The sequence below is a fragment of the Lactobacillus laiwuensis genome, assembly GCF_019972835.1.
Taxonomy (GTDB): Bacteria; Bacillota; Bacilli; order Lactobacillales; family Lactobacillaceae; genus Lactobacillus; species Lactobacillus laiwuensis.
In genome coordinates this window covers 115,343-173,013 of the sequence record NZ_BPPB01000005.1, presented here as the reverse complement: position 1 = coordinate 173,013, position 57,671 = coordinate 115,343, and the positions used below count along the sequence as shown (strand labels likewise).

Below are 57,671 nucleotides of genomic sequence, written 5' to 3'. Positions count from 1 at the left end.
CGGTGAAACCTTGTACTTTCTTAGCTGCTTCATACATTTTTTGCCATTCTTCATCCATATTTTTCCTTCATTTCTTTCATAAACCAGCTATAAAATTTAGCTCAAATTTTCTTTGACATGATATCAAACTTATAGATGCCACCATTTGAATGTACCATTTCAGTATTTCTTTTGACATAGCCAGCTCTTTGGTAGACTTTAATTGCACGCAAATTAAAGTCAGCAACGGATAAAACAATTACTTTATAGTCATAGTTATTTTTGACAAAATTTTCAATAACAGTAATAAATTCACTGCCTAGCCCATGACCAGTCAATTTGGGAGCCAATCCTAATCCTATTTCAACTTGCTCTTCTCTTTGGTCATTTTGATCAAGACAAAAGAAAGCAACTAAGTTGTCATCATTATCCAAAACCTGAAAGTAGTTATTTTTACGCATTTTGGGAGAAATTATTTCATCATAATCTTCTTGATCATTTTTCATATCGTAAAAAGCATATTGTCCGTCGTAATGCCACTCATCTGCGATAATCCTGGCATTTTTTTGCGACAGTAGTGCTATTTTTTGAAAAATACTTTTATTCATTTCTTCACCCCTATTCTTTGGATATTAAATACTAATTAATTATTTAATATACTGAAGCCCTATCCAAAAAGCAAATTTTGCATAAAAAATCCGCTTTTGCATACACGGAAGCAAAAACGGAAATTAAATTTTATTTATTATTCCTTAATTAATAGCTGGTCCACCTGTGGCACCATAGACTTGACCAGTGACATAACTTGCCAAGTTTGAAGCCAAGAAAATATAAACATGAGCTATTTCATCAGGTTGTCCTGCGCGTTTCAACAGTACTTGCTGACCAAATGTAGCAAGAGCATCGGTTGGCTGACCACCACAAACCTGCAAAGGAGTCCAAACCGGACCAGGAGCAACGCTGTTAACGCGAATTCCTTTAGGAGCAAGGCTTTGAGCCAAATTAATAGAAAAGCTGACAATTGCTGCTTTTGTAGCAGCATAATCAAGCAATATTGGTGATGGACTGAACCCTTCTAAAGAAGTCGAGGTCAAAATTACACTGCCTGGTTTCATATGCGGTACAGCCGCTTTAGCCATTTCAAACATTGAGATGATATTAACTTCAAAAGTATCGTGAACTTGATCCATTGATAAATTCTCTATGCCATCAACATTTTGTTGGATAGCTGCGTTCATTACCAATAATTCTAAGCTGCCCAATTCTTTGACAGCTTTTTCAACAACTTTTGTTGCTTCGCCGCGTTTACGGAAATCAGCTGGCAGCAAAACTGCCTTACGTCCAGCCTTTTTAATGAGTTCAGCTGTATCTTTAGCATCGGATTCTTCTTCTGGCAGATACTGAATTGCAACATCGGCTCCTTCTTTGGCAAAGCCAATTGCTACAGAACGACCAATACCGGAATCACCTCCAGTGATAAGGGCATGACGGCCTTTTAATAAGCCGTGGCCTTCATAGTCATTCATGTCTCCAGCAGGTACTGGATCCATTTTACTTTGCAGTCCAGGATATTCTTGTGATTGCTTAGGAAAATCATCATGATGATAACGTTTTAACGGGTCTGATAATTTATTGTCCATTTGTACTTTCTCCCTTCAATAAATTCAATTTCAAGATACCGCTTTTATAATAATAAAACAAAAATATTGCTTATTAATTCACATAAGAACATTATCTTTGCTCATTCCAATACAATGCTTTATGATTAGTTTATTAGGTATAAATAGGAGGAAATATTTAATGTTTAAATCATATAAAAAGTTCTGGCAGAATATTTTTAATTTTTCTGGCACTGCTAATCGGTCTGAATATTGGTGGCCAGTAATTATTAACTGGGTATTAGCTTTTGTTTTAATGCATTTAGTTGAAGGTTTATTAGGCCATTCAATTAATGATATTTATAATTGGGGCGATTGGAGTATAAAGACTAGTTCTCTCATTATTTCCTTCGTTGTTTGGATTGCAATGCTATCTTTGCGTTTTCGTCGTTTACATGATACTAATCGCTCTGGCTGGTGGGTTCTAATTATGATAATACCAATAATTGGAGATATTTGGTTTATTATCTTAATGCTACTGCCGTCAAAAGCAAATAATTATGATTAAAATAATGTTAATCTTTTGCTTTAAACCTGCCCAAGTTGCTTTGTTTAAACTTAAATAATATAAATTATGTGTAATAATGTACCTTTAGTGCAGTTATTGCACTTTTTCTTTTCCAGACAATATTTCCGCTAACCACTTTTTGCGCTCATCCCTGCATACATTCATACTATGTTTTTTTGCAGCTTCATCATAAAAATTAAGCTTACGATTAATTACTTCCATTGATTTCTGCAACACTCTCATTTGTTCTATCACTTTTTGCTTCTGTTTTAAAAACATTTCTTTGCGTTGTTCAACTGTATCAATACCATTCTCAGCTAGTTGAAGATACTTTTTGATTTCCTTAAGCGGCATTCCCGTTTTTCTTAGATAAATAATTGTACTAATCACTATCAGATCATTTGGTTCAAATTCACGAATCCCATTTTCGTCACGTTTAACAAATTTTAATAAACCAATTTTTTCATAGTAGCGTAAAGTATATGTACTAATTCCCAGCAATTCGCTTACATCTTTAATTCTAAACTTTTTCATTATTATCTCCTTTTTAGCAACTTCACCAAGGTAGGATAAAGCACTTAATTTTTATATTTCACTTTCAACTAAACTAAACGACAATTATTTAAAATTTGACTTAGAGTTGCTCGAACCTACTATACTGAATATTAATTACAAAAAGGGGTGTAATTATGAATTTCTTAATTTTAGCGGCTAATGGTCAAATAGCTCGAATCGTTGAAAGCAGAATATTATCTGAAGATACTTTTAAAGATATCAAATTGACTCTGGGTTTGCGCAATCCACATCGCTTATGTTCATTGGGATCCAGAGCCCAAATAATGGAAGTTGATTTAACTGACAATCAGGCCGTTAATAAAGCTATGCATAAACAAGATATAGTTTTCGTAGACGTTGTAGATCACACTAAAGACAATATCATTACTAAAAACGTAATTGAAGCAATGAAAGTTAACCATGTTTCACGTGTAATTTTTGCTAACATTCTGGGTATATATAACGAAGTTGGAGGTGAATTTGGCCGGTGGAATCACCAATTTGTTATGCCGGGACTACAGGCTGCCATTAACTCGGACAAACTTTTAGCAAGATCTGGCTTGCATTATACTACTTTACGTTTACCCTGGCTCAATGATCGTAATGAAATCAAATATTCTATTACTACTCATAATGAACCTTATATTGGTATTTCAGGTTCACGCAAAAGCATTGCAGACGCAATTTTAAAAATTGTTCGCAATCCTGCATTATATGATAATGACAGCATTGGAATTGCCGATCCAGATACACAGGGAAAAGATCGGCCTGTTTACTAAAGAGCTAGTATAAATGAAAGCAGGAGCATTTATTAAACTAAGCAGAGTGAATTAAAAGAATGTCCTATGCCCAAACTTCAACCAGGAAATGATGCAATTTTAAAAGTTGTTCGTTCCTCTGTATGCGAATCTGATTTATGGTGATTCTGTGGTATATCAAAATTTCTGCAAATTCAACTACGAAGCATGAAACATTGAGCATTGTTGAAAAAGTGGGCAAAAATGTTGTTGATATTCAGCTGGAGACTTTATTATTGCATCATTTACACATGGTCATGGTCAATGTTCAATCTGTTTAGCAGGATTCGATGGTAATTGTCTCAATAAAGGTCATTTTAGAAATAGCGATTATCATTCAGACTATTTTAATTTTCATTACGCTAACTGGGTATTACTCAAAATATCGAGGAAACGTCTATATTATAATTATGTTTCACATGAAACAAGAATTGACTATCATGCATCAATCAAACGACAAAAGTCTGTATAATCTGTAATTCTTTAACTGATATATTTTTACCTTTCCAGCAAACAATTAGCTGAGTATTACTGAGTCTAACTGCATTTTAAAGCCAAACTTTTGCCAGTATCTACTGAAAAATTGATTCTGTCAAATGATAAATATGTAATTTAGTAATTGTTTTTATTATAAAAGCATTTCAATTATTTACTTTAATTTAAATATCAGCTTGATCTGGTAGTACTTTTTTCAATATTTATAATATACATTATCTTAAACGTATATAAAATATTGATATAATTATCATAGGATAAATAATATTTACATTAAATTAATCACTTGCTTATGATTAAATTTTTTATATAATTTAAAAGGTACCGGTACAAAAATTAAAAAGCAAAGGAATGATTAATTTCAAATTAAGAAAATAGCAATCTCAGAACTGACTGCTTTAGCTTTAAGTCCAGTTGCAATTTTTATATTTTAAAAATAGAGTGTAATTATGGAAACAAATAAACAAAAACTAACAGCAAATCAAAAAAGATTAAGAAGTAAGCCCAAACACTTTAAACTTTATCAGTTTTTGGCATACTTTTTCTCCATAATGATAAGTAGCATTTTGGTTGAAAAATTTTTACCGAATTGTTCGCCATTTTGGGCTAGTGGTAGGAATCTTCTGCTATTTTTAATTTGTATTGCAATATATTTTATATTTTTTACTTTTACAGATAAAGCTCTTAACTATTTCTGTTTTAAAAACAACTTTTAAACTATAATTTCGGGTGCAGATAAATCATCAAAATGTGATTTATCTGCTTTTTTAGTAATTTCAATAATTTATTTTTTCTTTTCGTCCAAATATCAATACCTACCCTCTAGTAACATATTTTGATAAAAAAATTATAAAATACGAACTTTAATAACACAAGCTAATATTTTCGTTCTTGCATAGTTGTTAATTTTATTTTATTCTTATTATTGTCACATATGATAATAATAAAACAAAAAGTGAGGATACAATGTCAAGTTTTCAAAAATACTATGCTGAACTAGCTGAAACTGCTGTTTTTTTACTTCATAATCCAGAACTTGGTTATAAAGAATTTAAAACATCTAAAAAGATTGAAGATGAAATTAACAAAATTAGCACCGAGTTAAAAGTCGAACATTATCTAGATACTGGTTTAAAAGTAACGTTAACTAATGGTAGCCAAAAAACCATTGGAATTATTGCCGAAATGGATTCACTCTATCAGCCTAATCACAAAGTAGCAGATACGAGTACTGGTGCTGCTCAAGCATGTGGCCATTACACACAGGTCACTACCGCACTAGCAATTATGAACGAAATAATTACCAATCACCGGCTTGAAGATTTTGGTGCTAATCTAGCATTTATTTTCACTCCATCCGAAGAATTTGTTGATCTTGCTTGGAGAAAACAGCAAAAAGAGGCAGGCAAAATAGATTACTTCGGTGGCAAACAAGAAGCTATTAAACTTGGCATTTTTGACGATATTGACTATTGTGTTTCAGTTCATGCAATTGGCGAAAATTTTGATGAACGCACTATCGAAATTAATTGTGATCTCGCAGGCTTTAATTTTGAATATTTTGATTTTTATGGCAAAGCCAGTCATGCAGCTTTTGCCCCTGATGCAGGTATTAATGCTCAAAGTATAGCAACATTATTTAATACCGCTTTAGCTCTGCAGCGTCAGCAAGTTAAAGATCCCAATCGCATAAGATTTAATCCCGTAATTGTTGGCGAAAATCATGAATCAATTAATGTCATTCCTGATCACATTAAAATGGGTACGGACTTAAGATTTTTTGACATAGATAACGCTCAAAAATTAATGAATCGTTTTAAACAGGCAGCAGAAGGCTGTGCCTCAGCACTTGGTGGCTCAGTTGAGTGCGAAAGGCAAGTTGGCTACCTACCTTTGATCTCCAGTAAAAGTATGAGCGCTATTGTGAAAGCTGTCTTTTCTGCAGATGAAAAAATTCCCGGTTTAATAGAAGACCGGGGCTACACAATGGCGGCAGGTGATATTGGGGATGTTAGTTTCTTAATACCAACCATTCAAATCGGTTATGGTGGTTGGAACGGAACAATTCATGGTGATGATTTTACTTTAGTTGATCCTGAATTTGTACTAGCAATTTTCCCAGAATTTGTCTTTAACAGTATTCTTAAGATTTCAAATAACTTAGATCAGGTAAAAACTTATAAGAAAACAAAAGAAGAATATCTTACTGAATTAGAAAAGATGGCAAAATAAAATGAAATATTTAAAAGCATATGGTCCGCTAATCATTTTAGTATTGTTAATAGATACAGTCTCTGAAATGATCAGTACCCAAGTATTTAAAATCGGCAAAATTGAAATCTCTATCTTACCTCTAGTATTTGCGGTAATTATTGCTATTTTAGTTTATTTAATCCCAGCAAAGCCTATTAAAAAACTTTACAATGATAAACGGGTGAAATTTGCCGGTAAATACATGATTCTTATCATGTTGCCTTTAATGGCACGTTATGGAGCGAATGTGGCCCCTAAAATTAACGAAATTATTTCTGTTGGGTGGGTTTTTCTAGTCCACGAATTAGGTAATTTAGGTACGATTATCTTCGGTTTACCTGTAGCGCTATTACTTGGCTTAAGAGAAGAAGCTATAGGTTCAACCTTAGGCTTAGGCCGTGAAGGTGAACTAGCATATATTAGTGAAAAATACACGCTAAATTCCCCTGAAGGTCGTGGCGTACTTGGAATTTATTTAATTGGTACCATTTTTGGTTCAATTATCTTTTCAATCCTTGCTCCACTTCTTCTAGGCATGGGCTTTAACTATAAAGCAGTTGCAATGAGTGCCGGTGTTGGTTCTAGTTCAATGATGACTGCAGCTTCATCGTCTTTAGCAGCTTTGGTACCAAAACACAGCGACACTATTTTGTCCTTTGCCGCGGCCAGTCAGTTACTAACTAGTTTTATTGGCACTTATATCATGTACTTCCTAGCAGTGCCTCTACAAAGATTCATGTACACACACATCACTAGCCTGCTAGACAAAAAGAAAGAAGTTTATCCAGATCATGACTAAAGAAAACAATTTATATGAATTATTTAAAGATGCTGTCATTCTTTTACTTAGTGTTAGCTTAGTATTATTTGTTCAATGGGTTAAATTAATTAGAAATCCCAAAAGCACACCAATTACTACTGACACACTCATTGGTTTAGGTATGTTATGGCTTTTTTCGCTATTAGGCATAGTTATTAGTATGCTGATGAAAAAAGTGCCTTGGAAAATCATTCAGGGCTTCCCTATTTTAGGCTGGGTTTCAATTGTTTCTCTAATTTTTTGTTTGCTTAGTTCCTACTGCGTTCGCGTTATCAATGCTGTAGACTTTTTGTCACTAACAACCTCTGTTCTAGCATTTGCTGGAATATCAGTTACCCACCGTTTGAAAGAACTGACTAAAATATCCTGGAAGATTTTAATCGTAGCAATTTTTGTTTTCTTTGGTATGTACTTTATGGACACCTTAATCTCACAAATTGCTCTTAATCTTAGTTAAAAGTATTTTTTGAAAAGCTAAAAGTCGCCATAACTGCAATTAGTTTAAGCGACTTTTTCTTTTTGCCCACATATATTTTTATAAAAATTGAAAGACTAGCTATACACAGTCAATTTGAAAGGCACAACTGCAGTAACTTAGAAACTAGGCCTGATTAACTATTTTTTTAGTTTTGTTGGCATTATATTCAATTTTAAAAATACCAGTAATTTACTTAAATCTAGGCTGGCTAATCCATATCTGCATGGATTGAACTTAGGGATAGAGTCTAATCACAAGATAGCAAATACTTTTAACCAATTTATCAAGGTATTAACCAATTAAGCAATATTTCCTGGGAAATACCGTTTAATTGTCTACTTTAACTATTTGGTTCGTTACTTTTCCAGTTTCACATGAAACAATATGATTTTTAGAATCATATATTTTCAATATGCATAAAGATTATGAAATACTGGAAACATTTCTGATCCGCTACAATTTTAGGCAATAAAAAGGCGATTATGATAATTACCGTAGTCGCCTTTTTAAAACTCTCAAGCCAAATATTCTGTCAATCCCACTTTTAACCGTTCTAAGCCATCTTTAACCATTGTTAAGGGGCAGGCAAGATTCATACGCAAAAAGTCATGACCATTTCCACGATAAATGCTTCCGGGTGACAAAACCAACCCAGTTGTTTTTTCTAAGAATTCCGCTAATTTTTGCGAATCGCTACTAATTTGTTCCACATCAAGCCAAATTAAGTATGTTGCTGCGCCTGCAACTACCTTAACTTGTGGAAGGTTCTTATTGATGAATTCTTCAGCATAAGTGAAATTAACATTTAATTGCTTAATCAATGCCTCTAGCCAGTTGTGACCATGTTCATAGGCAGCAATTGTTCCAGGAATAGCCAGCAAGTTTGGTTCAGCTACTTCATCGCTATTAAGTCCGCGATTAACCATAGCACGCAAATTACTATTTGGCACAATCGCTGTTGCTGCGTGTAGTGCAGCAACGTTAAAAGTTTTACTAGGTGAAACTAATGAAACAACGTTTTCGCGTGCAGAATTATTCACTGAAAAAGCTGGGGTATAGTCTGGGCCCTTGCGCACTAAGTCGCCATGAATTTCATCGGACAAAAGAACTACATGATACTGATAGCATAGATCTGCAACTTTTTGTACCTCTTTTTGAGTCCATACCTTACCAATAGGATTATGCGGATTACAAAAAATCATCAGTGTTGTCAAAGGTAAGGCTAATTTCTGTTCGAGATCATCCCAGTTGATTGCATAATTTTCGCCATCAAATTGCAAGTCATTGGATAAAACATGTCGGCCATTATTTTCAATTGAATTGTAGAAAACATTATATACAGGAGCTTGGACTAAAACGTTATCGCCAATGTGGGAAACTCGTCTTACAATTGCAGAAATTGCGGGTACCGCTCCTGTAGTAAAAATCAGCCATTCCAGCTGAGGCCGATGGCCATGTTCTTTTTCGTACCAGTCAGCCACCGCTTTAAAATAGTCATCTTCAGGCCACTCGTAGCCAAAAACACCGCGATCAACTTTCCTTTTCATTGCGGCTATTATTTCAGGTGCTGTTTTAAAATCCATATCAGCAATTGACATTGGCAAATCGCCCTTCTTGACATGCCATTTGACTGAATCTGTATCTCTTCTATCTGGTGCATTAATAAAATCATACTTATCCATTATTTCTAATCCTTCGGTTTCTGATTTTCATCTGAATGATTAACTTTCGCATCAATTTTAGCACAGTCAATTTCAGTTTCACTAGGAGTAATTTTTTGGGGATCCAAAATTAATTTACCGATTGCAGGAGCAGAAATTTTACCAGAAATTGGATTTTTCACACTGTCAATTTTGCTTGAAATTGCAGCATTAATATTAGAAACATATTCAAATGCTAAGTCAGTATGAATTAAAATGGTATTTTTCAATTCCAGATGGTCGATGTAATTAAGCCCCTGGTCGCTTTCAATTTTACAATTGATAAACTTGATGTTTTGTCCATTCCATGCCAAATATTCACCATCTATTATCGAATCATACACAGTAACATTTTGACAATTCCAAAAAGCATCTTTAGAAATAAAGGTGGAATGATGTACTTCAATATTTTTAGCTCCGTCAAAAGCATAATTACCAATAACACTAACGTGGTCAAGATAGATGTTTTGACTGTCTTTACCAAAATAGTCACCGTTAACTTGACTATTGGTAATTCTAATATCTTTACAGGTCCACATCGTTTCTGCAGCATTAGCAAAATGAACATTGTCTAAGACTATTTTTTCTGCTCTCCTAAATAATTTTGGAGCCTGCAAAGCCGAATTTTTAATAGAAATATTTTTGGTATACCATATACCACTGCGAGCCATAGTTTCAAATACAGTATTATCCACATTAATGTCCCTGTCATACCATAATGGATATTTCCATTTAAAAATAGAATCCTTGATATCAATTTTACTGGCTTCCTTAAGCGGTGACTCACCTTCACCAAAAGTAATTCCTACCAGCTGCGAATTTTTTAGTCCAAAAAGAATTCTTTCACCTTCAAAAAAATGATTTTTGATAATATTCATCCCGATCTCTTTTCTCTTTTGTATTTCTGAATTTTTTAATTTTTTGTATTGTTACCAGGAAAAACCCTAATTCTTTATTATCCTCTGAAAAGCTTCCAACTTAAAATGCTATTTGATTAGGTTCCTTTATTACAAATAGTTATAACGAGCATATCATTGGCTCCGTAAGTATTTTATCATTTAGTTAAAAATTCATTGTATATTTGTAAGCTATATGATAAGGTTATTAAATAATTATTACATTTATTATCAAATTCAAATCAAATATTATTGCTATCTATGTAGAAAGGCCATCTAATATGGAAGACATTAACTATAGTAAAAATTACCTACTTGGAGGAGCAATTGCGTGTTCTCAAGCAGATGGAGGCTTTCAAGAAGGAGGCAAAGGAATTTCTACACAAGATTTACGCTATCTAGATCCTAGCTGGACACCTGAGCAAATTGAAGATAAGCACCAAAATAATCCTTTTTCACAAGAAGAATTTAATCAAGCGCTAAAAGATCAGGGAACAAAATATTATCCCCTCAGAAGAGGCATTGATTTTTACCATCATTATAAAGAAGATATAAAAATGCTGGCAGAAATGGGATTACAAATTTTTCGTACTTCAATTTGTTGGTCAAGAATTTTCCCTAATGGTGATGACAAAGAACCAAATGAAGAAGGAATTAAATATTATCGTGATATGTTCACTGAATGTAAAAAATACGGCATAAAAGTTTTCGCCACAATGATTCACTATGACATCCCTGTTAATTTGGTCATAAAATACGGTGGCTGGAAAAACAGAAAAATTATTTCATTTTTCGAAAAATATGTAACTGTTTTATATAAAAGATTAGGTGACTTGGTAGATTACTGGTTGCCATTCAATGAAATAAACGCTGCTAAGTTTTCCCCTTGGGATGGAGTTTGCTTAATACCTGGTACAGAAAAAAACATGGATCAGGAAATTTTTCAATGCTTACATCACCAATTTTTATGTAGTGCTAGAGCAGTACAACTAGGACGAAAGCTTGTGCCAGGAAAACTAGTTGGTGGCATGATTGCCCGCTTTACCACCTATCCGGCAACTTCAAAGCCGGAAGACAACTTGCAAGCCATCCAAGACGACCAGTATTCAAATTGGTTTTACTTAGATGTTTTAGCAAGGGGCTACTATCCAGAATACATGAAACGTTATTTTGATAAAATCAACGTTCACATTCATTTTGAACCCGGTGATAAAGAATTGCTAAAAGACGGAACTGTTGGCTTTGTTTCCTTCTCATACTACTTTTCACAGGTTTCAACTAATGCAGCTAATTGGGAGCAAACTGCAGGCAATCTGATTATGACTAAGAAAAACCCCTATTTAAAGGAATCCGAGTGGGGCTGGCAAATCGATCCTATTGGCTTAAGGTTCACTCTTAACCAAATATATGATCGCTATCACCTACCAATTATTGTTGCAGAAAATGGTATTGGTGCCCATGACGAATTGACTTCAGATCACAAAGTACACGACGATTATCGCATCGCATATCTTAGTGCTCATATAGATCAATTAGATGAAGCTGTAAAAGATGGCGTAAATTTAATCGCTTACACTATGTGGGGCATAATCGACATCGTTTCTTGCGGTCCGTTAACCATGGATAAACGATATGGCATAATCTATGTCGATTTAGATAATGGTGGCAAAGGTACAGGAAAAAGATACAAAAAGGACTCACTTTACTGGTATAAGAACAAGATTGAAGAACATATCAAAAATTAATCTCGTTAGTACCAGAAAGGAAAATTTATTATGGAAAAGAAGGAGTTAGCAAAGAGTATAATTAATTATCTTGGCGGAAAAAATAACATCAATAACTATTGGCATTGTGTTACCAGGCTTAGATTTACAATCAAAGATGCTAGTAAAGCAAAATTAGAAAAAATTGATAATTTACAAGGTGTTCTTGGAACTACTATCAAGAGCAATCAATATCAAATAGTAATTGGTCCAAACGTGGATTCAGTTTTTGCAGAAATTGAGAAAACTATGGGTTCCCAGCAAAATGATAATAGCCAAGATCAAGGTAAGCACAAGTTTAAAATCACTGGAAAAGTAATTCTAGATGTCATTTCAGGTGTTTTCCAACCAATTTTACCTGCATTAGTTGCAGGAGGTATGCTTAAGGGTATTTTGGCAATAGTCCTAGCGTTTTCACCAGGACTTGAAAAAAACACTACTATGGCTTTATTTAATTTAATCGCTGATGTTCCTTTTTACTTTTTGCCATTCTTACTGGCAATTTCATCAGCACGCAAATTTAAATTAAATGAATTTCTCGGTATCTGTATGGCGGGTGCATTGCTTTATCCTTCGTTTGTTGCCAAAATAGCAAGTGGTCGTTCTGGATTGACATTATTCGGCTTAAATATTCCAGTATTTAACTATGCCACTTCTGTTTTTCCAGTTATTTTAGGCGTGGGACTAATGGCTATTATTTATCACTTTGTTGATCGCTTTGTACCTGATGTATTAAAGCTAGTGGTTGTTCCTGCCATAACTTTAATTACCGCCGTACCAATTGCAATGTGGATTTTGGCACCACTAGGAGCATACGGAGGTCAATATCTAGCTGACGGTATAGTATGGTTATTCCAAAAAGCTGGTTTGTTAGCAGGATTTTTATTAGGATTTTTCATGCCACTAATTGTTCTGGCAGGTATGCATCAATCCACTTCACCTATTCAAATTCAAAACATAGCTACATTAGGTTATGATTACTTATTACCCGTCTCTTTTGTGCACAATATGGCTGAATCTGGAGCAGCTTTTGGCACTTCTTTAAGAATGAAAAATAAAGAATTACGTGCCGCAGGATTATCTACCAGTTTCTCTGCTTTCATAGGTATTTCTGAGCCTGCTCTTTATACAGTTAATGTGGTTCATAAAAGTTCCATGTTAGCAGCAATGTGTGGTTCCGGAGTTGGTGGCATGCTAACCGTTTTACTTGGTATTAAGTGCTATGCATTTGTAATGCCCGGCATCACTTCTTTGCCTGTTTATGTCAAGGCGGGTCAAGGTTTTACCAATGTTTTGTTAATGATTATATGCTTAATAGCAGCTTTCTTAACTAGTGCTCTAGTGGCAGTAATTTTGGGTGGAAAGGTTGCTAGGGAAAATGAAACAAAAACTACTTCTACACAAAGCATGACTTTTTCTACTCCTGCTGCCGGAGTTGTAATTCCATTGGAAGATGTAGCTGATTCAGTTTTTGCCAGCAAAACGATGGGTGAAGGTTTTGCAGTTAAGCCTTCTGAAGGCAGCATTTATGCTCCAGTTTCAGGTAAAGTCACTATGTTGGCAGAAACAAAGCATGGTATCGGTATCACCACAAATAATGGACTAGAAGTTTTAATACATTTAGGAATTGATACAGTTGAACTAAAAGGCAATCCCTTTAAGCTTTTTATTAAAAAGGACGATGAAGTTGTCACCGGTCAAAAAATTGCATTCATGGATATTAAGCAAGTTAAAGATAGTGGCAAAGATCCAACTGTCATCGTGGTAATCACAAATTCAAAAGACAAGGTTAAGAATGTTAAATACACACTGACAAATAAACCGGCCGCAGATTTCGACAAGATAATGTCTGTGCAATTATAGAATTTAAATATACACCAAAAACGTGATTCTGTTTTTATAGCAGGATCACGTTTTTAATTCTAATAAACCGTATTTTTCAGGATTCAGAGCAACGACTTAACGCCTAATAATACCAGCAAGAAACCAATTGTGGGTTTCATGTAGCGTGTGATTTTAGTTTTAGCTAGAATTTGGGCAAGTCTAGGAGCAATAACAGCTCCAATGATAGCACCGATCATCAAGGGCAACCCAGCAGTCCAATCTACTCGCCCGTCTGCAATGTGAAAGATCGCACCCGTGATAGTCATAAAAACCAGAACATAAGTTGAAGTTGCAGTAGCTTGAAAATCTTGTAATCCCAGCAAAAATAATCCGCCAATAATAACAGCGCCACCACTCATGCCAGCAACGCCAACCATTAGGCCCCCTAAAATACCATACATCCCTGCTTCTAGTCTGGCATATTGCGTTTTTTTAACAGTTGCGGCAGTTTGCGTTTTCTTCTTCATTAGCATATTAATGCCAAGAACTACCAAAACGATTCCTATCAGCCATTTATAAATTTTAGCGGGAATATATTTTGAGACCAGCGCTCCAATTATCACAGCAGGAATTGCCGTTATTAACATTTGATTACCTATTTTAGTATTTATTTGCCTTTGATGATAATAGCTAATTGCCCCAATAATTAATGAAGGCAAGGCTGTCACTAAGGAAGTTGAAGAAGCTGCTGCCGCATTGAGACCAAATAAACCGGTCAATATTGCCAGGTAAATGGCTGCTCCACCACCGCCAAAAAGAATAACGAAGGTTCCTATTATCAACCCTATTAATCCCAACAAAAAAATTTTCATGATATTTGACCTTCTTAATTTTTTTAATATTATATGGTATAGTTACAATATGTAATTATAGTTTACATATTGTAAAAGTCAAATCAAGTAAGGAGTTCAAAATGCCACGTCAAATTTTGTCTAAAGAAATAATTATTAAAACAAGCATTGAGTTAATTGAAGACAATAAAGAAAATAATTTTGCGACTGTTGCTAGAAAAATTGGCATTCAATCGCAAGCCCTATACAATTACTTTCCCAATCAAATAGCACTAAACTACGCCATAGTTGCCTGGACGGTTGAATTGCTAACAAATCAATTACGCAAAGACTTGTTTGGCAAAGCTGGCCTGACAGCGATTATTGATTTTGTAATGGCATTTCGCGAAACAGCACTGAATCATTTTCTCTTAACTCAATTTGTATTAAAAATGCCACGCACTGATAACTATCCTGAAACCACTGCAGCTTTTAATGAACTAAAATCTATCTTTAATCAAATGATAGCAACAGAGTTCACTGACCCTAAAAAGCAATTATTGGCAAGCAGGTGCATTAGAGATTTAGCAATAGGAGATATTGTCAACGTTGGTACGGGTTGGTTTGCAGATAAATCCTTACCCGCTGATAAAAGTTTTCGTAGATTGCTGAAGCAAAGCCTACGCCAGATTGCAGAATAACATATCATAAAACCGCACTTTACTGATAAAGAGTAGTGGCAATTTATTTTGAGCAGAAAAAAAGCGAGTCCTAAGCCTCGCTTTTTTGTTCCCGATATTTAAACTTAATCCAATGTTTGAACCCAGCCTTCTGGACCTTTCTTGTTACCATACTGAATATCAACTAGTTCATTATAAAGTTTCTTAGTAACTGGACCAGTTTCTGTTTCACTATAGATGACATGCTTTTTACCCTCGTAGGTAATTGAACCTACAGGAGAAATTACAGCAGCTGTACCCATCGCACCAGCTTCTTTCATGTTGAACGCTTCTTCCAAAGTGATCTGACGTTCAACTGGGTTTAGACCTTGCCACTTAGCGACTTCCAAAAGTGAGCGCTTAGTAATAGAAACCAAAATCGATTGTGATTTTGGTGTGACAAACTGTCCTTCTTGGGTAATGCCGTAGAAGTTAGCACCACCAAATTCGTCAATATATTTATGTTCACGTGGATCTAGGTAAAGACTATCGGCAAAACCGTTTTTGTGTGCTTCAACTGTCGGAAGCAAACTGCTGGCATAGTTACCTGCTGTCTTTGCTTGACCGGTACCAGCATATGCGGCACGGTCGTATTCACTAACAACGTAATCTGCAGGGTTCAATCCTTTAATGTATGCGCCAACTGGAACCGCAAAAACGCGGAAGGTATATTCGCTGGCTGCTTCGACGCCTAAAACTTTAGTTGTTCCCACCATAAGTGGTCTTAAATAAAGAGTTGCGCCACTATCATATGGTGGTACAAATTCTTCGTTAGCCTTAACAACTTGTTTTACGGCATCAACAAATCTATCTTCAGGAAATGGTGGCATGGCTAATCTCTTTGCTGAAAGAGTAAAGCGATGAGCGTTTTGATCGGGCCTAAAGAGATTGATCTTACCATCTTTTCTACGGTAAGCCTTCAGTCCTTCAAAAACTTCCTGACCATAATGCAGAACTTCTGCACCTTCAGAAAAGGTCATTGATGAATCTTCGGTCAGTTTTCCTTCCTGCCATTCACCATCTTTATATTTCGCCTCATATCGATAAGGCAGATCACGATACTTAAATCCCAGATTCTTCCAATCCAGGTCTTCTACTCGTTGTTTCATTTGATTGTCCCCTATAATAAAACTACAAAAGCTAAAAAACAATTTTTAGCTTTTTAATAATAATTTAATTGCTACCTAATTTAAACCATATTTTTGTTGATGTCAATAGTAAAATTGCATTAATCTTAATAAAATAATATGAATTTCTGATAATTAAACAAAAATTCAATTTTGTTACTGTATGGAAGGTTTCACATGAAACAACTAGAAGCAAAAAAGGAATCATCCTCTATTGAATGATCCCTTTTTGAGATTAGTCTTGTTTAACTTTCTCGTTATTTTCAGTTTTTTCTTTTGGTTTAATGTCTAATACTGCAGCATCATTTAAGTAAACATGCTTGTCATCTACAGTAAATTTGACTTCTTTGGTGTCAGGCTCTTTCATCAATAATTTAGCAATCGGTGTCTCCAAATCTTGCTCAACTACTCTGCGTAAAGGTCTTGCACCAAATTTCTTATCATAACCTTTTTCAGCCAAATAAGCTTTAGCCTCATCAGATACTTCAACTTTCACATTCTTTTTAGCTAAAACATGTGCCATTTTACTTAAGTAAATATCAATGATCTTATTCATATCATCTTTAGTTAATGAATTAAACGGCACGATCGCATCAAGCCTATTCAAAAATTCAGGTCTGAAGTATGCTTCCAGAGCTTTAATCAGCTTATCATGATCTACTTTACCATCCTTTAGCAATTGGTCGGAATAACCCGCATTAGAAGTCATGATTAAAATTGTATCCTTAAAGGAAACAGTCCTGCCTTGCGCATCAGTTAAACGGCCATCATCCATAATCTGAAGCAAGGCATTAAATACTTGTGGATTGGCTTTTTCAATTTCATCGAACAAAATTAAGCTGTATGGTTGGTGACGAACTTTTTCAGTTAGTTGGCCGCCTTCGCCGTAGCCAACATAACCTGGAGCAGAACCAATTAGTTTGTTAACTGCCATTTGATCTTGATATTCAGACATATCAAGTCTAATAAGATGATTTTCACCACCAAATAGTTGGATGGCCAGTTGTTTAGCTAATTCCGTTTTACCTACACCAGTAGGTCCGGTTAACAAGAATGTCCCAGTAGGACGATCATTGTCTTTGAAAACTTGTTTACGGGCAATTGCATCAGTAATGACATCAACCGCATTATCCTGATCAATAACCACTTTCTTTAATTTTTCAGCTAAATCAAGATTCTTTTGTCCCTCACTTGCATGCAGTTCGCTCATTGGAATTTTGGTCTTGGCTTCAATCAAAGCGTAGATATCTTTATCAGTAACATGTGGAGTCGCTTCATCATCTACATGATCAGCTTTGTCGCGCAACTCTTCAATCTTCTTTTTCAGCTCACTTGCTTTACTGTAATCTTCCTTTTTGGCAGCAGTTTCTTTTTCACTTTCCAGCTTTTTAATCCGCTTCTTTAAAGTTGCTTCATCATCAGGAATAGTGTCGAGACCCTTTTTGGCACCTGCTTCATCCATTAAATCAATGGCTTTGTCAGGTAAATAGCGTCCTTGAATATAACGCTGTGACAACGTGACTGCAAGCTTTAAGGCACTATCATTATATTTCACATGATGGAAAGCTTCGTACTTATCTTTGAGACCCTCCAAAATTTCGACAGTCACTGCAGCAGATGGTTCTGGAACTTGTACAGGCTGGAACCTACGTGCTAATGCCGCATCATTTTCAATCCTGCGGTACTCACTCGTAGTCGTTGCACCAATCAGATTCAAGTCGCCACTAGCCAAAGCCGGTTTCAAAATATTAGCAGCGTCACCATTGTTATTTTCAGAGTCAGTTGACCCTGCTCCAACAATATTATGTAATTCATCAATAAACAAGATAATATTAGGATTTTTCTTAGCTTCGTCAATCACTTTTTTCAGGCGCTCTTCAAAGCTACCACGCAAACTTGATCCAGCAACCATATCATTAATGTTAATTGCAATAATATGTTTGTCTTTCATCTTGTCAGGAACATCGCCTGCAGCAATCTTTTGTGCCAATCCTTCTACAATGGCAGTTTTACCTACACCTGCTGCTCCAACTAAAACTGGATTGTTCTTTTTGCGCCGACTTAGAATCTCTATAACTTCCTGAATTTGTTCATCACGCCCAATTACAGGATCGTATTTATTTTTCTTTGCTTGCTCAACCAGGTCAACTCCAATTGGCTTTTGTCCTTGCTTTTGCCCCATTTGTCCGTTTTGGGATATGTCTTGCGGTGAAATATTCATACTGCTTGAATAGTGAATAGGAATAGCTCCACCTTTATCATTAGTGTTATTAAAGAAAGAATTGTTTAATTCGTTAAATAAATCGTCAAAATCATTATCAAAATATGCCATATGTAAACACCCCTTTGATAGGTTATAAATTTGTAATTAGCACTCGTAGCGTTCGACTGCTAATTGCTTACATATAATATTATAGCAGGTTATCCACAGAAAGCAATAGTTTTGATTAACTTTTTCCACAGGATTTGAATTTTTTCCACACGAAGCAAAAAAGCCCTAAAAGTTACATTAATGGCTACTTTTAGGACTTTTGCTTTCTATTTTTGATATAAATTAAACTGCTTTGCTAAATATTTACCAGTCAAACTATTAGATTTTCGAGAAATATCCACAGGTACACCACTTGCAATAATTTTTCCTCCTTGTTGTCCTCCTCTAGGTCCCATATCAATCATATAGTCACTGTTAGCCATAATATCCAGGTCATGCGTAATAGTAATAATAGTGCCTTCTTGTTCAAGCAGTCTTTGAAACACTTGTAAGAGGGTTCTAACATCTTGTGCATGCAAACCTACTGTTGGCTCATCAAAAACAAATAAAGTACCTTTTTGTCTTTGATGAATATGGCTAGTTAATTTTAAGCGCTGTGCTTCTCCTCCTGACAAAGCCGGAGTAGATTCTCCTAAATGAAGATAACCTAATCCCATGTCACGCAATGTTGTAATTGTTTTATTAATTTTTGGCACTTCTTGAAAAATTTCTTCTTTTAAGGCATCATCTACTGAGTAATCTAAAACATCAGCAATACTCAAGTTGTGCCATTTTACCTGCAAAACTTTTTGATTGAAACGATGGCCTCCACAGACAGAGCATGTTTCAACCATGTCAGGTAAATATTGAATATCAAGTGCAATCACACCTGTACCACCACATGCAGGGCATGCACCTTCTTTATTATTATATGAAAAATGAGATGCGCGATATTTTAACTTTTTAGCCAATGGTTGTTTGGCGAAAAGCTTACGCAAGTTGTCCATAACATCTGTATATGTTGCAACAGTTGAGCGCTGATTTTTACCAACTGGCGTAGAATCAACACTAACTATATTTTTAATGTCACCATTCTTTAAGTTCTTAACCCAACTAGGCCCATCATTTTGATTTTTCTGTGCTTTAAGCGCTGGAATTAAGGAATCAAGAATTAAAGTAGTTTTACCAGCACCTGAAAATCCAGTAACAGAAGTTAAACGATTGACAGGTATTTGCACATGCAAGTTTCTTAAATTAAAACGTTCAGTAACATCAAGTTCTACTTTGCCGCGTTTAAAAATTTGGTTTTTATCAGCCCTGGGGCGAACAAATAGTGGTGCCTTACCTGTTAAATAAGGCCCAATCAAAGATCTTTTGTCATGTTCTATCTCTTTAGGTATTCCCTGGGAAATAATTCTTCCACCCTGACTACCTGAACCTGGACCAATTTCAATCACCCAATCAGCCGCATTAATAATGGCAGTTTCATGGTCAACAACAACTAAAGAATTGCCTTGATTAACCAATTCATGAAATACGTCAATTAGCCCGGCTACATTGTCTGGGTGTAAGCCGACCGATGGTTCATCTAAAACATAGAGCACTCCTGTAGTTTCGGTGCGTAGCGTTCTACCAAGCTGGATACGTTGAAGTTCCCCAGTGGAAAGACTGCTTGCTTGTCTATCTATGCTCAAATAATCTAGTCCTAATTTTAATAAAGGTTTTACTTGATGCAGCAATTCACCCGTTAAATTTGCTGCTAAGTCCTGCATGTCTTGTGGCAAACATGCTAAAATTTCATCCATATATTGCTCTAATTCACCTAAAGTCAGTTTCTCAGCTTCAACAATATTTTTGCCAGCAACTAACTGTTGCCAGCGACTAGGATCAATCCGATAGCCATGACAGCGTGGGCAAGTGCTAAATTTATAAAAAGAGTTAATTCTTTGCAATCCTCGCTCCGACTTCGTAGTTTTACGCGAGTTAGCCACCGCATTATAGGCATTCTCATATAGCGCATCAAGGTGATAAACCCGACCAGTTGAAGTTGGCAAGTCAATGGGAACTTTTCGCTCTTTACCATGAAGGACAATGTCTTTTTCTTTAGCATTCAACTCTTTATATGGGATATCAGTACGTACACCTAATTCACGGGCAATGCGCCACATCCAATTTCGACCAGGAATTTGCCAAGTGGCTACCGCACCTTTTTCAAGCGTTAAATTTTCATCAGCAATAATCTTACTATCATCAATCTGCTCAACCGTTCCTAGACCCTGGCATTTTTGACACGCACCATCTGAATTAAACGCAAAGTCTTCAGCACTAAAAGCATAAAATTGTATGCCACATGTAGGACACGTCAAGCGACCCATTGCTTTCCCAGTTAAATCCATTGCTTCCGCAATTTTTATGGTTGGTGGAACTCTGTGACCATTAGGACATACGGGTGAACCTAATCGGGAAAAAATTAGTCGTAGGATATTAAAAACTTCTGTCACTGTGCCAACGGTCGAACGCACACCAGGAACAGCCGGTCGCTGCCTTAATGCCAATGCTGAAGGGATATGCTTGACTTCATCTACTTGTGCACGACCAACTTGGCTAATTCGTCTCCTAGTATAGGCTGCTAGAGAGTCAAGATAACGTCTAGCACCTTCTGAATAAAGAATACCCATTGCTAAGCTGGATTTTCCAGAACCGCTTAAGCCAGAGATGGCTACAAATTTATGTAAGGGAATATTAACGTTAATATTTTTGAGATTATTAACTCTACCACCGATAACTTCAATTTTTGACGGTTGTTCTTGGTACTTCATTAATGATTATCCTTTCTTTTAATTGGCTTTAATGGCTTATTGGGTTTCTTCAACAAGTATTGCCTGATTGCTTGAATTACCTGCTTATTTTGCGGCAAGTCTGAATGATCAGCTTTTTCACCTGTAACTGTTATTGCAGTATAGTTCTTGACCTGATTTTGAAAAATAAATTTTCCGGCCGCGACACTTGTTTCGGGTACGATCCCATCTGATTCATAATTTTTGCCCCCAGAAAGAGAATAAACTTTTAAAAATGGTGGTAGTTTTTCGCGATTTTTAATAAAATCTGCTAGCATTTGCGTCCGATTATTAATATTACTTTCCGTAAAGTTATAAGGAGTTCCTAAAGTCATTAACTTCTTTATCTTAATGTTATCAGAATATTCAGAATAATAATGTTCCAGCCAATAAGTCCAAATTAAACCACCATTAGAATGACCAAACGCTTTAAAATTATTAAACTTATAGTTTTGAATTAGTGATTCAAATGCCACATCCAACCACTTTGCCTGTTTTTTAATATTTGTATAACCGTCTTTATTGTTATCAAAGCCAATAATAATAAAGGGCTCCAAATCGTTTTTACCAATAGAGCCACTGTAAGTTAGTTTTGCTTCACGTGAAACTTTAATTTTTATTACACTGTGTCTATTGAGAGTAGTTTTATTCAACTCATCAATTAAATCATTGAAACGTTCAGTTGTAGCACTGGAACCAGGTACCATTATTACAGGCGAAAGCAGCGACTTGCTAAGTTCTGCTCTTGATTTATTATCCTTTTTCATCCAAAAGAAACTGGGGACAGCCAGCATAATTAAAACAATTATGACCAAGACTAACCATTTATAATTAGGATTTTTACGCATCTGATCGTTCCTTCTTCTGATAAGCAATTCTTATTCCGATTTTTTCATTAATTCTAATTACTGGCAAAAGCAAAATTATATCTAACAGAAACAGCAGTAATGTAAAAATCAGCGTTGGCCAATTACCATTAGTACCGAAAAATGAAACTAAAATTCCCGGGGTTCCTTTTAATATTTGATAAACACTAACAGGAATAATATGTACGCTAATAGCAAAAGCAGCCAAGGTCATATTAATAATCGGAATTAAAACACTAGGCAATATGAATACAGGATTTAAGATTAAAGGCAAACCAATTGTAAACCCTAAGGTAGAACCAAAAGCAGCTGGCAATAAATTAATTTTAGCATTTATTTCATTTTCTCTATTACCTCGCCTTATCAAAAGCAACACAATCACAGCTAAAGCAACACTAGCACCACCCATTATGCCATAGCTGTTAATGAGTGAACTGCCCAAATATTTATACGGCACATTCCAAGAATTACCGTGTTTTAATGTATAAGTTAAGTTTTCAGCGGTGAAAGCATTGTTAACCGTTCCCGATAAAGACCGCAACGGATAACCAATCCCAAGCCAGTCTAAAAAGGTAATTACGGCGGAGAGTATTAATACTTCGCCAAAATTATTAGTTGTCTGAACTCGACTGACAATTTCATTAAAACTGGCAGAGTTAAGCAACTTAAGTTGTAGTTCATATATCAAAATACCCAAAAGAATGCCCAGCATTAATGAAATACCACTAGGTAAAACAGCATCCCCTGCCCTTTTTTGAATTACTTTTGTGCCTTCATCTTTTACGTAAGAAAAATCTTTCCCTAATAAATGAAATATTTGTCCCACACAATATCCTATAATTAAGGCTATAAAAACCGCATTAATTTGTAACAAACTGGCAGTAAACGGCATGCGGGCATTACGACCACTACTAGATGCATATGAACAAAAAAGCATAATTAAAACCGCTGTTAAGCCGGCCATGGTTGAATCTTTATGGTAAAGCCGTGCAGTATAACGGGCCATAAAATAACTGGCATAGACGCCAAAAACACCAAAAGTAATTTCTACCATTCCGCGACATACAAAAGAACCACCATACCAAATGTGATCTAATAAAACTGTATCTAAATTAAAAATATTATAAATCAGTCCATTGGGTGTAAAAATCAGATCATTAAACAGCTTAAAATATGAGCCAACCACTGCAATCGGCATCAGTATTGCCATGGTATGCCTTGTCGCACGAAAAAAAGAAAATTCCTGCATACGTGCTACGATATCGATAGTAAATTCTTTCATTAATTCTGATCCTAACATTGAATATTGTATTTAAAATAAAATAATACTCTATTTTTTTATTGCTAGCTATTTTTTATGCCGTTAATTATTTTTTCTTATTAGTTATGAATAAAATGGTATAATGAATGTATATTTTAAGGGGTTTAAAAATGAGCAGAAAGAAAATCGAATTAACTGAAAAAGTAGCAAAGTTAACAGAAAAATATTTAGAAGTTAATGATACCGATTTTAATGACTTAATTAACAAGGCATTAAAGCTATACCTGATGGATCACTTGAATTCCAGTCAAATCAAAGAAGCCCTTAAAAAGACCGATGATTTCAACTCTACATATGCTGGCAAATGGTTTCAGGAGAGTATTGAAGACCTGAACAAATACTAATTTTTTAAATGGACACTTAAAAAGAGTCTGGGAAAAAACTCTAACCTAACTAAAAAAGACCGACAAATCACGTCAATAAAACGTTGATTTGTCGGTCTTTTTAAATTGTGAAATTTTTTAATTTAACTGCAAAGAACACTTTTTTCCCAGACTCTTTTAGTTTATTCTCAATTTATTTTTTTAAATAACGATCGCCGGCTAGCCTGCGGTAAAAATTAGCTTTAGTTGTCTGCTCGTAAGGAACTAACCAAATATAACCAATGCCTAAAGTTAGTACACTCAAAAGATACCAGCCAATAAAACTTAAATTTAATACAAATAATTCCCATTTATGCCCGTTCATTAACTGGCGACTTGCAGTAATCGCTGTTGTTGCGTGAACTTCTTGTCCACTTTCTACTAAGTCATTAACAATATATGGCGTCATGGCATAAGAATAAGACTTAATTAAGCCTGGGATAACTAATAATAGAGACCACAGAAATTGAAAAATATACCCACAAAGATAATTCAAAAATTCCGGTACAAACCGGCCATCAGTAAAAGCAGAAAAAATACCTTTAAAAAAGCCTAGTCTTTCTCCACGAGCAAAGTGTAAGAAAGTGACCACCATACTCAACATGAAAAAGTTGCCAATAATGGTTAATCCCGTATCAGGACCAAATTGTCCTGCCCAAAATGCTGGCTTAAACAGCGAATCAATTGAGCCAGTTCCCATGACATCATTCACACTATTCACAGTCTTAAGCGAACCATTTACTACTGGTCTGGCAAAAAAGAAACCAACAAATAGCGTCATTACGAAACCAATACTAATAGCCCAGCCCCAGTTATGACGCAGTTGATTCTTAGCTTCTAATTTTAGTTCTGCTCTGTTCATAACTTATCTCCTTATCTAGTATATATTAAATATATTCTACCCCCTAGCAATCACAGATAGCAAAGAAAACACTAAAAAAGCCTAGTTCCACCAACATCGGAACTAAGCTCACACAGTGTTTGTGCCACCATTACTGACCACATTATAGAAACTTACATTTATTCGTCTTCTTTATCCAGGCTTTTTTTACTCTGGTTAACATAAACCAAAGAGTCTTTTGCTTGGTTAACTAACTTCTTGATTGCTTCTTCACTAAAATATTCCTGCGAACTATTTAAAGCTATACTCATTATAATAGGCAAATTCATTCCAGCTATTATGTGGGTATGCGGTCGATTAATATATTTATAAAATTTTTGGTTCACACTACCAGATGCAATATCCGTAAAAATGAAGACCTCATCTTCTTTTTTAAATTTACTCATTACATTTGCAACTTCTGAATCAATTTTTTTGTTTTCCATGTATGCACATAATACACAAATATCAAGATCTGTATGGGTCAAATACTTTAGAGTATCCTCAATACCCTTAGCCATAGCATGATGTGAAGCAATTACAATTTTTCTATCCATTCAATAACCTTAAGCTTTAAAAATTCCTAAAAATGTTCCACCGAGTGCTATTAAAATTACTAAAAATATAATCTTTGTCGGAGTCCATTTTTTATTATCCAATAATTTATAAATAAAGAAAGTAAACAGAGCTGGTAATAATGCTGGCATTATTTTATCTAAAATGTCTGTTTGAATATTCATTGATACTTTACCAAACTTAAAGACATATGGTACTGAAACTTTAACTACTGTAGCAACTAAGGCACCTATAACTGTGACCCCCATTACTGATGCAGCTTCGGTAAAAGTATTTATCTTATCTCCTAAAGTGTCAATTAGTCTTGTTCCAGATGAATAGCCAACATGGTACAGCCAGACCTTCATGACATTAAATAAAATATTAACTAAAAACCAAATTATTGCTCCAAGCGGATTGCCTTGCAAAGCCATATATCCAGCAATTGATCCCATAATAGTGGGCCAAAGTACCCAGAATATTGTATCACCAATACCCGCTAACGGACCCATAATACTCGTTTTAAAAGATTGAACTGTTGGCAATGCCTTGATTCCATCTTTTTCTTCCATAGCTACCGTGGTACCTAGCACTATATTTGCTAAATACGGAGTAGTATTAAAGTAGTTAAAGTGATTTTTTAGTGAGGCCTGGTAATCTGAGTCTTTCGGATAAATTTTCCGCAATAGTGGAGCCATAGACCATACTAGTGAGGGACCTAGTTGTGACTCATAATTAAATAGATTTACGCATATCCAGTTAAATCGTAACGATGCCCACGTCAAATCTTTTTTTGTAACGTGGTAGCTTGATTTGTTTTCAACATTTTTATTCATCATAATCTTCTCCAGTTGTATCATTTTTAGCTACTGCTTGGTTTTTGCTGTATTTATTCTTGTCAATCTCAGAATTAAAGTACCAGTATGCTGCTGCTAAACCTAATAAAGCTATACCAATTATTGGTATTTTGATAAAAGCTGCCAAAACAAATCCCGCAACTAGAAAAGGTAAAAACTTTTTGACTGGCATATAGTGTAACAACATTGCAATACCAACTACAGGTAATAAGCCACCGGCAACTGTTAATCCGTCTGTTATCCAAGTAGGTATAAATTTCAAAATCATTTTAATTGCAGCTGGTCCAACTAAAACTACTATTGCTGTAGGCAAAGCTGTCTCTACAAAACATAAAACGGGACCTGCGTATCCCCAACGTAACATCTGCTTCCACTTTTTTTCTTCATTAAGAGACTGCATTTTATGAGCAACAAAGTTGGCAATAATTCTGCGTAAAACTTCTAACTGAATTGCTAATAAGCCAACAGGTATGCCGACAGCGATGGCAGTTTTTAAACCTGTACCTGTTCTAATGGCGACAAATGCACCTACAATAGTTGCTAGCCCATAATTAGGAACCGAAGCTCCTCCTAAAGCTGCGACTCCTAACATCATTAACTGGAATGTACCTGCAACAACCATAGCTGTGTGTAAATCACCCATAATTAATCCAGTAGCCAAACCGACTATCACGGGAAAATAGGTCAATAAAACTATCCCATCTTCATCCATAGTCATGTATCCAGCTAAAATAATGATCAGGATATCTTGTAAAATCTCCATTATTATTCTCCTTTTTTATCGAAATAATCTTTCTCAGGATCATTAGGAACAAATTGTAATTTTATCGGAACACCATACTCATGTATTTTATTTAAATCAGCTTTTTCTTTTTCATTTAATGCAATAAATTTAGTGAGTTGCGTACGATCCTCCGATTTAAAAATTATTCCTAAATTCACCTTGGGTATTTTGATCCCTGCATCAAGCATTTTTACTATAGTTTCTGGCTCTTTTACCAGAACAAGTACTCGCTGATTATCATATTTTCCAGCTTTGAAATTATTGAGCGCTTTTTCAGTGTCAATTATTGACATTCCTGTACCAGTCGGCTTCACAATTCTCATGCTTGATTTCATATTTTCATTTTTACTAACTTCATCATCAATAACCATAAATCTGTTGACTTGTAAGTACTGATACCAAGCATTAACTATTACTCCGTGAACCAGTCTCTGATCAACTCTTGCTAATACTACTGTCATACTACTTCTCACTTCTTTTGAAACTCACAGTTTTTTTATCCTTTAATTGCAACAAATATTGCTCACTCTCGTTACATTGACTGATATTTATGTCATGGCCTGAAAGATTTGTAATTATTATTTCGTTATCGTGGCAACTAATATTTGCTGTTATATTGCCTATATGGGCATTTTCCCAACAATAATTAAAATGCGACAGTGGCTGTATAGTTAAAGTGTTGTTTTTTACTTGTATGCCTAAAAATTGTGTAACAAATAAGCTAACGAATGTTCCAGAGGCCCAACCACATTTACCACAGCCAATATCTCTATAAACATCTCCAGGCTTGCCATTAATGGCGTATGGCCACCACCACCATGAACCATCAAGGTCAGACAGATGTAATAATTCATTTAGTTGCTTTGTTCTTTGTTCTTTATCATTGATAAAACCCATAAGAACAGTGATGAAGCCAGGGAAGGTTGCACCGGACTTATCTCCCCAACGTATTCCTCTAATATTTGCTCCATAGGTTGGATTATAGGTACTTGCAGCAAATTTCATAGAATTTTGATATTTCGGATCTTTTAAGTCTAAAAAACCGTAAAAAGGAATCATCGTAGTGTCTGATTCTTCACCATCATGCATTTTTAAATCTATTTTTTGGTCCTTAATAACGTCAGTCAGAAAAATCATACCTTGATTTAAAATCGGCTTATCATAATTATTGACGTCATAAAATTCTTTTTCTTGATCCCCAATTCCTTCCAAAAACTGTTCCCCAAAATGGCCTTTAAAAGTCATATTTTCTAAAATGGCTTTTTTTACTTTGCGGGCCATTTTTTCATAATAGTTTGCAAGTTCTAATTTTCCTAAACCTTGATAGATTCTTGCTAGGGAATCACATGCCTTCCAAAAACAGATATTGCTACCAGTATGATATTTACCTAATGAATAAGCATCACTAATCCAAGTAGAGGAAAAGAGCATCACATCTCCTGGAACTTTCGTGCTGATTTCTGTATCTATAATTTGGCGAGCTTTTTGTAATATAACCGGATGATTTACAAAAAATGAAAGATCATTAGTATACTCATAATAAAGTCCTGCAAGAATAATTGCTGACATAGAATTACTTAAAGAATGTTCTATCCCACCTTTAAATTTCTTACTCTTGAATCTCACACCGTATTTGGTAAACCATAAAATCTGTTTTTGGCATAATCTAGCATCAAAGAAAACGGAAGGCAATGTCGAATAAAACATATCCTTGTTCCAAATTTGTTCAGTTGCAGGTGTACTTCCCCAATGACTACCAACGCTTTCTCCTTTTTGGTTCTCTGCAAAAGCCGATAGGCTTTGATATATTGCACGATTAAAGAGATGCGGCAACCTGTTATCTTCCAGTTGCAAATCCCCGTAAATATTCTTATAGTATTCAATTGTATCTTTTAGCCATTTAACTGTATCGGCTTTTTCAAAGATATTGATTTCACTGTAAGCATTGGGATCAATTAGTCCAATGGAAAAAGTTTTGCATTCATGCGGCTTAACATTTTCATTAACTAGATTGTCTTGAGCCACTATGACATTAAACTGATCTGAATACTTGTTTTGATATTTTGGTATTTCAAACTGGTTAATAATTAAGTCTTGATCAGTTAAGTTCTCAATATATATCTGATATATGAGCATACTAGGCTTTTTATCCTTCAGAATCGGACAGAAAGGCATTAGAGCAATGTTATATTCCTGATACCTATGAATGAACCTTGGTAAAGAGTCCGCAATTAAGTCAGTATCAAAATTATGATTTTTGTCAGTAAATTTAATTTGTTTTCCGTTTATGATTACTGCGAAGTGTAAATTCTTTGATGTAGTATATTTCTTATGAACCCATACACCTGGCTTTTGTTCTACATAAAAATTTCCTTGAAAAAAATTTAGCTGCTTTACTTCTCCATATATATCTATATTTCCTAAAACTTTTTGATTTGACACATCATAAGAGAAAGAGCTTATTCTTTCATTTAAATTGTTTTTAAAATAACTAAAATTGTTAGTTGTTTTAAATTTTTTATTTATAAAACTAATATTAAAATTGGGATTAATGGTTTCATTAATTATGTTTGAGTACATTTTCATCTATCACTACTTTCTTAATTAATTTAGCTAATTAACAAATTCAACTATTATTTCACAACCCTTCTTCATTTATTTTTGCGGTAATATCTTTAGGCTTATCAGCGGGAACATACTGAACGGAAATCGCCACACCTTTTTGTGCTAATTTCTGGTAAATTTCAAGTTCCTCCTTTGTTGCAAATACTCTACTAGAAAGCCGGACAGCATCTTTTCTTATAATCGTTGACCCAATAGTTAATGAAGGGATTTCTATTCCTTCGTTTAAGAGACGTAAAATAATATCTGGCTTTTTTACAATTACAAATACTTTTTCACGATTATATTGTCCATTAGTAAAATTTCTTAAAGCAGTTTGTTCAGAAATAATTGAAACAGCCATATGTACTGGACGAGCTAAACGCATACTGGCTTTCGCTATATCATCAGACGCAATATCATTGTCTATTACCATAACTCGGTTAGCATTAGAAATTGGCGCCCATTGTGTGACAATTATTCCATGAAGCAATCTGTTATCAATTCTCGCCATTACAACAGTCATAAGAAAACCTCCAAAGACGTTACACTTTTATATAAGCAAAAACTGTGCCAAAAAAAAGAAGCTTGATCTAGCAAGCTTCTTTGATGTAGTCATAGACATATTTTACTTCTATTTCTGGTATTTCGACACTATAATACTGTTCAACGACAGTAAATGAGTTCTTAAATGCTTTATAAAAATTTTTAAATTCATTACTATTTGTTTTACTTAAGTTTATTTCATCTGCCATCCCTTTTTGCATGACCAATCTTTCAATTAAACAACAAATATGAATATACAGGCCAAAACAAGTATTGTTTTTTAAAGAAAGATTTAGTTTCGTTTGTAAAATATATATTGCATCCGTCACTTGTTCTAATAATTTCGTTGGATTCAAAATTGTTAGTTGATCCGTTAAATTGGTAAGACTAAAATTCCTTAAAATATTATTATTAATAGTCTCAAGCTGCTTCTGATCAAAATAAACAGCTAATTTATTAGTTATTTTTTTAACATTTATACCTAAAATCAAGTCTTCTATTGAAAAGAAGGCTACTCCTTTAACTTGAGGATCTAATGTTCCCACTATAAACAAAATATTATAATTTTTTCGTAACTCCGAAATGTAATTCTCTTTAGCAATGGAATAGTAATCAAAGGAATCTATTACTATTTTAGAATTTTTAGGAAAACTTTTTACCATTATCTGTTTTAATTTCATGGCTGTTCCTAATCCACTTTCACAAGTACAAACGATCATATCTTGTTTTTTAACAGATTTTTGAAAGAATACCTCAATTGTTTGATTTTTCTTCACATTCTGTACAATTGAAGCTGTATCAACTTTTAGTTTTATCTGGTTTGCGACATCTAAAGCTATTCCAGTAGATACATTAGTTATTAAAGCAAAATTTTTATTATTACTTATTTCCAATTGTGATGATATTTTTTCAAGCGATCCCATGTCAACTAGAAGCAATAAGTCCGTAAAACTTTTTCTTTTATTCAAATAATTATTGACACGTAGAGCAATTTCTTTACTAGTAACATCTAGTGACATGTCGATAGCATCAAAAATATAATCACCAACCATAGTATTAACCGTTTGTGCAATTGACGAAGCGGTATTAGCACCATGGGCAACAATCAGCGACAATCTTTTTTGAGACTTATGTTCTTCAACCATCAATTTGAACAATATTATAAATAGTAACTCTTCGCCCTCATTTGACGTCAAATCTACTTCATTTTTGAATTCTCTTACTAAGCCAACCTCATATCCCAAATACTGATTAACATCATTTTTAAAATCAGACCACTTCTGAAAATCAACTTCCTTAAAGTCATAATGATAGTTATTTTTATCAAATAAATATAAGATAATTTTGTAAAAAAATGTATCAACACTAATCTTGTAGTCATCTTCAATATGCCTAGTAAACTGTTGAAATTTAAGTCCAAAAAAACTATTTAATGTTTCACTATCAGAAATGGAAATATTGATAAACCGCTTTTTAAAATACTTCTCATAACAGTCAAACAGATTTTCACTGGATTTCTTTTTGATATCTATTGCGTATAAATCTGTAATTATATGTTCTATTGAATTCTTTTGATCATTTTTGGTTAAGTCGCTGACTGCAATAAAACGAGAATTATTAGTGTTTTTTAATTCATTATAATTTTCAAAACCCACTTTTTCAGGTAACTCCATTAATGTGATTTTTAATTCACTTTCTTCAACTTGTTGTATTAAAGCATTTGCACAAGAAAGTTGAATTACGTTTTTTAAATCGCCTACATTCCCTTTAAAAGTATAATGTATTAAAAAATTGACCAAATTGTTAGTAACATTAAGCTTTTTACCTATCTTTTTTTGTTCATTTTTTAAGAAAAACTGGATCAATTCTTTCTTTTCTTGTTCACTTCTTTTATTAAAAGCTGGAAGAAAAACTTTCACAGGAATTCTACGCAATAATGTCGGTAAGATTTTTCTTTCAGGATTTTCAGAAGTAGCAAACACAAATCTACAGTTTGATTTAAACCAGTGCTCATTATCACCAAGCCTATGAAAATTGCCGGTATCCATAAACTGAAAAAGCTTTTCTTGACACTCTTTACTTAATGAATGAATTTCATCTAGAAATAAAACCCCTCCATCAGCTATTTCTGCTAAGCCTTTATTATTTTGTGTAGCACCAGTAAAAGCACCCTTCACGTAACCAAAAAAATTTGATAAAAAGAGTTCCGGATTGTTTGAATATTCACTACAATTAACTGAAACAAATTTAGCAGTTTTAGCTATAAATTTCATTTTCTGTAAATGCTTGTATATAACCTGTGCCAAATAGCTTTTTCCTGTTCCAGTTTCACCAGTTATCAAAATAGGTAAGCCATGAGGGGGATATTGGATAGCCGCTTTAATTTGACTGATTATTTGATATAAGCTTCTTTCACTACCAATAATGGCATCTAAAGGACTAACCGAGTGGCTACTATTCCACACTTTGGCCGCATGAAGGCTTTTAAATGTTTTAGCATTAATCTCTACTTGTGGCAATTTGAAAAAGAGTACTGGCCTTGAAACAATTTTTCCAAAAACTCCTTTTTCCCAATACTCATTTAAATATTGTGAAACCAAATTTCTACTACAATTAAAGTGATCAGATATTTTCTTTGCATTATTTTGATGCCAGACTTCAGAATTTTCTGTGTTTTTTTCTACAAATGTGTATACTTTTTCCCGTAAATTGCTCATATAAAACCCCTATATTTTTATTGCTCATTATAAATGTATCTATCATTATTTTCATGTATACAAAAAGCCTAGTTCCACCAACATCGGAACTAAGCTCACACAGTGTTTGTGCCACCATTACTGACCACATTATAGAAACTTACATTTTCGCTACCGGAGAAAATGACTACTTCCCTATGGTGACACAACAGAATTTTAGCATGCAATTAACCAAAAAACAAGTTTCAACCAATTATATTTGCACTGTCAGCCTTACGGCCAAGCAGTTCGAGCATGATTTGATTAATTTGACTTTTCAACTGGTTAAATTCACCTTCACGTGTTTTATTAGACTGTATAATCACTATCGTTTTGGCATTATTAGTACTGCGCATGAAAGTATAATAGCCCTCTCCTGCACCATTAGCAGTTTTAGTTTTTAATTTTATATTATTATAAAAACCGCCATTATAATAAGCCGGTGGCCCAGACTGGTAAAGCAATTTACGACTCTTTTGGGTTAACAAACTGCCAGAAAGCAGGTATCGTATTACTTTTGCTAGGTCATGATTGGACATCACTACTGAACCAGCTCCTAATTCATTACGAGCTCCTCTTAATGCAACCTTATGCTTAACCACGTCATAGCGGCCTTTGCGGTAAATCATTCCAGGTACTAAATGACTGGAAATAATTTTGCCTGGCTTTGACCACAAGAATTCTGTTTGTTTCAGCTTTAAGGGCTTGATGTATGTATTGCGAAATAACTGTTCATAACTATGACCAGTTATTTTACTCATAATGCCACACAGGTAAACATAATTCAATGAACTATAATGCCACTTATTTAATAAATTAGGTTCAAAAATGGTTTTAGCAGCGTCATGTTGAATATTATCAGAGTCAGAAACAAAATGCTTGCGCCCTAACTTTGTTCCCGGTTTGAGGTCCAGTCCTGCCGTCATGGCTAAGAGATTTTTAATTTTGACTTTTTGTGCTCCAGAAATTTGCGGATAAAATTCACTTAATTTATCCTGCAGGCTTAACTTGCCTTCCTGCACGAGCCGCATAATGATTGCGGCCGTCATAGATTTCTGCACAGAATTGATTAAATAACTAGTGTCAGTATTATTGCCTAAAGCATAGTTAAGCAGTATTTTGCCATTTTTAATGACTAGGATTGAGCCCTTAATTCCTAGGGCATCAACTTGCTGGCGCACTATTTTCCTTTTAAAGATTCTTTTGAATTGTCATTTACCGGATTTTCATCTGTCAAACTAATCTGATATGGCTTTTTTTGCCACTTTCTGCTGTAAAAATAGTTATGAATATTATAATTACATGGCAGATCACTTTGCGCAATGAATGGTTTTACTGCCTGGTCAACAGCTACCCAGCCGCGCCAGCCCAGGTGAATAGTATCTTCCATGAAATACTTTTCACCACCGCGTTTGGATAAATCGGTAACGTTATCAAAACCTTGACTAGCCAATTGGTACTTAATCTTGGATACGGCCTTTTGGTACATTTCCTGTGATAAGCCCGTGTAATTAGACCATTTTTCATTAATCGGCGGGATAATGAACAGCACATTGGTATGCTGCTTGGCAAACTGGTGCAACATCAATTCAAAATCACTATATTCTACCGATTTGGTGTAATTAAAATGGCGCTGACTATGTTTTAATTTGGCTAATAAACGTTTATTCAAACGCCTTTTGTAAAAGCGATTGTTAATACCAAAATTATTAGAATTGGTGTTAAGTGCAGCCTGCTGACTTGCTACTTCGTCTAAAGCCTTGACTGAATACGTATTCGGCAATAACTTGGCCTGTTTGTTAATCTTTTTAATGCGATCGCGCAATTGGAAAGTGCTGAAGAATTTATCTTCATTGTTAAGCATGCGCCGCTGATTTTCTAAGTAAAAACGCTGAAACCCAGTTAATTTTTGCCCCCGGGCAATTCTTTTCATACCTAATTTGATAACGCCCTTCACTTCTGGCATCTGCAAAAAGCGCTTGGCTGCATAGCGGTTAGTTACAGTATCTTTTTTAATTCCTAAGAGAAAATTGCAGGCTTGCAGCGGTGAATAATATAGTGCGAAGGCATCGGGATTTTGCCCCTTCTTGGTAAACCACTGCGGTGAAACGATCACCACGGCCTTTTTGCCTTTGAGCTGCTTAGCAGTCCCCTGCATTTCCAAAAAATGCGCTAAGGACTGACTGCCTGGCCCGCCTAATAAAAATGGCCGGTAATTGCGGTGATACTTTTGCGCAATTACACTGGGATGCAATGGATCAAGCCGTGACAATTCACTTGACCCATAAAAAGGCACATAACCATCCTTAAACGCATCCTGTTTCATTAAAGAGCCCTTAAAAATAGTATTAGTTTGCGAATTAGCCGCCTGATAGATGGCATCCTTAGAAAAAGTCCGCTCCCATGGCATTAGAAAGATGACCAGTAACAAGACTGCAGCGCAGAGCACTGGGCCGAATATCTGCCACAGCCGGCGTTTGTTATTCATTTTCTAAATTTTCCACCTTTGCCACAATTTTATTGGGCGTATCCCATTCATTTCTGTCAAATTCAGAAACAGGTACATCAATTTGGAATTTTTCCTGCAAATTTAACAACATTTGCACACTGGCCATTGAATCCATTAAACCGTTGGCAAAAATATTTTCATCCATTCTGTCTGTTAAATCTTCACCAGTTAAATCTTGTAAAATTGCTAAAACTTCTTTTTTGGTATCCATGTTAAAACTCCTTAAATAAAATTATTGCCTATTGCCAGCCAAACCATAACTGACTGAGAAAACCTGAAAAAATCAGGAAACTAAAACAAACTACATTAAAAGTGACAAAAATTGCCAGCCATTTCGTATATTTATTTGATGGCAGCTTATCTTTGTGCTTCTTTTTAAACCGCAGCCAGCAATCATTGATGATGATGGCAAAAGCATGGAACAAACCATAAACAATATAATACCAGGTCAGTCCATGCCAGAAACCCATCACCAAGAACAAGAGCAGGTATGCTGCCTGCGACAGCCTGACTGGGTTTTTGAACAGCTTTTTCTTCATTGCAAAGAAGGTAAAACGCATGTAGATGTAGTCCCGAAACCAGAAAGACAAAGTCATATGCCAACGGTTCCAGAATTCTTTGATGTTTTGCGAAATAAACGGCTTGTTAAAGTTCATTGGAGTGTGAATGCCCATAAAATAGGAAATTGACACGGCAAATAAAGAATAGCCGGCAAAGTCAAAGAACAAATACATGCTGTAGCAGTACATGTAGGCTACTACCCACCAGGATAGTTTTAAGCCGCCCACAGCTGTACCTGTTATCATTGCTGCTCGGGTAATTCGTGGCAGCCAATAGGTACCAAAGAACCAGCCCAGAACAAATTTATATAAGAAGCCTTGAAACAAATAACGTGTTGCCAGCTCTAAATCGTTTAGATATTGATCACGCTTTGGCACCGTGTCGCATTCTTTGGCAAATCTGCGGTAACGATCGATCGGTCCCGAAGAAATGGTCGGAAAGAACAGGAGAAAACGAAGATAGGTTCCCAAGTTAAGTTCTTTAATAGCGCCATCGCGGACCTCCATCACGACCTGAACTGTTTTAAAGGTCAGATAAGAAATCCCCAGAAAAGCCAAAACTCCAGGAATTTTAGCTTGCGGAAAAGCAGTCTGTACTTTAACCAAAACCAGGGGCACAATTGCCAAAATTACAGCTAAGTAGAAAACCCAGGTTCTATTTGGACTGTTCTTACGACGGCGATAATAAAGATAGCCATAAGTGACCAGCAACTGAAACAAAATATAGATGATTAAACTAACGCCCTGTTGCCACTTTTCACCATCAAAAATGAGAAACAAGAAAATTAATGAGAATACAAGCTCATAGATTTTTAAGCGGTGACCCCAATACAGTCCAATGATAATGGGTATTAGACCAATCATCAAATAGACGAAATAATGCGGATTGGAATAAGGCTGCAAGTTAATGAAATTAGTGTTCACTACTCGTTGACCTCCTTAATGACGGCCTTAATATCAACCTTACCATTTTGCGAGACCGGCAACGTTTCACGGTAAACATAGCGCTGTGGAATCATATATGGCATCAGTTCTTTAGCTAAATCTGCTCTGATCATCTTAGTAATCTCTGCTTCAGAATATTGCTCTTTTACCCCATCTTTGAGTTTAATTTCGGCAACAATTTGCTTAACTGTATGATCCTGATTATATTTTGGTGCAGCTACGCCGTGATCAACCAACTTATTCATACCAATATAGTGGTTAATTTCTTCCAGTTCAATACGATAGCCATTAAACTTGATCTGAAAATCAATTCTGCCGCGGTAAAAGAGCATATCTTGGTCAAAGAATCCTTCATCACCTGAACGGTGACTCATATATTGGTCACCCGGATTTTTAAAGAATGCTTTAGCTGTTTTTTCAGGGTTATTCATATAGCCCTTAGAAGTACTTGGTCCAGAAATAATAATTTCGCCTTCATCAGGCTGGTCACCTTTGGATTTATCAATAATAATTTTGGTATCTGCCTTAACCTTGCCAATTGGGAGACGATCATATTTCTTTAAAACAGCATCAGTAATTTCTACCTGAGTGACTGCGACTGTAGTTTCAGTCGGACCATAGGTGTTAAAAATATGCGCCTGAGGGAATTTCTTTTTTAACGTTACCACTTCGCTATGTGGCAATTCTTCACCGCAAAACATAAAGTGAGTTAAATCTGGATGATTCGCAGCAGTAAAAGTTTTATCTAAAAAACACATCTGCGCAAATGACGGCGTTGAGACCCAGACATTAAATTGTAGCTTAGGCAAAGTCTGAAATAGTTGAGCAAAGTTTTGCGTAACTTCATGTGGCAAAGCCACCAATTTACCTGCCCCGACTAAAGCAGGATAAAGACTCATGACTGAGAGGTCAAATGAGTATGGTGCTTGGGATAAAAATGAAGGATGTTCCGGCAGATCAAAGTCCACCATTTCCCAATTGACGAAACTGAGCAGGTTATTATGACTAATTTGCACGCCTTTAGGTTTGCCACTTGTGCCTGAAGTAAAAATGACATAAAAATTGTCGTCACCTTGAACGAAGCTGGCAGGATCAGGTTCAAAATCTCCTCTTTCTACATCGCCAGGATGCACTACTTTAATAGGTGGTAAATCAATTTCAGGCAATTCATCAATTGCTAAAATTGCTTCAGCATGAGAAACTTCCTGAATCATAACTATTCTTTCAGCATTTGAATAGCTGGCAATAGGAATATATGCATGTCCAGACTTTACACAGCCAAGAAAACTAGCGATCATTTCAAAATCCTGCCCGCCCCAAATCATCACTGGACTCTGAGGAGAAAGATTTAAACTTACAATCTTATGAGCCCATTCATCTGAGCGCTTTTTTAAATCACCATATGTATTAGTTTTGCCCAAATAATCATATGCAACGCGTTCTGGCTCTGCTTGAGCAACTTCATCAATTTTTTTAATTATATTTTCAACCATATTATTGTACCAGCTTTAAAATTCATTGTAGATAAAGTGAACAGATGTTAACCCACTATATTGATACAAATAAATCAGTACCATTAAAATGACGCAATAGATAATTGTCGTCAAAACAAACTTACCAACACGTTTAGCACGTGAATCGGTTTTTCCTTTTTTAGCCATAATTTCATATCTTTCTCAATATTAATAAAATGTACTATCGAATATAGTACTACTAAAGATTTGCAACTAAAAAAATCCTCTTAAACTTTTACCAAATTTAAATATTTTTCCTTATTATCCGTTATTCAGCTTACGACAATCGTTATAAGCAAAACAAAGCGGAATTAGAATTATAAATGAGCCAAAAAGCACAGTGATTATTAATAAGATAAAAATGTTTGTCGGTTTTAGCCAGCGTTCACTTTGGGCGGTTGACAAGATATAAACAGCAAATAAGACTGTAAAAACGAGTTCCCCTAAAAGCATGTATCCTAAAGCACTTTGACTATAGGACTGGTATAGCCAAAGCCAAGCAGATGCCGGCAGCAGGCAAAGCCAACCGGAAAAACGCAGCCAAAAAACGATCTTTTTACGATAATCTTGTTTTTCCATTTTTCTCCTTAAAATTTCGATTCTTTTAAATAAAGTAAAACTAATTATAACAAGGAGTTTTGTAACAAACAATTTTGTAGTCACTCAAAATTTGCATTTTGAGATTTTCGTCATACTTTTTTCACATTTTTTATTTATACTATAATTGTGATATAGGAAAGATATACATTTTTCTTATATCACACTCAACTTTTTGTTTTTCATTCATACTCCTCCAAGTATAATAATGAAAAAACCGAAATGACTTTACAGGTCATTTTCATATCTATCCCTTTCGACTCACGTGCGTTACGTGAGTTTTTCTATGCTCTTAAACAGTTCTAAAGGAATTCTTTACTCTTTTATAAGAGTTTTTCTACTTTAACTTCATATTTTAGAGATATCATTTTAAATGTAGTAAGCAAATAGCAAGCTTACTACATACTCCCACTTTTTTATTTCATTCATTCTTACTCCTTCAAAGTAGATGAAAACTAACAGGCTCGCACAACTTGCGGGCCTTTTTTCTTTGTTATAGTATAAATTTAGCTACTTATTACTCTATGAAAGGTTTATATCTAATGTTCTCACCCGCAATTAAACACTTACTGGAAGAAAAATCAGGTTCATTCATTATTCCTGCTTCCCGGATCGCCTTTGTTGAAGACGACAATCCTTTATACCATGCTTTTATGATTTTAACTCGGGTTAAATATTCAAAAATTCCAGTCCTTGACCGGCAAAATCGCGTTGTTGGTCTATTAAGTTTAGCAATGATTACAGATAAAATGATGGAAACAGATAACATTTCACTCGAACCCTTAAACAAATTGTTAGTGCGAGATGTGATGCAAACCAAATTCGACAAAATCAACTTTGTTCAGACCACCTTGGAAACCCAACTTCATTTGTTAGTTGACAATGCTTTTTTGCCCGTAGTTGATGACTATGGTGTTTTTCAAGGACTTTTAACCAGACGTGAATGGATTAAAGCTTTTAATTACATTTCTCATAATTTTGAGAAAGAATATAAAGTGATCCCAATTACTAAAGATAAGCTATTATAAAATATACTGAAAATTTATTTTTGTTTATTCCTTTTTAGTGTACTTTATTACAAATTAAGCTATAATAATCATTGATAGGGAAACACCAGTACTTTTATTTGGTAATCCAGCTATTTGGTTAATACAATGTTAAAATTCGATTTCAATTTAATATTTATTTTTTGATATATACATATTTATTAATTTTAATCATTTTACTTTTAAAATTAAATAACGCTTTGCTGAATTAGTTAACGAAAATCAATGGATATTCCTTAAATAATCAGAAAAGAAGAGCACTATTATGGCAAGTAAAACAATTTCTGCGCAATTGACATTTTTGATAAGCGCAATTATAAAAAATTGGACTTACCCAAATGATCAAGAGCTTTCACTTGAAGAGAAATCTGAATTAGTGTCCCAATTAAAGAAACTGGCACAAAACTCAGATAATATGGAAGAAGCCACTAAAATCATTGATGCGTTTTATAAAGACAAAGTTACTAAGCGTTTTAAATCTATGGATTCTAATTTCTCCTGGATCTTTATCATATTGCAACATGAATTAGTATCTGCTACTCGTTTGCATGCCCTGCTTCTTGACCTGGCTCATGAAGAACATTTTTCGGAAAAAGGAATTGCAAAAATTAACCATTATTTTGTTGAAACCGATGATCATGGTGACAATGACAACTTTATTACAATGTCTTCTACGGACATAATAGATTCTTTAGGACGGACTAAAATTTTTCACGTTCTACCCTCCAAGGATGAAAATGAGACTCCCAATTTCAAAAAATCTAAATTCATGCCTAAACCTAAGCCGGTAAAAACTGAACCTCAGTTCAACAAGATTATTAAACTAAAAGATCACTAAGTAAAAGAAGGTAAAAAATGATCTGATCCCCAAAGTTGTCCTAATTTTAGGGTTCACATCAAAATTGCCTTCTTTTTTTATATTATTTTACATCTAATTTAGACCTATTCTAAATAAAATTAAGTATTTAGTGTTAAAATAGAAAACATAATAATTAGTTTAATTTACGGGAGGCAGCTATTAATGAGTTTTAAACGCCAATGGAAATTTATTCTTGTATTAGCAATTGGGATAGTAGGGCTTTTTTGCCAATTCGGCTTAAAGACCAAAAGTCTTTTTCAAATAGGAAACTTACAATTTCCTATTCAAGCAGTGTTAATCGACATTGTGGGCATCATGATGGCCATTTCCTTACTTGCCGAAATTGCCAGTGATTTTAAATCCGGACGCTATGGTGTTGATATTTTAGCTGTTATTGCAGTCGTTTCTACTATACTGATTGGTGATATTTGGGCTGAATGGATGATCTTGGTTATGATGACTGGCGGTCAAACATTAGAGGACTATGCCACTGGACAAGCAGATAAAGAGTTACGCTCTCTTTTAAGCAATTCCCCAACTATCGCCAACAAAATTGTGAACAATGAGCTCGTTTCTGTTGACGTTGAACAACTAAAAATTGGTGATCACGTGTTAATTAAACCTGGAGAACAAGTTCCAGTTGATGGCAAAGTAGTTAGTGGTGAATCAAGTTTTGACCAGTCATCATTAACTGGAGAATCTGTTCCAGTTACCAAAAAAGCAGGAGATGAATTAATGTCCGGCTCAATTAATGGCAGCGTAGCAGTAGAAATGGCTGTCACTAAAAAAGCGAGTGACTCTGAATACCAGACAATCGTTTCACTAGTTGAATCATCGCAGGCAAAACCGGCTAAGTTTGTCAAAATGGCTGACCGTTACGCTGTACCTTTTACCATTATTTCCTTGGTGATAGGTATTGCTGCCTGGATTCACTCCGGTAACCCAGTCAACTTTGCAGAAGTTATGGTTGTGGCTTCACCTTGTCCATTGTTAATTGCAGCGCCTGTTGCACTGGTATCCGGCATGAGTTCCATGTCTAAACATCATATTATAGTTAAGTCCGGGCCTACTTTAGAAAAACTGGCTACAGCAAAAACTTTTGCTTTTGATAAAACTGGTACTCTAACAGAAAATCAGCTGGTAATTGATGAAATTGTACCTGCCAGAGACAGCAGTTATAGTCCAGCAACCATGCAAAGTTATGCTACCAGCGTTGAGCAACAGTCAAGCCATATTATTGCCAATTCACTAGTCAATGTAGCTGATAAAAATCTTTTAAAACCGGCAACAAATATCAAAGAATCAACTGGCCAAGGAATTAGCGGTACAGTCGAAGGACACCTAGTCAAAGTAGGTAAGTTAGACTATGTTAAACCGCAAGAAAAAGCTGCAACAGTTAATGCTACAGCAGTTTATATTTCAATTGACGATAAGTATGCCGGTTATATTACATTTAAAGATCAAGTTCGTCCTGAAAGTGCTGAGACAATTGCACGCTTGAAACGTCAAAGTGGCGCACACATTATGATGTTGACTGGTGACCACAAAGATGTAGCTGATAAAATTGGAGCATCTGTTGGTGTCAACGATATTCGTTACGGTTTATTACCGGCTGAGAAGATAGCCGCTATTAAAAATGTACCTCAAGAAAAGCGACCCGTAGTCATGACTGGTGACGGCATTAATGACGCTCCTAGTTTATCAGCTGCTGATGTTGGTATTGCTATGGGAGCCAAAGGTGCCTCTGCTGCCAGTGAAAGTGCAGATGCCATTATCATGGTAAACGACTTGTCCAAAATTAATGATGCTGTAGCAATTTCTAAACATACTATGAAAGTTGCCAATATTGATGTGCTAACTGCTATTACAATCGTAGTTATCATCGAGCTAATTGCATTTACTGGTATTATCCCTGCATTTTGGGGTGCCATTTTGCAAGAAGTTGTTGATATGATTTCGATTAGCCTAGCCCTTTTAGCAAAAACTACTCCTAAAAATCCGCAGCAAACGGGAATTAGTCCTGCAAAATAAGCCAAATTGTTAAAATCTATAAAGGCCTGATAAATTGACGTTTGATTAGCAACGTAGTTTATCAGGTTTTTTATATGAATCCTAATGCATTAAAAAGCATATGGGATATAATTGAATAACGCAAATCCTTGGTAGTTGTGTAGACCCAGGCTAATACACAACCTAATGCCCAATAAACCAATATATATTTCGTAAATCCAGGATCATGAACATATCCAAACATAAGTCCACTAAAAAGAATACCTAACCATTTATTTAAATTAGTATTTTTATAAAAGAAAGTGTTAAGGAATAATCCGCGAAAAATATATTCTTCAAATATTGGACCTATAAATATCACCATTACTGGAAAAAAATTTCCTGCTTGGTGAGAAAATTGATCTAAAAGATTCTGATTAGTTGAAGTCTGCTCCGAATTAAAGCCCAGTGCCAGTTGTATGGTTGCACTGACTATAATCAACATTATTACGCCTAAAAGGGAAAGCAATATCTTCTTAAGATGCCAGTGCGGTCTACTATTATAATTACGCTCGTTATTATGTCGCAACTGCAGATTATATAAATAAAGCACTATTGATAAGGCTATTATCGTAATTAGCGCAGTTAGAAGTGTAAAGGGAACATTTTCTAAATGCAGTTCTTTACTTAACCTGTAAGGATAAAAATAAAACTGTTGCACTACGCTATAAATTATAAAAGAGACTACTATTGTAATTACATTCCCCCAAAAATAGAAAAATTTCTTCATTCATGCCACCCTTTTCAAACTATAAGTAAAAGCAACTTTGATTAGTTTTTGTACAAAATATCGTCTTAACCTGGAACAGATCTGATTTCGCTATTAAAGTTCAAATATTTCACTTATGCTGTTCAGCTATTTCCCGGGAAATAACTTTATTATTCTATCATATTTTAATTTACTATGACTTTTTATTCATCTTTATTATAATAGACTTAGCTTTAAACCTAAGGTAGGATATTATGATTAGATTTTTTGAAATATTAAACCAAAACCGTTCATTTATAATTCTTTCACTTATTATGCTTGCAACTTTTGCAGTTTTCTTAATTTCTTGGCTAAAAGAACCTAGAAGATTGCTTAACGGCATTCTTTTTACTATTTTTTTGTTAACATTCGGCATTTGGCTGACTGTGATGATCTTAGCTACCAGTTTGAGACCTCTCATTCTGACATACGAAATCCTGATAGTGCTATTCGTGGCAACAATTACATTATTAGCAGCTTTTTCCTGGCTATTTTTTCTATGGAATGCTTATATAGTTTGGAAACGTGAAAGTCATACTCTATCAAATTTATTAACTCTATTTATTGGTATTGGCATAATTGTTGTTTGGTTAGTTGCACTGGTTGGGCCTTTTAGAAATTTACCTTCTTGGGTTAGGATTCTGTTATATGCCCCAACAGCTATCTTGGATTACCTTCTTTTTGTAGCGTACAACTTTTTAGTAAATTTAACTTTTTATCAAATTGTTCCTAGACAATATAACCAGGACTATTTAATTGTTTTAGGAGCAGGACTGGCTCACGGTGAACAAGTCACCCCACTATTAGCCGGTCGTATTAATCGTGCTATTCAATATGCTCAAAAGCAAGTTACTAAGGGACGGAAAATGCCCAAATTAATTATGTCGGGTGGTAAAGGAAAAGATGAAAAAGTTTCAGAAGCTCAAGCAATGACCGAATATGCAATAGCTCGTGGGATAGAGCCAAAAGATATTTTATTAGAGGATAATTCCAAAAATACCTACCAAAATATGAAGTTTTCAGCCGAAGTAGCTACAAAAGATTTCGGCGGTAAAAATTATAAGGCAAAATTTTTTAGTAATAATTACCATATTTTTAGAGCTTCTCTCTACGCGAAAGCAGCTGGTCTAAATGCAAATGGTGTAGGATGCTATACTCGTCTTTACTTTCTGCCTAACGCAATTGTGCGTGAATTTGCTGCAGTTTTAATTCTAAATAAAAAACGTCATATCATCGCAATCTTATTACTTATTATCTTTTTCTTGGTGTATGCATTATTTGATTTAACTGGTATTATTAGTTAACTAAATAAAATTTTGCTATTTTAACGTTTAATACTTTTAATAACGTTGTTTTTATAATTATATTAGCTGATTTAAAATAGCATGATTCCATTTAATTACATATTTAACGGTTATTGTAAAAATTAACTTAGATTTAGTAACATATAAATGATAAACTATCTGTTATTAATTAATTATTAAAAGAAAGAGAAACAGACATGCTACAATTAAAAGATTTACGCAAATCATACCATGTCGGTGATACGGTTACTCATGCACTTGATGATGTTTCTATATCATTTCGTAACCAAGAATTTGTTGCAATTTTAGGTCCCAGTGGTTCCGGTAAAACCACGTTATTAAATGTTGTCGGTGGACTTGATCGCTATGATAGTGGTGATCTCATTATTAATGGTAAATCTACTAAGAATTTTAAGGAAACTGATTGGGATGCATACCGAAATAATTCTGTCGGCTTTGTTTTTCAAAATTATAACTTAATCTCACACTTGTCAATTATTGCCAATGTTGAATTAGGAATGAATTTATCCGGAGTTTCTGCCTCAGAACGACACAAAAGAGCAATGGATGCTTTAACTCAAGTCGGTTTGAAAGAACATATTTCTAAAAATCCGAACCAATTATCCGGTGGTCAAATGCAACGTGTAGCTATTGCTCGCGCTTTAGCTAATAATCCCGATATTTTGCTATGTGACGAACCCACTGGCGCCCTTGATACTGAAACCTCTGAGCAGATTATGAAGTTAATTAAAGAGCTGTCAAAAGACCGCTTGGTAGTTATGGTTACGCACAATTCGAAACTAGCTCAGGAATATGCTACCCGAATAGTTAACTTTCAGGATGGAAAAATTTTAAATGATTCCAATCCTTTTATTCCTGAAGAAGAAAAAGATACCTTTAAATTAAAGCGTACTAAAATGTCATATTGGAATGCTATTAAATTAAGCTTTACCAATATTATGACTAAAAAAGGCAGAACAACTTTAACTGCTTTTGCTTCAAGTATCGGTATTATTTCTATTGCTGTCGTCTTAGCATTATCCAATGGCTTTCAAAAGCAAATTGATACGACTATGAGTAAAGCACTGGCTAAATATCCCGTAACCATCAATCAAACCGCTACTGATGCCAGCAGTGTTGCAGACCGGAATGAATCTGAAAAGAATGTTAAAAACCGGGGCTATTTAACCGTTGAAAAAGATAAGATGCAGGAATCAACTCATCAAAATAAGATTAATCAAGAATACGTTAATTACGTCAAAAAAATAAATCCCAATTATGCTAACAATATTTCCTATCAGCGTGGGATTAACCTGAATTTGCTCACTCGCAGCAAAAATAAAATTAAGCGTGTCCAATTTTCTCCTATTGCAGCTAATTCAGACAGCTCTCAGGCAGCTGCACAAATGCGAATGCAAGCAATTAGTGCCACTGGCTTAGGCTCATCAGTGTTTCCTACTACACTTAATTCCAGTAAAAGCAATTTCCTTAAAGAAAATTATCAACTTTTGTCTGGTGCATGGCCGCATAAGGCTACAGATTTGGTTTTAGTTACAGATAACGAAAACAAATTAAACATTAATATTATTAAAAACTTAGGTTTGAAGGCTAAGGCAGGTGAGAAGTTAAATTATCAAAAATTTGTTGGGAAGAAATTTAAAGTTGTCGACAACGATGACTATTACCAAAAATTGCCAACAGGAATGTTTATTCCGCAAAAAATTAGTAATTCTATGTATGACAATAGCAAAACCCAAATGCAAATTGTAGGTGTCATTAGACCAAAAGATGAGAATTCTATGGCACTCCTGTCTTCAGGAATTGCTTACAGCGATCAGCTAACTCAAAACATTATCAAGAAAAATAAAAAATCAGAAATAGTACGAGCCCAGAAGAAGGCAAAACAAAATGTAATGACCGGACAAGATATGAATGCTCGAGAAAAGAAACAGATGCTGCAATCAATTGGTGGTTCAACCATTCCAACGAGCATAATGATTTATCCCAACGATTTTGATGCTAAAGATAAAGTGCTTGATTATTTAGATAAATGGAATCGTGGTAAAAAAAGAAAGAATAAAATTATTTATACTGACATGTCAAGTGCCGTTACTTCAATGACTGGTGGTTTACTTAACGGGATTACTACCGTATTAGTTGCATTTGCTGCTATTTCGTTAGTAACTTCAATGATCATGATCGGCATTTTAACTTACACTTCCGTTCTTGAAAGAACAAAAGAAATTGGTATTTTAAAGGCTTTGGGTGCTCGTAAGAAAGATATTACCAGAGTGTTTGATGCTGAAACATTCATTCTAGGTGTCTTTTCCGGAATTTTGGGAGTAGTAGTTGCCTGGCTGCTAGTCTTCCCTATTAACAGTATTCTTTACTCCATCACAGATTTAGCTAATGTTGCCCAACTTAATCCAATACATGCTTTAATACTAATCCTTATTTCAACAGTTTTAACAATGCTGGGTGGGCACTTACCTGCTCGTATGGCTGCTAAAAAGGATGCTGCTATTGCTTTAAGAAGCGAATAAAATTTTAAAAAAAGTCCAATTAATGTTACATGTGAAACAAACATTAGTTGAACTTTTTATTTACCAAAAACAATACCTGCTATTATTACTAAGTTTATTGACAAATTGGCATATACCAATTTATAATTGAGATAACAACTATGGAGGGGCAAATAAAATGAAAGTTATTATCTCAAGTGACAAGAATAGCGGTAGTAAAAAAGGTTTTGAAATATTTAAGAATAGTATTAACAGTGGCAGCAAAGTAATTGGTTTAGCAACTGGTTCCACTCCTGTAAATCTTTACCAAGAATGGACCGAGAGTAATCTAGATAACAGCGATTTAATTAGTATTAACCTTGATGAATATGTAGGTTTAACTCCTGATAATGATCAAAGTTATCACTATTTTATGCAAAAGAATCTGTTTGATAAAAAGCCATTCAAACATTCATATGTTCCTGATGGTATTAGAGCCATCAAAGATCCAGAAGGAACTGCTGCTGACTATAATAAAATTATCGCTGAAAATCCAATTGATATTCAGCTATTAGGCTTAGGTCAAAATGGCCACATTGCATTTAACGAACCTGGTACACCATTTGATTCTGTTACTCATGAAGTACAATTAACAGAGAATACTATTAAAGCCAATTCTCGTTTCTTCAATAATATTGACGAAGTACCTAAATCAGCAATTTGCATGGGTATTGCAAATATCATGTCCGCCAAAGAAATTGTGATTATGGCCTTTGGTGATAATAAAGCTGATGCTGTCCAAAGGATGGTTGAAGGGCCAGTAACTGAAGAAGTCCCAGCTTCAATCTTGCAAAAGCATAAAAATGTTACCCTGATTGTTGATCAAGCTGCAGCAAGCAAGTTAAGCACAAATTACAACGATTAATTAACTGATATTAATTTAAAAAGGGCGGTGCATTAAAACACCGCTCTTTTTGCGTGCAGTTTTACAAACTATTATTGTATACATACGGTGCATATTATTAGTCTGTTAAAATAATCAGTATTATTATTAAGATGAACCATGAGAGGATGGTGATAAGTTGAAGAGAAGTAAAAAATGGCTATTGGTATTAGGCATGTTATTACTATTACCTGTGCCTTGTTACTTAATATGGGAAACCAGTAGTTTTTGGCAAAAATATTTAAAGATTAAAATACCGCATTTAGGTACTCTTAACCCGATATTTGCCTGGTATTTAATTGGTATTAGTATAATTGTTTTTATAATACTAATTGTTAGTTTAATTGTCATCCTATTTTGGCCAGTCCAGAGAAACTTTAATTTAATTCATAAACGTGATGGTCAAGTTAAGGTCACTTCAAAAGCCATTAATAGTTATGTAATGAATTCACTTGTTGACTTGCCTTACTTAAATAATGCAAAAGTCAGTTCCAAGTTAACAGGACGCCGAATTAAAATTAAAATTGGCGGTGACTTGGGTCCAAGTGAAAACATTGCCGCCCTACTTGACGATTATCTTGAAGAATTAAAAAAGAAGCTGAAGCAATTGCTAGGAATTGAGCAAAAACCAAAAATTAAAATCAAGTTTATCAATTATCACAAGGGTGATAAACCTGAAAAGCGCGTTCAATAAAGGAGGTTAAGATGAAAGAAGAATACAAAAAATACCTCCCAGAAATAAGCGGTGCTGTAATTGGTGTTTTACTAGCATTATGCTTTTTGGTACTGGGATTTTTCAAAACTATTTTTGTCATCGTGATGTTAGTCTGCGGCTTTTTGGTTGGACATTACTGGCCAGTGTTCAAAAAAATGCTGCAAAATAAATAATTTATATAAGGAGTATATGCAATATGGTACAATCAAGTTCAAATCAAAGTAGTTCAAAGCCTGAAGTTAAAGGCGATCTAAAATACGATTCAAAGGTGATTCAAAAAATCGTGGGTATTGCCTTATCTGACATTAAAGGTCTTTTAACAGTTAACGGCGGCTTTTTCTCAAATATTGCTGATAAAATTGTTAATAGCGATGACGTCACTTCAGGTGTAAATGTTGAAGTAGGTAAAAAACAAGTAGCCGTTGATATTGAGATCGTTGCAGAATATGGCGTAGACATTACCAAGTTATATGATCAAATTAAAGAAAAGATTCAAGAAAAAGTTAAAGAAATGACCGGTCTTGATACTGTTGAAGTTAACGTCACAGTAGTTGATATTAAAACTAAAGAGCAACACGAAAAAGACTCTGTCAGCTTACAAGACCGTATCACCGGTGCTGCTCAAGACACTAAGGATAAAATTACCGATCAAAAAGATAAGGTTCAAGATAAAGCCGAAGAAAAGAAAAAGGAAACTAAAGAATCTAGAGTTAAATAATAAACATAATTTCAATCTGCAAACGCAAAATTTATAAAGTGCATGCAAGTACGTGTCTGAGAACAAATAAACTATGAACTTATGAAAAAAAGAAGGTAAAGCATAATTTTGGTGTTAACCATAAAATTAGGACGCTTTATTAGTTGTTAACTTCGGATAGCATTCAAATCGTATAGAGAAAAATTAGGGATATCTCAGATAACTTAATCAAATTCTTGTGCAAGATTAGTTTAATCATGCTAAAATAATGCTATAGAGAAAAGAAGCCTTGTAAAAACAAGACTTCTTCTCTGAATTTCAAGCAGCCGCTTTAAAGGCGGTTGACTCAATTACGTTTTTAATCAAAAAGACCAATCCCATAACTGGCCAAAGTTATTGTTGGGACGGTCTTTTTGTTTACCTGTGCTTGTCGATATAGGTCAACAAGACAATAATAAACGAGGCAAAGGCCAGCGCTAATTCTAGCGCATGGTACACACTCACCGACTGCACACCTTCCTAAAAGATTTCGTGCCATAAGCACCCTCTCCCTTCAAGTGAAACAGCCAACCGCCCTCAAAACAATTTGCCATCAATTCAAATTTAATTATAGCAAAGCTTGCCTTATTCCTAAACAACAGTAATCGCTTAATTTAAAAGACTAGACCACTTTTGATGTTAATGATGTGAACCCTAAAATTAGGGTACTTTATTAGTTGTTAGCGAAGGACTAACTGCCGATATTCAATCGGAGTTAGTCCTTTTAGTTTGATTTTGATTCTTTGCTGATTTAATACTCAATGTAGTCTCTAATCACATCTTCCAGTTCAGTGAGATTCTTAAACTGCTCTGCAAATCCATAAAACACTTCTTGTTTGAGTATCCCGAAGTAGCCTGCCATTAAACCATCATCAAGCCAATTGCCCTTGCGTGACAGTGATTGACTAATGCCATGGTCTTTGCTTGAACTCTGTCATATTTGTGATTGGGATAAAACCCACTGAAGCTGCGCTTAATCAGGTCAGGTTTGATCATACCTTGAAAGCTTGCTCCTTAAAATTACTTGTATGAAGTAGTAAAAGGCTGGTCTAAAATAGCTAGACCGTGATGGTCAATCAAAGCCAACAAATATAATCAATATTAGACCTGCCAACCCGATAAAGCTGACTTATTTCAGTAGAATCAATTTGATAATCATACCAAAGATGATAGATTTCAATTTTATCTTGTTTAGATAATTTAGTCATAAAAATAACCTCCAAATTTGTCCTAAATTGGGGAGCATTTCATAACTTTACTGCCTTTTTATGAATTAATGAAATTAACCGTAATATTGATCCTGGTCTAAAGCAGTTTCATCAAAATCAACTATCATAAATTCATAGTTTGAAAAACACTCCATCCAATTGTTAAAATAGTCGTTCTCTTTTTTTAGCGACTTACTATTTTCTTCTCCTTCTATTATAAAAGGCTTTGAACGTATATTAAAATTTGCATGTATTGCACCCAGCAAATTCAATAAACACAAGAAATCTTTTGCGGAAGCCACACTTACATGAAAAGATTTAAACGAATTATTATTTTCGCCAAGATAACTTTTTGCTCTATTATACTCATCAACAGATTCTGCCCTATAATTTTCAATGCTATTTATATTCTCTTCAATAATAGCTGTCGGAGCTTGTTTTTTAAAAGAATCTAGTATCTTTCTTAATTTAAAAAATTGTTCATCATTCATTTTTATCATTCCATTTAAAAGGCGGTGCGTGGAAATATTATATTTCCTAAGAAACAATCAATTTTACCGCTTATTTCTGCAGAATTTTAGGTAATAGCTGCATTTGCATTTAAGAGTATCTGCATTGACCGTATCTGCAAAAAACACTATGCCCCTAATCTAAAAGATTAGGGTTTCACAGCTTATTTAATTGGTTGATAAAAGAAGTATTATTCTATCATCCCAATTCGATTACTTGATCAAACTGCTTTTTAATTTCAGGTCGCAAGTGATGGGAAATATAGACTAAAGTGACGTTGTCTAAATCAAGCAGACTTTGTTCAATTTTCTGGCCATCTTTTTCATCAATTGCGGAAGTAATTTCATCGGCCAAAATAACCTGCGGATTACCCAGCAATTGCCGTGCCAGTGCAATTCGTTGCTTTTGTCCACCCGAAATGTTGTTACCGGCGTGTTTTAAAATAGTGTCAAGCCCGCTAGCGCTGTCAGCAACAAACTCTTCGAGACCGGCACGCGTAATTGCAGCATTAACTTCTTTGTCAGTTGTCTTCCGATCTAAAGTGATGTTATAGCGTAGACTGCCGTCAAAAATATAGGCAGACTGGTCAATGTAAGCAATCTGCTTGTGCAGCGAACTAAAATTAAGTTCGCTGTATTCATCATTATCCCAAGTCAGCGAACCTTGATAGCCTGTTAACAAACCACCAATTAATTTTACGAGGGTTGATTTACCACAACCAGACGGACCAACAATGGCCACTCGTTCGCCTCGCTTAATGCTGCCGGCAACATTCATTAAAATAGGTCTGTCATTATTGGGATAGCTGAATGAAAGATTGCTAAATACAATTTGCTGGGTCAAAGGAGCAACATTCTTATCCCCAGTTTTTTCCTGTGTATTAGCCAATTTATTATATTTGTCAAAAATAGGTTGAACTGCCCGAATTGAAGTTAGATCAATACTGATTTCTGTCAAGCTGCCAAAGACATTCCCAGACATTGAACCAACAATTAAAATAGCACCAATTGGAATCTGATTGTGAAAGGCCAGATATCCGGATTCAACAGTTAAAATAGTTTGAGCAGACACACTAATCAGGTTAATCAGTGCATTAGAAAAGGACATTTCCGTAATGTAATTAACCCGAGCCTGTCCGGTCTTATCTGATGCCGCAAGAACTATTTTATTGAGCAATTTTTGCTGACCAAGTGTAAGCAAGTTGACAAAACCCTCAAGAACATCAGTTATTTTTGCCGTTAATACTTCATTTTGCCTGCTTTGTTTTTGCGACAACTCTTCCAACTTTTTCTTAAAAAGACGGGGAAATAAAATCATAACAACAGCAAAAACCAAAGTGGTTACAAATAAGAGTGGATGGTAAGAAAACAGGATGACACTGGCAATAATGCCTAAGAGTGCACTGCTAAATGTTTGCTCTAAACTGAAAAAGCCATCTTGATTAATTTGGTTAATATCGTTAGTAAACCAAGAAACATAGTCAGCTTCCGTGTGCTTGTTGAAGTCTTCATACTCTTGGCGACCAATTATATGGGCCAATGCGTTCCTAATGGAATTATCGACAGCCTTGATGATTACAGCAGAATATCGTGAACTACAAAAAAAGAAAATCAGAAAAAAGCCCCAACTTAGCAAGTTTAAACCTGTATCAATCATAAAGCCCTTTAAATTATGCTGAGTCAAAGCAGTAAGTGCATTACCTTTAAAAATGCTGGCAGCAGTTTGTGCCAAATTCCGCCCGAAATAGAAAATGGCCAGAATGACATACATACCTGAATTACGTTTAACGTAAGTCCAAAGCGAAAATTTTGTTAGAGAATTTTCCATTATCTATCTCTTAATTAAATGCCTGTTTTAAAAGCTAATACTAAAATGAATTTGGCTTAATAAATAAGATATATTTGCATTACTTCTTCAAAAAGTTCGTCACTGCTACTCACAGTACGAGTCGTACTATCTAAAGATAAAAATCTTTTCAAGATATCAGTTATGCGCTCTTATTTCCGTCATTTACTAATAATTTTATAATTTACTTGCTATCTTATATCTTTTTTAACATTAAAACAATTTATTTTTAATTTTTGTCCTTAGAATTTTCCCATAGCAGCAGTATATAAATATCAACTGCAACTTTTTCGAGCCATTAAAAAACAAAATAATTCGTTCTATAATTGCAAAATCGCTTATCATACTTAATGCAATCAAAACGAGCAATTATTGACTACTTTATTTATCACAGAATCGAAAGAATCAAAGTACAGCATAAAGGGCTTAACACCGAATAATATCGGCATCAATCCTCTGCCAAATAATTAATTAAGATTTATCAGTCAGATTTTTTGGTTTCACGTGTAACATCTAATTTTGGCAATAAATTATTTACTTGAATACTTAATTTTTTATTCTGTATTATACAAAATTACTTGACTTTTTGATTAAAATTTTAATTTACTTTTTGCTTGTCTACCACTATATCTCGTATTAAACTAAATAAGAATCTATATATTGTATTTATGAAAGAACGTGATCCAAGTTATTGTTTTAAGTGGGCCAATTGGAGCCGGTAAATCCAGTTTAACTAGTATTTTAGCTGAGCACTTAGGTACACAAGCTTTTTACGAGGGAGTAGATAATAATCCTGTTCTTCCTTTATATTACCAAGACATGAAACGCTATACTTTTTTGCTTAATATCTATCTGCTTAACCATCGTTTAGCACAAATCAACCAGGCAATCCGAGAGAAAAACAGTGTTTCAGACCGTTCGATTTATGAAGACGCACTCTTTTTCAAAATGAACGCCGATAGTAAAGTGGCTGATCCAACTGAGTTTAAGATATATGATAGTCTACTCGAAAATATGATGGAAGATACCCCAGGTAATCCCAGCAAAAAGCCAGATTTACTAATTTACATTCACGTTTCTCTAGACACTATGCTTAAGCGCATAAAAAAACGTGGACGTTCATTTGAACAAATTAGCACAGATCCCAGTTTAAAAGACTACTACGCACGGCTAATTAAGTATTATGAACCATGGTATGAAAAATATGATGCCTCACCTAAAATTAAAATTGATGGAGATAGATACGATTTTATCTGCGATGAAGATGCCAAAAAAGAAGTTTTAAATCAAATTGATAATAAGTTGCACGCAATAGGCAATTTAGAATAGAGAAGGAACGTGATGACAGTTATTGTTTTAAGCGGGCCAATTGGAGCCGGTAAATCCAGTTTAACCAGTATATTAGCTAAGTATTTAGGAACCAAACCATTTTACGAGAGTGTAGATAACAATCCTGTTTTGCCACTTTTTTATGCCGATCCTAAAAAGTATGCATTCTTACTTCAGGTATTTTTCCTAAATACTCGTTTTCGTAGTATCAAGGATGCACTAACTGATGATAATAACGTTCTTGATCGTTCAATTTATGAAGATGCCCTTTTCTTCCAAATGAATGCAGACATTGGTCGGGCTACCAAAGAAGAAGTTGATACATATTATGAACTGCTTAATAATATGATGGGCGAACTTAAGCACATGCCAAAGAAAAATCCTGATCTTCTGGTTCATATTAAGGTTTCATATGACACTATGATTAAAAGGATTCAAAAACGTGGTCGACCATACGAACAGCTGAGTTATGACGCGACGCTGGAAGATTATTATAAGAGACTTTTGCGTTACTACAAACCCTGGTATGAAAAATACGATTACTCTCCTAAAATGGAAATAGATGGTGACAAGCTAGACTTCATGACTGATGACCATGCTAGAGAAGTTGTACTTGATCAAATCGTTGCCAAGCTAAAAGAAATGGGTAAATTACCTAACTCTTGGGATAAACCAACAGATATTCAAATTGAGCAACCATAAACCATTTTAAAGAGCCATTAGCTACAGCTAGTGGCTTTTTTCATGTAATGTTTATCAAAATTAACTATCAGCAAGTTACAAATTTCCATATTGATTAAATAAAATTTCGAAAACTATGTTATGATTAAAACATATATTTTTTCACATATTTTTTTAATCAATTTATATAATTTAGCTAGTATCAAAAGAGCGGCATATTAGCCTCTCTAATCAAATTAATCTCAGTAAGAAGGAGAAAAAATGAACTATATCCTTTCAATTATGCCCTCTTTAATTTCAGGTGCAAAGATGACATTAATTTTATTCTTTTGGACTTTAATTGTTTCTATTCCCTTGGGAATTATAGTCAGCCTAGGCTTGCTTTCGCATTTTAAGCCCTTAAGATTAATCTTAAAATTTTACATTTGGATTATGCGGGGTACTCCTCTTCTGCTGCAATTAATTTTTATTTTCTATGGTTTACCGATAGTCGGCATCATTTTTGAGCGCTACGATGCAGCACTTTTTGCCTTTATTTTAAACTATACAGCATATTTTGCTGAGATATTCCGTGGTGGCTTTCAATCAATCCCTGTAGGTCAATACGAAAGTGCTCGCGTTTTAAGATTAAATTACTGGCAAACATTGAGCCATATTATTATTCCTCAGGTCAGCAAAATAGTTATACCTTCAATTGGCAATGAAGTGATCAACTTAGTTAAAGATACTTCTTTAGTCTATGTCATTGGTTTGGGTGAGCTCTTACGTGCTGGCAATGTTGCTACAGCAAGAGATGTAACGCTAATTCCTTTAGTGATAGTCGGTATAATATATCTATTAATGACAGGTATCGCATCATTTTTGCTGAAAAAAATTGAACACAATTTTGCAAAGTGGAAGTAAATTAGGGGAAATACTATGCTAGAACTTAAAAACATTACCAAAAAATTTGGCTCTCGTACGATTTTAAACAAGTTAAACTTAATCATTCCTGACAGACAAATTTTAGCCATTGTGGGACCATCTGGAGCGGGAAAAACTACTTTGCTGCGCTGCTTAAGTGGTTTAGAAAAAATTGATTCCGGTGATTTTTTGTGGGATGGGCAAAAGTTTGATCCGGCCGCTCCTGATAGTAAAAGTCATATTATCGGAGTAGTTTTTCAAAGCTATGAGCTTTTTCCCAATTTAACTGTAATCGAAAATATTACTTTGGCACCAACACTAGTTTTAAAAGAAAGTGCAGATCAAGCACAAGCCCGTGCGCAAAAATTGCTTGGACAATTAGATTTAATGGGTAAAGAACAACTCTATCCCTATCAGCTTTCTGGAGGTCAGCAGCAAAGAGTAGCTATTGTACGTGCTCTAGCAATGGAACCCCATATTCTATGTTATGACGAACCCACTTCTGCTTTAGATCCTGCTTTAAGAACAAAAGTCGGAGAAATAATTTTAAAGCTTAAAAATAATAACAACATGACGCAAATTATTGTTACTCATGACATGGAATTTGCCAGCCAAGTGGCCGATCAGGTATTCAAAGTAAAAGCATTAGATGATAAGAAGGTAATATAAGTGAAAACCAAGCGCCTCTTAACCCTCATAATAACGCTCATCTGTACTTTATTTATTTCTGCCTGTAGTGGCATATCAGTTAATAGAAACGCTAACGCAGTTGACAACTGGTCTCATATCAAGCAACGTGGCTACGTTACAGTTGGTGTAGATGATACTTTTGTGCCCATGGACTTTAGGCAAAAAAATGGTCAGTTAATTGGTTACGACGTTGATCTCGCAAATGCTGTTTTTAAACAATATGGTATTAACGTCAGTTTTCAAACAATTGACTGGTCCATGAATACTACCGAATTAAAAAACGGCACAATTGATCTTATATGGAATGGTTTTAGCAAGAACCCAGAGCGTGAAGCTAAGGTAAGTTTTAGTAAAACTTACCTATATACTTCTCAGGTATTAGTAAGTCTTAAAAAGAATAAAATTAATACCATTGCCACAATGAAAAATAAGACTTTGGGCGTTCAAACTGGCTCTTCCGGCTATAATGACGTAATGAAATA

57 protein-coding genes and 1 pseudogene (2 of these 58 running past the window's edge) are annotated in these 57,671 nt (G+C 34.7%); 24 read left to right on the top strand and 34 right to left on the bottom strand.

The window, feature by feature from the left end:
• The 3 genes from LDM92_RS05195 to LDM92_RS05185 all read right to left on the bottom strand — a co-directional run.
• Positions 1 to 58, bottom strand: the beginning of a protein-coding gene (locus LDM92_RS05195; protein WP_223902324.1) for a cytidine deaminase family protein. Its footprint begins 329 nt before the window's first position; the window shows 58 of its 387 coding nt (coding positions 1–58); its start codon is at positions 56 to 58; its stop codon lies off the left edge, out of view.
• A gap of 43 nt (positions 59 to 101) precedes the next feature.
• Positions 102 to 587: a GNAT family N-acetyltransferase gene (locus tag LDM92_RS05190; RefSeq protein ID WP_223902323.1), complete on the bottom strand. Its 486-nt coding sequence runs from the start codon at positions 585 to 587 to the stop codon at positions 102 to 104.
• Positions 588 to 731: 144 nt separating this feature from the next.
• Positions 732 to 1,619, bottom strand: coding sequence for an SDR family oxidoreductase (locus LDM92_RS05185; protein ID WP_046332814.1), 888 nt, complete (start codon positions 1,617 to 1,619; stop codon positions 732 to 734).
• Between the two features lie 160 nt (positions 1,620 to 1,779).
• Between LDM92_RS05185 and LDM92_RS05180 the strand changes: the two genes are divergently transcribed.
• Positions 1,780 to 2,145, top strand: coding sequence for a DUF805 domain-containing protein (locus tag LDM92_RS05180; protein ID WP_122053097.1), 366 nt, complete (start codon positions 1,780 to 1,782; stop codon positions 2,143 to 2,145).
• A gap of 93 nt (positions 2,146 to 2,238) precedes the next feature.
• Here LDM92_RS05180 and LDM92_RS05175 read toward each other — a convergent pair whose 3' ends face one another.
• On the bottom strand, positions 2,239 to 2,679 hold the full coding sequence (locus LDM92_RS05175; protein WP_122053098.1) for a MerR family transcriptional regulator: 441 nt from the start codon (positions 2,677 to 2,679) through the stop codon (positions 2,239 to 2,241).
• 155 nt (positions 2,680 to 2,834) lie between these two features.
• Between LDM92_RS05175 and LDM92_RS05170 the strand changes: the two genes are divergently transcribed.
• The 5 genes from LDM92_RS05170 (at position 2,835) to LDM92_RS05150 (ending at position 7,522) form a co-directional block, all read left to right on the top strand.
• Complete coding sequence (locus tag LDM92_RS05170) at positions 2,835 to 3,479, top strand: NAD(P)H-binding protein (RefSeq protein ID WP_122053099.1); 645 nt, start codon at positions 2,835 to 2,837, stop codon at positions 3,477 to 3,479.
• Between the two features lie 137 nt (positions 3,480 to 3,616).
• Positions 3,617 to 3,778: a hypothetical protein gene (locus LDM92_RS05165; protein WP_223902322.1), complete on the top strand. Its 162-nt coding sequence runs from the start codon at positions 3,617 to 3,619 to the stop codon at positions 3,776 to 3,778.
• Between the two features lie 1,180 nt (positions 3,779 to 4,958).
• Complete coding sequence (locus LDM92_RS05160) at positions 4,959 to 6,224, top strand: M20/M25/M40 family metallo-hydrolase (protein WP_223902321.1); 1,266 nt, start codon at positions 4,959 to 4,961, stop codon at positions 6,222 to 6,224.
• 1 nt (position 6,225) lies between these two features.
• Entirely contained in the window at positions 6,226 to 7,044 is an 819-nt protein-coding gene (locus tag LDM92_RS05155) for a DUF3100 domain-containing protein (RefSeq protein WP_034978475.1), read from the top strand.
• The gene (locus LDM92_RS05150; RefSeq protein ID WP_223902320.1) at positions 7,037 to 7,522 is read left to right on the top strand and encodes a hypothetical protein; all 486 of its coding nucleotides are present in this window, start codon (positions 7,037 to 7,039) and stop codon (positions 7,520 to 7,522) included. Before LDM92_RS05155 ends, LDM92_RS05150 begins: the two co-directional genes overlap by 8 nt.
• Before the next feature lie 536 nt (positions 7,523 to 8,058).
• Here the strand turns inward: LDM92_RS05150 and LDM92_RS05145 are convergent.
• A complete protein-coding gene (locus LDM92_RS05145) occupies positions 8,059 to 9,225 on the bottom strand; it encodes a MalY/PatB family protein (protein ID WP_223902319.1) in 1,167 nt (388 codons plus the stop codon).
• Positions 9,226 to 9,230: 5 nt separating this feature from the next.
• The gene (locus LDM92_RS05140; RefSeq protein WP_223902318.1) at positions 9,231 to 10,121 is read right to left on the bottom strand and encodes a DUF3737 family protein; all 891 of its coding nucleotides are present in this window, start codon (positions 10,119 to 10,121) and stop codon (positions 9,231 to 9,233) included.
• A gap of 299 nt (positions 10,122 to 10,420) precedes the next feature.
• On the opposite strand from LDM92_RS05140, the gene LDM92_RS05135 reads away from it, so the two are divergent.
• Positions 10,421 to 11,884, top strand: coding sequence for a glycoside hydrolase family 1 protein (locus tag LDM92_RS05135; protein WP_223902317.1), 1,464 nt, complete (start codon positions 10,421 to 10,423; stop codon positions 11,882 to 11,884).
• Positions 11,885 to 11,914: 30 nt separating this feature from the next.
• Positions 11,915 to 13,765, top strand: a complete 1,851-nt coding sequence (locus LDM92_RS05130; RefSeq protein WP_223902316.1) for a glucose PTS transporter subunit IIA — start codon at positions 11,915 to 11,917, stop codon at positions 13,763 to 13,765.
• Between the two features lie 83 nt (positions 13,766 to 13,848).
• On the opposite strand, the gene LDM92_RS05125 is transcribed toward LDM92_RS05130, so the two are convergent.
• The gene (locus LDM92_RS05125; RefSeq protein WP_223902315.1) at positions 13,849 to 14,598 is read right to left on the bottom strand and encodes a sulfite exporter TauE/SafE family protein; all 750 of its coding nucleotides are present in this window, start codon (positions 14,596 to 14,598) and stop codon (positions 13,849 to 13,851) included.
• A 101-nt stretch (positions 14,599 to 14,699) separates the two neighbouring features.
• On the opposite strand from LDM92_RS05125, the gene LDM92_RS05120 reads away from it, so the two are divergent.
• On the top strand, positions 14,700 to 15,257 hold the full coding sequence (locus LDM92_RS05120; protein WP_223902314.1) for a TetR/AcrR family transcriptional regulator: 558 nt from the start codon (positions 14,700 to 14,702) through the stop codon (positions 15,255 to 15,257).
• 104 nt (positions 15,258 to 15,361) lie between these two features.
• On the opposite strand, the gene LDM92_RS05115 is transcribed toward LDM92_RS05120, so the two are convergent.
• The 5 genes from LDM92_RS05115 to LDM92_RS05095 all read right to left on the bottom strand — a co-directional run bounded on the left by LDM92_RS05115 (position 15,362) and on the right by LDM92_RS05095 (position 23,638).
• The gene (locus LDM92_RS05115) at positions 15,362 to 16,384 is read right to left on the bottom strand and encodes a branched-chain amino acid aminotransferase (protein WP_046332828.1); all 1,023 of its coding nucleotides are present in this window, start codon (positions 16,382 to 16,384) and stop codon (positions 15,362 to 15,364) included.
• A 253-nt stretch (positions 16,385 to 16,637) separates the two neighbouring features.
• Positions 16,638 to 18,734 (bottom strand): ATP-dependent Clp protease ATP-binding subunit, encoded by a 2,097-nt coding sequence (locus tag LDM92_RS05110; RefSeq protein WP_223902313.1) that lies wholly within the window; start codon positions 18,732 to 18,734, stop codon positions 16,638 to 16,640.
• Between the two features lie 206 nt (positions 18,735 to 18,940).
• On the bottom strand, positions 18,941 to 21,472 hold the full coding sequence (locus LDM92_RS05105) for an excinuclease ABC subunit UvrA (protein ID WP_223902312.1): 2,532 nt from the start codon (positions 21,470 to 21,472) through the stop codon (positions 18,941 to 18,943).
• Positions 21,472 to 22,338 (bottom strand): alpha/beta hydrolase, encoded by an 867-nt coding sequence (locus LDM92_RS05100; protein ID WP_223902311.1) that lies wholly within the window; start codon positions 22,336 to 22,338, stop codon positions 21,472 to 21,474. Before LDM92_RS05100 ends, LDM92_RS05105 begins: the two co-directional genes overlap by 1 nt.
• Entirely contained in the window at positions 22,331 to 23,638 is a 1,308-nt protein-coding gene (locus tag LDM92_RS05095) for a PTS sugar transporter subunit IIC (RefSeq protein ID WP_223902310.1), read from the bottom strand. The genes LDM92_RS05100 and LDM92_RS05095 overlap by 8 nt, the downstream gene beginning before the upstream one ends.
• A 149-nt stretch (positions 23,639 to 23,787) precedes the next feature.
• Between LDM92_RS05095 and LDM92_RS05090 the strand changes: the two genes are divergently transcribed.
• Positions 23,788 to 24,021 (top strand): hypothetical protein, encoded by a 234-nt coding sequence (locus LDM92_RS05090; RefSeq protein WP_223902309.1) that lies wholly within the window; start codon positions 23,788 to 23,790, stop codon positions 24,019 to 24,021.
• Between the two features lie 172 nt (positions 24,022 to 24,193).
• Here the strand turns inward: LDM92_RS05090 and LDM92_RS05085 are convergent, their stop codons facing one another.
• The 15 genes from LDM92_RS05085 to LDM92_RS05015 form a co-directional block, all read right to left on the bottom strand.
• Positions 24,194 to 24,901 carry a DUF975 family protein gene (locus LDM92_RS05085; protein WP_223902308.1) on the bottom strand — a complete coding sequence of 236 codons (708 nt, stop codon included), beginning with the start codon at positions 24,899 to 24,901 and terminating at the stop codon, positions 24,194 to 24,196.
• Positions 24,902 to 25,059: 158 nt separating this feature from the next.
• Positions 25,060 to 25,476, bottom strand: coding sequence for a PTS sugar transporter subunit IIA (locus LDM92_RS05080; protein WP_109586931.1), 417 nt, complete (start codon positions 25,474 to 25,476; stop codon positions 25,060 to 25,062).
• Positions 25,477 to 25,485: 9 nt separating this feature from the next.
• Positions 25,486 to 26,325, bottom strand: a complete 840-nt coding sequence (locus LDM92_RS05075) for a PTS system mannose/fructose/sorbose family transporter subunit IID (protein ID WP_373868648.1) — start codon at positions 26,323 to 26,325, stop codon at positions 25,486 to 25,488.
• Positions 26,303 to 27,097 carry a PTS mannose/fructose/sorbose/N-acetylgalactosamine transporter subunit IIC gene (locus LDM92_RS05070; protein WP_373868647.1) on the bottom strand — a complete coding sequence of 265 codons (795 nt, stop codon included), beginning with the start codon at positions 27,095 to 27,097 and terminating at the stop codon, positions 26,303 to 26,305. Before LDM92_RS05070 ends, LDM92_RS05075 begins: the two co-directional genes overlap by 23 nt.
• The gene (locus LDM92_RS05065; protein WP_223902306.1) at positions 27,097 to 27,576 is read right to left on the bottom strand and encodes a PTS sugar transporter subunit IIB; all 480 of its coding nucleotides are present in this window, start codon (positions 27,574 to 27,576) and stop codon (positions 27,097 to 27,099) included. The genes LDM92_RS05070 and LDM92_RS05065 overlap by 1 nt, the downstream gene beginning before the upstream one ends.
• 1 nt (position 27,577) lies before the next feature.
• Positions 27,578 to 29,701, bottom strand: a complete 2,124-nt coding sequence (locus LDM92_RS05060) for a glucosidase family protein (RefSeq protein WP_223902305.1) — start codon at positions 29,699 to 29,701, stop codon at positions 27,578 to 27,580.
• Positions 29,702 to 29,753: 52 nt separating this feature from the next.
• Complete coding sequence (locus tag LDM92_RS05055) at positions 29,754 to 30,242, bottom strand: PTS sugar transporter subunit IIB (protein ID WP_223902304.1); 489 nt, start codon at positions 30,240 to 30,242, stop codon at positions 29,754 to 29,756.
• A 67-nt stretch (positions 30,243 to 30,309) separates the two neighbouring features.
• A complete protein-coding gene (locus tag LDM92_RS05050) occupies positions 30,310 to 32,979 on the bottom strand; it encodes a sigma 54-interacting transcriptional regulator (protein WP_223902303.1) in 2,670 nt (889 codons plus the stop codon).
• A gap of 224 nt (positions 32,980 to 33,203) precedes the next feature.
• Positions 33,204 to 34,178 (bottom strand): serine hydrolase domain-containing protein, encoded by a 975-nt coding sequence (locus LDM92_RS05045; protein ID WP_223902302.1) that lies wholly within the window; start codon positions 34,176 to 34,178, stop codon positions 33,204 to 33,206.
• Positions 34,178 to 35,485 (bottom strand): D-alanyl-lipoteichoic acid biosynthesis protein DltD, encoded by a 1,308-nt coding sequence (dltD, locus tag LDM92_RS05040; protein WP_223902301.1) that lies wholly within the window; start codon positions 35,483 to 35,485, stop codon positions 34,178 to 34,180. Before dltD ends, LDM92_RS05045 begins: the two co-directional genes overlap by 1 nt.
• Positions 35,478 to 35,717 carry a D-alanine--poly(phosphoribitol) ligase subunit DltC gene (gene dltC / locus LDM92_RS05035; protein WP_038524744.1) on the bottom strand — a complete coding sequence of 80 codons (240 nt, stop codon included), beginning with the start codon at positions 35,715 to 35,717 and terminating at the stop codon, positions 35,478 to 35,480. The genes dltD and dltC overlap by 8 nt, the downstream gene beginning before the upstream one ends.
• A 28-nt stretch (positions 35,718 to 35,745) precedes the next feature.
• Positions 35,746 to 36,990, bottom strand: a complete 1,245-nt coding sequence (gene dltB, locus LDM92_RS05030; protein WP_223902300.1) for a D-alanyl-lipoteichoic acid biosynthesis protein DltB — start codon at positions 36,988 to 36,990, stop codon at positions 35,746 to 35,748.
• A complete protein-coding gene (gene dltA, locus LDM92_RS05025) occupies positions 36,990 to 38,504 on the bottom strand; it encodes a D-alanine--poly(phosphoribitol) ligase subunit DltA (protein ID WP_223902299.1) in 1,515 nt (504 codons plus the stop codon). Before dltA ends, dltB begins: the two co-directional genes overlap by 1 nt.
• 15 nt (positions 38,505 to 38,519) lie before the next feature.
• Complete coding sequence (locus tag LDM92_RS05020) at positions 38,520 to 38,672, bottom strand: teichoic acid D-Ala incorporation-associated protein DltX (RefSeq protein WP_223902298.1); 153 nt, start codon at positions 38,670 to 38,672, stop codon at positions 38,520 to 38,522.
• 114 nt (positions 38,673 to 38,786) lie between these two features.
• Positions 38,787 to 39,104 (bottom strand): hypothetical protein, encoded by a 318-nt coding sequence (locus LDM92_RS05015; protein ID WP_223902297.1) that lies wholly within the window; start codon positions 39,102 to 39,104, stop codon positions 38,787 to 38,789.
• Positions 39,105 to 39,664: 560 nt separating this feature from the next.
• Between LDM92_RS05015 and cbpB the strand changes: the two genes are divergently transcribed.
• The 3 genes from cbpB to LDM92_RS05000 all read left to right on the top strand — a co-directional run bounded on the left by cbpB (position 39,665) and on the right by LDM92_RS05000 (position 43,058).
• Positions 39,665 to 40,150: a cyclic-di-AMP-binding protein CbpB gene (cbpB, locus tag LDM92_RS05010; RefSeq protein WP_223902398.1), complete on the top strand. Its 486-nt coding sequence runs from the start codon at positions 39,665 to 39,667 to the stop codon at positions 40,148 to 40,150.
• Between the two features lie 283 nt (positions 40,151 to 40,433).
• Positions 40,434 to 41,006 (top strand): hypothetical protein, encoded by a 573-nt coding sequence (locus tag LDM92_RS05005; protein WP_223902296.1) that lies wholly within the window; start codon positions 40,434 to 40,436, stop codon positions 41,004 to 41,006.
• Positions 41,007 to 41,189: 183 nt separating this feature from the next.
• Entirely contained in the window at positions 41,190 to 43,058 is a 1,869-nt protein-coding gene (locus LDM92_RS05000; protein WP_223902295.1) for a heavy metal translocating P-type ATPase, read from the top strand.
• Between the two features lie 70 nt (positions 43,059 to 43,128).
• Here LDM92_RS05000 and LDM92_RS04995 read toward each other — a convergent pair whose 3' ends face one another.
• Positions 43,129 to 43,806, bottom strand: a complete 678-nt coding sequence (locus tag LDM92_RS04995) for a CPBP family intramembrane glutamic endopeptidase (RefSeq protein WP_223902294.1) — start codon at positions 43,804 to 43,806, stop codon at positions 43,129 to 43,131.
• 230 nt (positions 43,807 to 44,036) lie between these two features.
• Here LDM92_RS04995 and LDM92_RS04990 point away from each other — a divergent pair, with 230 nt between their 5' ends.
• The 6 genes from LDM92_RS04990 (at position 44,037) to LDM92_RS04965 (ending at position 50,005) form a co-directional block, all read left to right on the top strand.
• Positions 44,037 to 45,128, top strand: a complete 1,092-nt coding sequence (locus LDM92_RS04990) for a YdcF family protein (protein WP_373868646.1) — start codon at positions 44,037 to 44,039, stop codon at positions 45,126 to 45,128.
• Positions 45,129 to 45,325: 197 nt separating this feature from the next.
• Positions 45,326 to 47,671, top strand: a complete 2,346-nt coding sequence (locus LDM92_RS04985; RefSeq protein WP_223902292.1) for an ABC transporter ATP-binding protein/permease — start codon at positions 45,326 to 45,328, stop codon at positions 47,669 to 47,671.
• 157 nt (positions 47,672 to 47,828) lie between these two features.
• Positions 47,829 to 48,554, top strand: a complete 726-nt coding sequence (locus LDM92_RS04980) for a glucosamine-6-phosphate deaminase (RefSeq protein ID WP_223902291.1) — start codon at positions 47,829 to 47,831, stop codon at positions 48,552 to 48,554.
• Between the two features lie 157 nt (positions 48,555 to 48,711).
• The gene (gene amaP / locus LDM92_RS04975; RefSeq protein WP_223902290.1) at positions 48,712 to 49,266 is read left to right on the top strand and encodes an alkaline shock response membrane anchor protein AmaP; all 555 of its coding nucleotides are present in this window, start codon (positions 48,712 to 48,714) and stop codon (positions 49,264 to 49,266) included.
• An 11-nt stretch (positions 49,267 to 49,277) separates the two neighbouring features.
• A complete protein-coding gene (locus LDM92_RS04970) occupies positions 49,278 to 49,460 on the top strand; it encodes a DUF2273 domain-containing protein (protein ID WP_045928847.1) in 183 nt (60 codons plus the stop codon).
• Between the two features lie 14 nt (positions 49,461 to 49,474).
• Positions 49,475 to 50,005: an Asp23/Gls24 family envelope stress response protein gene (locus tag LDM92_RS04965; RefSeq protein ID WP_373868645.1), complete on the top strand. Its 531-nt coding sequence runs from the start codon at positions 49,475 to 49,477 to the stop codon at positions 50,003 to 50,005.
• A gap of 337 nt (positions 50,006 to 50,342) precedes the next feature.
• On the opposite strand, the gene LDM92_RS09940 is transcribed toward LDM92_RS04965, so the two are convergent.
• From LDM92_RS09940 to LDM92_RS04945, 6 genes and pseudogenes are all read right to left on the bottom strand, one after another.
• Entirely contained in the window at positions 50,343 to 50,522 is a 180-nt protein-coding gene (locus LDM92_RS09940) for a hypothetical protein (RefSeq protein ID WP_238480650.1), read from the bottom strand.
• A 181-nt stretch (positions 50,523 to 50,703) separates the two neighbouring features.
• A pseudogene (locus LDM92_RS09875) lies at positions 50,704 to 50,936 on the bottom strand (IS3 family transposase); the annotation flags it as partial.
• On the bottom strand, positions 50,885 to 51,019 hold the full coding sequence (locus LDM92_RS09845; protein ID WP_274383959.1) for a hypothetical protein: 135 nt from the start codon (positions 51,017 to 51,019) through the stop codon (positions 50,885 to 50,887). The pseudogene LDM92_RS09875 and the gene LDM92_RS09845, both read right to left, overlap by 52 nt.
• Before the next feature lie 80 nt (positions 51,020 to 51,099).
• Positions 51,100 to 51,231, bottom strand: a complete 132-nt coding sequence (locus LDM92_RS09840) for a hypothetical protein (protein WP_274383958.1) — start codon at positions 51,229 to 51,231, stop codon at positions 51,100 to 51,102.
• 74 nt (positions 51,232 to 51,305) lie between these two features.
• Complete coding sequence (locus tag LDM92_RS04950) at positions 51,306 to 51,722, bottom strand: hypothetical protein (protein WP_223902287.1); 417 nt, start codon at positions 51,720 to 51,722, stop codon at positions 51,306 to 51,308.
• A 217-nt stretch (positions 51,723 to 51,939) separates the two neighbouring features.
• Entirely contained in the window at positions 51,940 to 53,568 is a 1,629-nt protein-coding gene (locus LDM92_RS04945) for an ABC transporter ATP-binding protein (protein WP_223902286.1), read from the bottom strand.
• 696 nt (positions 53,569 to 54,264) lie between these two features.
• On the opposite strand from LDM92_RS04945, the gene LDM92_RS04940 reads away from it, so the two are divergent.
• The 5 genes from LDM92_RS04940 to LDM92_RS04920 all read left to right on the top strand — a co-directional run.
• Positions 54,265 to 54,915: a deoxynucleoside kinase gene (locus tag LDM92_RS04940; RefSeq protein WP_223902285.1), complete on the top strand. Its 651-nt coding sequence runs from the start codon at positions 54,265 to 54,267 to the stop codon at positions 54,913 to 54,915.
• A gap of 12 nt (positions 54,916 to 54,927) precedes the next feature.
• Complete coding sequence (locus LDM92_RS04935; RefSeq protein ID WP_109586950.1) at positions 54,928 to 55,617, top strand: deoxynucleoside kinase; 690 nt, start codon at positions 54,928 to 54,930, stop codon at positions 55,615 to 55,617.
• A 240-nt stretch (positions 55,618 to 55,857) separates the two neighbouring features.
• On the top strand, positions 55,858 to 56,499 hold the full coding sequence (locus LDM92_RS04930; protein ID WP_045928853.1) for an amino acid ABC transporter permease: 642 nt from the start codon (positions 55,858 to 55,860) through the stop codon (positions 56,497 to 56,499).
• 15 nt (positions 56,500 to 56,514) lie between these two features.
• On the top strand, positions 56,515 to 57,168 hold the full coding sequence (locus LDM92_RS04925; RefSeq protein ID WP_223902284.1) for an amino acid ABC transporter ATP-binding protein: 654 nt from the start codon (positions 56,515 to 56,517) through the stop codon (positions 57,166 to 57,168).
• Positions 57,169 to 57,671 carry the 5' portion of an amino acid ABC transporter substrate-binding protein gene (locus LDM92_RS04920; RefSeq protein WP_223902283.1) on the top strand. It continues 352 nt past the right edge of the window, so the window shows 503 of its 855 coding nt (coding positions 1–503); it begins with the start codon at positions 57,169 to 57,171; the stop codon falls past the right edge of the window.

Bases quoted from the DNA above. Each gene is read 5' to 3' on its own strand.
- LDM92_RS05015 (WP_223902297.1), bottom strand. From the start codon at position 39,104: ATGGAAAAACAAGATTATCGTAAAAAGATCGTTTTTTGGCTGCGTTTT.
- LDM92_RS05105 (WP_223902312.1), bottom strand. From the start codon at position 21,472: ATGAAGTACCAAGAACAACCGTCAAAAATTGAAGTTATCGGTGGTAGA.
- LDM92_RS05090 (WP_223902309.1), top strand. From the start codon at position 23,788: ATGAGCAGAAAGAAAATCGAATTAACTGAAAAAGTAGCAAAGTTAACA.
- LDM92_RS05050 (WP_223902303.1), bottom strand. From the start codon at position 32,979: ATGAGCAATTTACGGGAAAAAGTATACACATTTGTAGAAAAAAACACA.
- LDM92_RS05060 (WP_223902305.1), bottom strand. From the start codon at position 29,701: ATGAAAATGTACTCAAACATAATTAATGAAACCATTAATCCCAATTTT.
- LDM92_RS09840 (WP_274383958.1), bottom strand. From the start codon at position 51,231: ATGACTAAATTATCTAAACAAGATAAAATTGAAATCTATCATCTTTGG.
- LDM92_RS04935 (WP_109586950.1), top strand. From the start codon at position 54,928: ATGACAGTTATTGTTTTAAGCGGGCCAATTGGAGCCGGTAAATCCAGT.
- LDM92_RS05135 (WP_223902317.1), top strand. From the start codon at position 10,421: ATGGAAGACATTAACTATAGTAAAAATTACCTACTTGGAGGAGCAATT.
- LDM92_RS05110 (WP_223902313.1), bottom strand. From the start codon at position 18,734: ATGGCATATTTTGATAATGATTTTGACGATTTATTTAACGAATTAAAC.
- LDM92_RS05160 (WP_223902321.1), top strand. From the start codon at position 4,959: ATGTCAAGTTTTCAAAAATACTATGCTGAACTAGCTGAAACTGCTGTT.
- LDM92_RS05170 (WP_122053099.1), top strand. From the start codon at position 2,835: ATGAATTTCTTAATTTTAGCGGCTAATGGTCAAATAGCTCGAATCGTT.
- LDM92_RS09940 (WP_238480650.1), bottom strand. From the start codon at position 50,522: ATGGCACGAAATCTTTTAGGAAGGTGTGCAGTCGGTGAGTGTGTACCA.
- LDM92_RS04995 (WP_223902294.1), bottom strand. From the start codon at position 43,806: ATGAAGAAATTTTTCTATTTTTGGGGGAATGTAATTACAATAGTAGTC.
- LDM92_RS04985 (WP_223902292.1), top strand. From the start codon at position 45,326: ATGCTACAATTAAAAGATTTACGCAAATCATACCATGTCGGTGATACG.
- LDM92_RS04980 (WP_223902291.1), top strand. From the start codon at position 47,829: ATGAAAGTTATTATCTCAAGTGACAAGAATAGCGGTAGTAAAAAAGGT.
- LDM92_RS05005 (WP_223902296.1), top strand. From the start codon at position 40,434: ATGGCAAGTAAAACAATTTCTGCGCAATTGACATTTTTGATAAGCGCA.
- LDM92_RS05145 (WP_223902319.1), bottom strand. From the start codon at position 9,225: ATGGATAAGTATGATTTTATTAATGCACCAGATAGAAGAGATACAGAT.
- LDM92_RS09845 (WP_274383959.1), bottom strand. From the start codon at position 51,019: ATGATCAAACCTGACCTGATTAAGCGCAGCTTCAGTGGGTTTTATCCC.
- LDM92_RS05155 (WP_034978475.1), top strand. From the start codon at position 6,226: ATGAAATATTTAAAAGCATATGGTCCGCTAATCATTTTAGTATTGTTA.
- LDM92_RS05190 (WP_223902323.1), bottom strand. From the start codon at position 587: ATGAATAAAAGTATTTTTCAAAAAATAGCACTACTGTCGCAAAAAAAT.
- LDM92_RS05000 (WP_223902295.1), top strand. From the start codon at position 41,190: ATGAGTTTTAAACGCCAATGGAAATTTATTCTTGTATTAGCAATTGGG.
- dltA (WP_223902299.1), bottom strand. From the start codon at position 38,504: ATGGTTGAAAATATAATTAAAAAAATTGATGAAGTTGCTCAAGCAGAG.
- LDM92_RS05020 (WP_223902298.1), bottom strand. From the start codon at position 38,672: ATGGCTAAAAAAGGAAAAACCGATTCACGTGCTAAACGTGTTGGTAAG.
- cbpB (WP_223902398.1), top strand. From the start codon at position 39,665: ATGTTCTCACCCGCAATTAAACACTTACTGGAAGAAAAATCAGGTTCA.
- LDM92_RS05115 (WP_046332828.1), bottom strand. From the start codon at position 16,384: ATGAAACAACGAGTAGAAGACCTGGATTGGAAGAATCTGGGATTTAAG.
- LDM92_RS05055 (WP_223902304.1), bottom strand. From the start codon at position 30,242: ATGACTGTTGTAATGGCGAGAATTGATAACAGATTGCTTCATGGAATA.
- LDM92_RS05125 (WP_223902315.1), bottom strand. From the start codon at position 14,598: ATGAAAATTTTTTTGTTGGGATTAATAGGGTTGATAATAGGAACCTTC.
- LDM92_RS05165 (WP_223902322.1), top strand. From the start codon at position 3,617: ATGGTGATTCTGTGGTATATCAAAATTTCTGCAAATTCAACTACGAAG.
- dltC (WP_038524744.1), bottom strand. From the start codon at position 35,717: ATGGATACCAAAAAAGAAGTTTTAGCAATTTTACAAGATTTAACTGGT.
- LDM92_RS04930 (WP_045928853.1), top strand. From the start codon at position 55,858: ATGAACTATATCCTTTCAATTATGCCCTCTTTAATTTCAGGTGCAAAG.
- LDM92_RS05180 (WP_122053097.1), top strand. From the start codon at position 1,780: ATGTTTAAATCATATAAAAAGTTCTGGCAGAATATTTTTAATTTTTCT.
- LDM92_RS05085 (WP_223902308.1), bottom strand. From the start codon at position 24,901: ATGAACAGAGCAGAACTAAAATTAGAAGCTAAGAATCAACTGCGTCAT.
- LDM92_RS05100 (WP_223902311.1), bottom strand. From the start codon at position 22,338: ATGCGTAAAAATCCTAATTATAAATGGTTAGTCTTGGTCATAATTGTT.
- LDM92_RS04945 (WP_223902286.1), bottom strand. From the start codon at position 53,568: ATGGAAAATTCTCTAACAAAATTTTCGCTTTGGACTTACGTTAAACGT.
- LDM92_RS04950 (WP_223902287.1), bottom strand. From the start codon at position 51,722: ATGAATGATGAACAATTTTTTAAATTAAGAAAGATACTAGATTCTTTT.
- LDM92_RS05185 (WP_046332814.1), bottom strand. From the start codon at position 1,619: ATGGACAATAAATTATCAGACCCGTTAAAACGTTATCATCATGATGAT.
- LDM92_RS05130 (WP_223902316.1), top strand. From the start codon at position 11,915: ATGGAAAAGAAGGAGTTAGCAAAGAGTATAATTAATTATCTTGGCGGA.
- LDM92_RS05065 (WP_223902306.1), bottom strand. From the start codon at position 27,576: ATGACAGTAGTATTAGCAAGAGTTGATCAGAGACTGGTTCACGGAGTA.
- dltD (WP_223902301.1), bottom strand. From the start codon at position 35,485: ATGAATAACAAACGCCGGCTGTGGCAGATATTCGGCCCAGTGCTCTGC.
- LDM92_RS05140 (WP_223902318.1), bottom strand. From the start codon at position 10,121: ATGAATATTATCAAAAATCATTTTTTTGAAGGTGAAAGAATTCTTTTT.
- LDM92_RS05150 (WP_223902320.1), top strand. From the start codon at position 7,037: ATGACTAAAGAAAACAATTTATATGAATTATTTAAAGATGCTGTCATT.
- LDM92_RS05095 (WP_223902310.1), bottom strand. From the start codon at position 23,638: ATGAAAGAATTTACTATCGATATCGTAGCACGTATGCAGGAATTTTCT.
- LDM92_RS05080 (WP_109586931.1), bottom strand. From the start codon at position 25,476: ATGGATAGAAAAATTGTAATTGCTTCACATCATGCTATGGCTAAGGGT.
- LDM92_RS04970 (WP_045928847.1), top strand. From the start codon at position 49,278: ATGAAAGAAGAATACAAAAAATACCTCCCAGAAATAAGCGGTGCTGTA.
- LDM92_RS04925 (WP_223902284.1), top strand. From the start codon at position 56,515: ATGCTAGAACTTAAAAACATTACCAAAAAATTTGGCTCTCGTACGATT.
- LDM92_RS05175 (WP_122053098.1), bottom strand. From the start codon at position 2,679: ATGAAAAAGTTTAGAATTAAAGATGTAAGCGAATTGCTGGGAATTAGT.
- LDM92_RS05120 (WP_223902314.1), top strand. From the start codon at position 14,700: ATGCCACGTCAAATTTTGTCTAAAGAAATAATTATTAAAACAAGCATT.